The sequence below is a fragment of the Streptomyces sp. NPDC058231 genome (assembly GCF_042882275.1).
Lineage (GTDB): Bacteria > Actinomycetota > Actinomycetes > Streptomycetales > Streptomycetaceae > Streptomyces.
The window spans coordinates 17020-58687 of record NZ_JBHVWN010000050.1 but is presented as its reverse complement, the minus strand read 5'-3'; the positions used below and the strand labels follow the sequence as shown (position 1 = coordinate 58687).

General features: G+C 71.2%; 36 protein-coding genes. 12 read left to right on the top strand and 24 right to left on the bottom strand.

Going from position 1 to position 41668, the window contains the following annotated elements; translation table 11 throughout:
• Positions 1–157: 157 nt before the first annotated feature.
• Positions 158–1567, bottom strand: a complete 1410-nt coding sequence (glnA, locus tag ACFVXE_RS27670; RefSeq protein WP_389675114.1) for a type I glutamate--ammonia ligase — start codon at positions 1565–1567, stop codon at positions 158–160.
• A 244-nt stretch (positions 1568–1811) separates the two neighbouring features.
• On the opposite strand from glnA, the gene ACFVXE_RS27665 reads away from it, so the two are divergent.
• Positions 1812–2279 (top strand): RDD family protein, encoded by a 468-nt coding sequence (locus ACFVXE_RS27665; RefSeq protein ID WP_389675112.1) that lies wholly within the window; start codon positions 1812–1814, stop codon positions 2277–2279.
• A 139-nt stretch (positions 2280–2418) separates the two neighbouring features.
• On the opposite strand, the gene ACFVXE_RS27660 is transcribed toward ACFVXE_RS27665, so the two are convergent.
• From ACFVXE_RS27660 to lipB, 4 genes are all read right to left on the bottom strand, one after another.
• A complete protein-coding gene (locus ACFVXE_RS27660) occupies positions 2419–3126 on the bottom strand; it encodes a DUF4191 domain-containing protein (protein WP_389675111.1) in 708 nt (235 codons plus the stop codon).
• 19 nt (positions 3127–3145) lie between these two features.
• Entirely contained in the window at positions 3146–3346 is a 201-nt protein-coding gene (locus ACFVXE_RS27655) for a hypothetical protein (RefSeq protein WP_389675109.1), read from the bottom strand.
• 307 nt (positions 3347–3653) lie between these two features.
• Positions 3654–4619 carry a lipoyl synthase gene (gene lipA, locus ACFVXE_RS27650; protein WP_389675107.1) on the bottom strand — a complete coding sequence of 322 codons (966 nt, stop codon included), beginning with the start codon at positions 4617–4619 and terminating at the stop codon, positions 3654–3656.
• A gap of 125 nt (positions 4620–4744) precedes the next feature.
• Positions 4745–5542: a lipoyl(octanoyl) transferase LipB gene (gene lipB / locus ACFVXE_RS27645; protein WP_389675106.1), complete on the bottom strand. Its 798-nt coding sequence runs from the start codon at positions 5540–5542 to the stop codon at positions 4745–4747.
• Positions 5543–5811: 269 nt separating this feature from the next.
• Here lipB and ACFVXE_RS27640 point away from each other — a divergent pair, with 269 nt between their 5' ends.
• Positions 5812–7461, top strand: coding sequence for a regulator (locus ACFVXE_RS27640; RefSeq protein ID WP_389675104.1), 1650 nt, complete (start codon positions 5812–5814; stop codon positions 7459–7461).
• 58 nt (positions 7462–7519) lie between these two features.
• Here ACFVXE_RS27640 and ACFVXE_RS27635 read toward each other — a convergent pair whose 3' ends face one another.
• On the bottom strand, positions 7520–8833 hold the full coding sequence (locus ACFVXE_RS27635; RefSeq protein ID WP_389675102.1) for an NAD(P)/FAD-dependent oxidoreductase: 1314 nt from the start codon (positions 8831–8833) through the stop codon (positions 7520–7522).
• Between the two features lie 170 nt (positions 8834–9003).
• Positions 9004–9903, bottom strand: coding sequence for a TIGR01777 family oxidoreductase (locus ACFVXE_RS27630; RefSeq protein ID WP_389675101.1), 900 nt, complete (start codon positions 9901–9903; stop codon positions 9004–9006).
• 134 nt (positions 9904–10037) lie between these two features.
• Between ACFVXE_RS27630 and ACFVXE_RS27625 the strand changes: the two genes are divergently transcribed.
• Complete coding sequence (locus tag ACFVXE_RS27625) at positions 10038–10556, top strand: GNAT family N-acetyltransferase (protein WP_389675099.1); 519 nt, start codon at positions 10038–10040, stop codon at positions 10554–10556.
• A 34-nt stretch (positions 10557–10590) separates the two neighbouring features.
• On the opposite strand, the gene ACFVXE_RS27620 is transcribed toward ACFVXE_RS27625, so the two are convergent.
• The 7 genes from ACFVXE_RS27620 to ACFVXE_RS27590 form a co-directional block, all read right to left on the bottom strand.
• Positions 10591–11112, bottom strand: a complete 522-nt coding sequence (locus ACFVXE_RS27620; RefSeq protein WP_389675118.1) for a DUF4240 domain-containing protein — start codon at positions 11110–11112, stop codon at positions 10591–10593.
• Positions 11113–11173: 61 nt separating this feature from the next.
• Positions 11174–12145, bottom strand: coding sequence for a helix-turn-helix transcriptional regulator (locus ACFVXE_RS27615; RefSeq protein WP_389675098.1), 972 nt, complete (start codon positions 12143–12145; stop codon positions 11174–11176).
• Between the two features lie 125 nt (positions 12146–12270).
• Positions 12271–14940, bottom strand: a complete 2670-nt coding sequence (aceE, locus tag ACFVXE_RS27610) for a pyruvate dehydrogenase (acetyl-transferring), homodimeric type (protein ID WP_389675097.1) — start codon at positions 14938–14940, stop codon at positions 12271–12273.
• Between the two features lie 257 nt (positions 14941–15197).
• Positions 15198–15821, bottom strand: a complete 624-nt coding sequence (locus ACFVXE_RS27605) for a GntR family transcriptional regulator (RefSeq protein WP_389675095.1) — start codon at positions 15819–15821, stop codon at positions 15198–15200.
• Between the two features lie 154 nt (positions 15822–15975).
• Positions 15976–17724 (bottom strand): 2-oxoglutarate dehydrogenase, E2 component, dihydrolipoamide succinyltransferase, encoded by a 1749-nt coding sequence (gene sucB / locus ACFVXE_RS27600; RefSeq protein WP_389675093.1) that lies wholly within the window; start codon positions 17722–17724, stop codon positions 15976–15978.
• Between the two features lie 60 nt (positions 17725–17784).
• Positions 17785–19173 carry a dihydrolipoyl dehydrogenase gene (gene lpdA / locus ACFVXE_RS27595; protein ID WP_389675092.1) on the bottom strand — a complete coding sequence of 463 codons (1389 nt, stop codon included), beginning with the start codon at positions 19171–19173 and terminating at the stop codon, positions 17785–17787.
• Between the two features lie 325 nt (positions 19174–19498).
• On the bottom strand, positions 19499–21043 hold the full coding sequence (locus ACFVXE_RS27590) for a leucyl aminopeptidase (protein ID WP_389675091.1): 1545 nt from the start codon (positions 21041–21043) through the stop codon (positions 19499–19501).
• Positions 21044–21305: 262 nt separating this feature from the next.
• On the opposite strand from ACFVXE_RS27590, the gene ACFVXE_RS27585 reads away from it, so the two are divergent.
• On the top strand, positions 21306–22133 hold the full coding sequence (locus tag ACFVXE_RS27585) for an endo alpha-1,4 polygalactosaminidase (RefSeq protein WP_389675089.1): 828 nt from the start codon (positions 21306–21308) through the stop codon (positions 22131–22133).
• A gap of 27 nt (positions 22134–22160) precedes the next feature.
• Here ACFVXE_RS27585 and ACFVXE_RS27580 read toward each other — a convergent pair whose 3' ends face one another.
• Entirely contained in the window at positions 22161–22940 is a 780-nt protein-coding gene (locus ACFVXE_RS27580) for an adenosylcobinamide-GDP ribazoletransferase (RefSeq protein ID WP_389675087.1), read from the bottom strand.
• An 88-nt stretch (positions 22941–23028) separates the two neighbouring features.
• Between ACFVXE_RS27580 and ACFVXE_RS27575 the strand changes: the two genes are divergently transcribed.
• Positions 23029–23790, top strand: a complete 762-nt coding sequence (locus ACFVXE_RS27575) for a hypothetical protein (protein ID WP_389675085.1) — start codon at positions 23029–23031, stop codon at positions 23788–23790.
• Here the strand turns inward: ACFVXE_RS27575 and ACFVXE_RS27570 are convergent.
• The 5 genes from ACFVXE_RS27570 to ACFVXE_RS27550 all read right to left on the bottom strand — a co-directional run bounded on the left by ACFVXE_RS27570 (position 23733) and on the right by ACFVXE_RS27550 (position 29633).
• Complete coding sequence (locus ACFVXE_RS27570; protein ID WP_389675083.1) at positions 23733–24470, bottom strand: hypothetical protein; 738 nt, start codon at positions 24468–24470, stop codon at positions 23733–23735. The genes ACFVXE_RS27575 and ACFVXE_RS27570 overlap by 58 nt on opposite strands.
• The gene (locus tag ACFVXE_RS27565; RefSeq protein WP_389675081.1) at positions 24467–26263 is read right to left on the bottom strand and encodes a phosphatidylglycerol lysyltransferase domain-containing protein; all 1797 of its coding nucleotides are present in this window, start codon (positions 26261–26263) and stop codon (positions 24467–24469) included. Before ACFVXE_RS27565 ends, ACFVXE_RS27570 begins: the two co-directional genes overlap by 4 nt.
• A 91-nt stretch (positions 26264–26354) precedes the next feature.
• Complete coding sequence (gene cobT / locus ACFVXE_RS27560; RefSeq protein WP_389675079.1) at positions 26355–27458, bottom strand: nicotinate-nucleotide--dimethylbenzimidazole phosphoribosyltransferase; 1104 nt, start codon at positions 27456–27458, stop codon at positions 26355–26357.
• Between the two features lie 115 nt (positions 27459–27573).
• On the bottom strand, positions 27574–28401 hold the full coding sequence (locus tag ACFVXE_RS27555) for a class I SAM-dependent methyltransferase (RefSeq protein ID WP_389675078.1): 828 nt from the start codon (positions 28399–28401) through the stop codon (positions 27574–27576).
• Positions 28402–28430: 29 nt separating this feature from the next.
• Positions 28431–29633 carry a bifunctional adenosylcobinamide kinase/adenosylcobinamide-phosphate guanylyltransferase gene (locus ACFVXE_RS27550; RefSeq protein ID WP_389675076.1) on the bottom strand — a complete coding sequence of 401 codons (1203 nt, stop codon included), beginning with the start codon at positions 29631–29633 and terminating at the stop codon, positions 28431–28433.
• Positions 29634–29746: 113 nt separating this feature from the next.
• Between ACFVXE_RS27550 and ACFVXE_RS27545 the strand changes: the two genes are divergently transcribed.
• The gene (locus ACFVXE_RS27545; protein ID WP_319329199.1) at positions 29747–29956 is read left to right on the top strand and encodes a hypothetical protein; all 210 of its coding nucleotides are present in this window, start codon (positions 29747–29749) and stop codon (positions 29954–29956) included.
• Between the two features lie 168 nt (positions 29957–30124).
• Here ACFVXE_RS27545 and ACFVXE_RS27540 read toward each other — a convergent pair whose 3' ends face one another.
• The 3 genes from ACFVXE_RS27540 to ACFVXE_RS27530 all read right to left on the bottom strand — a co-directional run bounded on the left by ACFVXE_RS27540 (position 30125) and on the right by ACFVXE_RS27530 (position 32744).
• Entirely contained in the window at positions 30125–31207 is a 1083-nt protein-coding gene (locus ACFVXE_RS27540; protein ID WP_389675075.1) for a S1C family serine protease, read from the bottom strand.
• A gap of 77 nt (positions 31208–31284) precedes the next feature.
• Complete coding sequence (locus ACFVXE_RS27535) at positions 31285–31995, bottom strand: class I SAM-dependent methyltransferase (protein WP_389675116.1); 711 nt, start codon at positions 31993–31995, stop codon at positions 31285–31287.
• A gap of 149 nt (positions 31996–32144) precedes the next feature.
• Positions 32145–32744, bottom strand: coding sequence for a DUF3043 domain-containing protein (locus tag ACFVXE_RS27530; protein ID WP_389675073.1), 600 nt, complete (start codon positions 32742–32744; stop codon positions 32145–32147).
• Positions 32745–33041: 297 nt separating this feature from the next.
• Here ACFVXE_RS27530 and ACFVXE_RS27525 point away from each other — a divergent pair, with 297 nt between their 5' ends.
• From ACFVXE_RS27525 to ACFVXE_RS27505, 5 genes are all read left to right on the top strand, one after another.
• On the top strand, positions 33042–33824 hold the full coding sequence (locus ACFVXE_RS27525) for a PspA/IM30 family protein (RefSeq protein WP_389675071.1): 783 nt from the start codon (positions 33042–33044) through the stop codon (positions 33822–33824).
• Between the two features lie 10 nt (positions 33825–33834).
• Entirely contained in the window at positions 33835–34113 is a 279-nt protein-coding gene (locus ACFVXE_RS27520; protein ID WP_389675070.1) for a hypothetical protein, read from the top strand.
• Positions 34114–34273: 160 nt separating this feature from the next.
• The gene (locus ACFVXE_RS27515) at positions 34274–35539 is read left to right on the top strand and encodes a sensor histidine kinase (protein ID WP_389675068.1); all 1266 of its coding nucleotides are present in this window, start codon (positions 34274–34276) and stop codon (positions 35537–35539) included.
• Positions 35536–36234: a response regulator gene (locus ACFVXE_RS27510; protein ID WP_389675066.1), complete on the top strand. Its 699-nt coding sequence runs from the start codon at positions 35536–35538 to the stop codon at positions 36232–36234. The genes ACFVXE_RS27515 and ACFVXE_RS27510 overlap by 4 nt, the downstream gene beginning before the upstream one ends.
• 163 nt (positions 36235–36397) lie before the next feature.
• Positions 36398–39559, top strand: coding sequence for an efflux RND transporter permease subunit (locus ACFVXE_RS27505; protein WP_389675065.1), 3162 nt, complete (start codon positions 36398–36400; stop codon positions 39557–39559).
• A gap of 122 nt (positions 39560–39681) precedes the next feature.
• Here the strand turns inward: ACFVXE_RS27505 and nadA are convergent, their stop codons facing one another.
• Complete coding sequence (nadA, locus tag ACFVXE_RS27500) at positions 39682–40878, bottom strand: quinolinate synthase NadA (RefSeq protein WP_389675063.1); 1197 nt, start codon at positions 40876–40878, stop codon at positions 39682–39684.
• Between the two features lie 295 nt (positions 40879–41173).
• Between nadA and ACFVXE_RS27495 the strand changes: the two genes are divergently transcribed.
• Positions 41174–41530 carry an iron-sulfur cluster assembly accessory protein gene (locus tag ACFVXE_RS27495; RefSeq protein ID WP_365822849.1) on the top strand — a complete coding sequence of 119 codons (357 nt, stop codon included), beginning with the start codon at positions 41174–41176 and terminating at the stop codon, positions 41528–41530.
• Positions 41531–41668: the final 138 nt, after the last annotated feature.

The window sequence follows — 41668 nt, the reverse complement described above, 5'->3', positions numbered from 1 at the left end:
GCGGCCGCCGGCGGTCGGGGGTGCGGTAACTTGCCGCCACTCCGGGATTGTTCGGTAAAAGACCGCCGGCGGTGTCCCTCCCCTCGGTGGGAGGAACACGGCCGACGGTTCACGCAGGACACAGGCGGGGCGGGCAACCGCCCCGCCTGCGGCGTTCCTAGAGGTCGAAGTAGAGCTCGAACTCGTGCGGGTGCGGGCGCAGCTGGATCGGGGCGATCTCGTGCGTCCGCTTGTAGTCGATCCACGTCTCGATCAGGTCGGACGTGAAGACACCGCCGGCGAGCAGGTACTCGTGGTCCGCCTCCAGCGCGTCCAGGACGGCCGGGAGCGAGGTCGGGACCTGCTGGACGTTCGCGTGCTCCTCGGGGGCGAGCTCGTACAGGTCCTTGTCGATCGGCTCGGCCGGCTCGATCTTGTTCTTCACGCCGTCCAGGCCGGCCATCAGCAGCGCCGAGAAGGCCAGGTACGGGTTGGACGACGGGTCCGGCGCGCGGAACTCGACGCGCTTGGCCTTCGGGTTCGAGCCCGTGATCGGGATACGCATCGCGGCGGAGCGGTTGCGCTGCGAGTAGACCATGTTGACCGGGGCCTCGAAGCCGGGGACCAGGCGGTGGTAGGAGTTCACCGTCGGGTTGGTGAAGGCGAGGAGCGAGGGGGCGTGCTTGAGGATGCCGCCGATGTAGTAGCGGGCGATGTCCGAGAGTCCCGCGTAGCCCTGCTCGTCGTAGAACAGCGGGTCGCCGCCGGCCCACAGGGACTGGTGGACGTGCATGCCCGAGCCGTTGTCGCCGAAGATCGGCTTCGGCATGAAGGTCGCGGTCTTGTTGTTGCGCCAGGCGACGTTCTTCACGATGTACTTGAAGAGCATCAGGTCGTCGGCCGCGGCGAGCAGCGTGTTGAACTTGTAGTTGATCTCGGCCTGGCCGGCGGTGCCGACCTCGTGGTGCTGGCGCTCGACCTGGAGGCCGTTCTTGTCCAGCTCCAGCGAGATCTCGGCACGCAGGTCGGCGAAGTGGTCGACCGGCGGGGTCGGGAAGTAGCCGCCCTTGTAGCGGACCTTGTAGCCACGGTTGTTCTCTTCCGAACCGGTGTTCCAGGCGCCGGCTTCGGAGTCGATGTGGTAGAAGCTCTCGTTCGCCGACGTCTGGAAGCGGACGCTGTCGAAGACGTAGAACTCAGCCTCGGGACCGAAGTACGCGGTGTCGGCGATGCCGGTGGAGGCGAGGTACGCCTCGGCCTTCTTGGCCACGTTGCGCGGGTCACGGCTGTACTGCTCGCCGGTGATCGGGTCGTGGATGAAGAAGTTGATGTTGACGGTCTTGTCACGGCGGAAGGGGTCGACACGGGCGGTCGACAGGTCCGCGCGAAGCGCCATGTCGGACTCGTGGATGGCCTGGAAGCCGCGGATCGACGAGCCGTCGAACGCCAGTTCCTCGGTCGGGTCGAAGGCCGCTGCCGGGATGGTGAAGTGCTGCATCACACCGGGCAGGTCACAGAACCGGACATCGATGAACTTGACGTCTTCGTCGGCGATGTACTTCTTCACGTCGTCGGCGTTCTGGAACATCCAACTCCTCCTACTCCCGGCCCGGGAGGGACGGGGTTGCAGCTCGTCGTGCGGCCAGTGCGGTGGCACACGCTGGACCCGACCATAGGCAGACCGGATTTCTCAAGCATGACCCATTTGTTTCGCAGAAGTTAACCGGGGCGGGTGCCGGTGATGCGTCGGAGAGGTGCCGGGGCTGCCGTGGGGGCGCGCGGTCCCGGCCCCACCCCGCAGGGCACGGAGGCGGGCGCAGTACCTTGGACGGGTGGACAACAGGCAAGCAATGGGATCGTGGCTCTCCGGGCCGCGCGCGGCAGCCGAGGACATGGGCGTCGAATTCGGGTACCGGGGCAAGCGGCTCGGTCTGCCCGAGGGGGGTCCGGGGTCCGTCGCCCCGCTCGGCCGGCGTTTCGGCGCCCTCTTCATCGACTGGGCGCTCTGCATGCTGATCGCATACGGGCTGTTCGCTCGGGGTGACCAGCAGGCGGCCGGGAACTGGGCGCTCGGGATCTTTTTCGTACTGAGCGTGCTCACCGTCGGGACCGTCGGCTGCACGCCGGGCAAGCGCATCCTGGGCATCCGCGTCGTCGCGGAGAACGGCGGACGGCTCGGGCTCGGGAGGGTGGCCGTGCGCAGCGTGCTGTTGTGCCTGGCGATTCCGGCCCTGGTCTGGGACCGCGACGGCCGGGGGCTGCACGACCGGCTCGCCCGCGCCGTTCAGGTACGGAGCTGAGAGCGGGGGCCGACCGCCCGGAGGGGTGAGGAGGGCGGGGCCCCGACAGGACGTGACGAGAGGCAAGGCACGAGAAGAGGGCGGGGCCCGGACCACGATGGTCCGGGCCCCGCCCTCTTGCCACGTCCGGTGCGTGGCGTCAGCGCATCTTTCCGCCGCGCGGCATCCGCATGCCCTTGGGCATCGGGCCCTTCGGCAGCGGCATGTTGCTCATCAGGTCGCCCATCGCCCGGAGCCGGTCGTTGGCCGCCGTCACCTGCGGGCCGGTGAGGACCCGGGGCATCTTCAGCATCTTGGTGCGGATCTTCTTGAGCGGCACCTGACCCTCGCCGTTGCCGACGATGATGTCGTGCACGGGAACGTCCACGAGGATGCGGGCCATCTTCTTCTTCTCGGCCGCAAGCAGGAGCTTGACCCGGTTCGGGTTGCCCTCGCCCACCAGCACGATGCCCGCCTTGCCGACGGCCCGGTGGACGACGTCCTGGCTGCGGTTCATCGCCACCGCGGGCGTCGTGGTCCAGCCGCGGCCCACCCGGTCCAGCACGGCCGCCGCAGCGCCCGGCTGTCCCTCCATCTGCCCGAAGGCCGCCCGCTCGGCTCGCCGTCCGAAGACGATCGCCATCGCGAGGAGGGCCAGCACGAAGCCCAGGATGCCCAGGTAGACCGGGTGCTTGATCAAGAAGCCGATGGCGAGGAGGACACCGAAGGTGACGATTCCCACACCCGCGACGACAAGACCGATCTTGGAGTCGGTCCGCCGGGTCATCTTGTAGGTCAGGGCGATCTGCTTGAGCCGCCCCGCGTTCTCGGCGCTGTCCGCGCCGTCAGTGTTTGCCTTCCTCGCCATGTATTGAAGTTTACGTGGCCTAGGAACGGTGGTCGCCCACGGCCTCCAGTACGTACTCGGTCTCGACCCGGTCCTTGGCCCGGCGGCGGTCCTCCAGGACCGCCGTCCAGGCGTTTCGGCGGGCGGTGCGCTGGCCGCCGCTCAGCAGCAGCGACTCGACGGCACGGAGAGCATCGGTGACGGACGGGATGGCGGTGGCGCGTACCGGCACGGCCTGCATCGTGGAAGTCCCCTCGGAACGGATACCCGGAGTGAGTGGGTGGTGGAAGTTGCCTGCGCGGCTGGACTGTTCGCGGGCGCAGTGACGGCGGCAGCCATGGAAACCACTGCGCTGCGTGCATCCAGTGTCACTGCTCGGTGTTACCAGCGCATGACCGGTCGGTCAAACACCAATGAAACCCTGATATCGGCGCCGCGCACGTCGAAGCGGCCCATACGCGTCCCCGACCTGCGGGGAGCGTAGGAGCCGCTTCGAATCAGTCACTACCGCCCGGTAGCTTCTTGTGCTCGGTTTCACACAGCCGGTGTCACACGGCGGGCGTCGTGGCGGCCGCGCCGCGCCGCTCGATCGCCTGCTGGAAAAGACGGCCTGCGCGGTACGAGGAACGGACCAGCGGCCCGGACATCACACCGGAGTAGCCGATCTCGTCGGCCTCCTCCTTCAGCTCCACGAACTCGTGCGGCTTCACCCAGCGCTCCACCGGGTGGTGGCGCACGGACGGCCGCAGGTACTGCGTGATGGTGATGAGCTCGCACCCGGCGTCGTACAGGTCCTGGAGCGCCTCGCTCACCTCTTCACGGGTCTCGCCCATGCCGAGGATGAGGTTCGACTTGGTCACCAGACCGGCCTCGCGGGCCCGGGTGATGACCTCGAGGGAGCGCTCGTAGCGGAAACCGGGGCGGATCCGCTTGAAGATGCGCGGCACCGTCTCGACGTTGTGCGCGAGCACCTCGGGGCGCGAGGAGAAGACCTCGGCGAGCTGCTCGGGCTCGGCGTTGAAGTCGGGGATCAGCAGCTCGACCTTGGTGGCGCCGGTTTCGCGCTCCGCCGTCAGCGCGTGGATCTGGCGCACGGTCTCCGCGTACAGCCAGGCACCGCCGTCCTCCAGGTCGTCGCGGGCGACGCCGGTGATCGTGGCGTAGTTCAGGTCCATCGTGACGACCGACTCGCCGACGCGGCGGGGCTCGTCCCGGTCCAGCGCCTGCGGCTTGCCGGTGTCGATCTGGCAGAAGTCACAGCGCCGGGTGCACTGGTCGCCACCGATGAGGAACGTGGCCTCGCGGTCCTCCCAGCACTCGAAGATGTTGGGGCAGCCCGCCTCCTGGCACACCGTGTGCAGACCCTCGCTCTTCACGAGCTTCTGCAACTGGTTGTACTCGGGGCCCATCTTCGCCCGCGTTTTGATCCACTCGGGCTTGCGCTCGATGGGGGTCTGGCTGTTCCGGACCTCCAGGCGCAACATCTTGCGCCCGTCGGGTGCGACAGCGGACACGTCCGGCTCCCTACGACTTCGATTCTTCGGCGAACACCAGGGTACGCCCGCTATTTGTACGGCCGAGGTGTGGCCCTCACCCCTGGGCAACCAGGGGACGGACCCGGCCATTCCCGGGGGCGGGGTCAGACCGAGGCGCGGTCGATCTCGCGCGGAGCGAGTTCCGCGTTCTCCAGGACGTCCTTCAGGTGCTTCTCGACGACCGGGAGCACCTCCGCGATCGTGATGTCGCGGCCCAGCTCGTACGCGAGCGACGTGACGCCCGCGTCGCGGATGCCGCACGGCACGATCCGGTCGAACCAGGTGTTGTCAGGGTTCACGTTGAGCGCGAAGCCGTGCATGGTCACCCCCTTGGCCACCCGGATGCCGATCGCGGCCAGCTTGCGGTCCTCGCGGCGCTGGCCGGCGTTGGACGGGGCGTACTCGGGTCCGTTCAGCCGCGCGTCGAACTCCTCGTCGTGCAGCCGCGGGTCGAAGTCGAGCGACAGGCCGCCGAGCGACGGGCGCTGCTCGACCGGGTCGCCGAGCACCCAGACCCCGCTGCGGCCCTCGACCCGGCTGGTCTCCACGCCGAACTCGGCGGCGGTACGGATCAGCGCCTCCTCCAGCCTGCGGACGTGCGCGACGACATCCACCGGGCGGGGCAGCTTCTGGATCGGATAGCCGACGAGCTGCCCGGGGCCGTGCCACGTGATCTTTCCGCCGCGGTCCACATCGACGACCGGCGTGCCGTCCAGGGGGCGCTCGCTGTCGGTCGTACGCCGTCCGGCGGTGTAGACGGGCGGGTGTTCCAGCAGCAGACAGGTGTCCGGAACCGCGTCCTCGAACCGGGCCGCGTGCACCTCTCGCTGCTTCTGCCAGGCCTCCTGGTACTCGACGGCTTCCTTGCCGAATCCCAGCCGGACGAACCGAAGCTCACTCACGACAGATGCCTCCCTACTTGTGGCGTCGTCGGGAGCCGGGGGATGTCCCCGGAGCCACGCCGCCCTGCACTGATTCGCGCCCCGGCCACTGTACGACCGGCCCGGGAGCGGTGGCCCGGCAGGTCGTCCCCGTCAGCGCCACCCTCAATCCTCACACGATCGGATGAATGTGAAGCGAAGGAGGCTGCGGCCGCCGCCGGTCCCGCTAAATTCGCGCCGTTCCATAAGGGCTGCCCGCCCGGCCCCGAAGGCAGGAGACCGTACATCTGATGTCGGAACGACCTCCGCAGCGCACGCCCAACCGCCGGCTTGCCTCACTCATCACCGAAGCCGGGTTCTCGAACGCCGGTCTCGCCCGCCGGGTGGACCAGCTCGGCCTCGAACACGGTCTCGATCTGCGGTACGACAAGACGTCAGTGACCCGCTGGCTGCGCGGCCAGCAACCGCGCGGAACCACCCCCGCCCTGATCGCCGAGGTCTTCACCCGGCGGCTCGGACGCCGGCTCTCCGCCCAGGACCTGGGGCTCGACGCGTGCGCGCCGGTCTACGCGGGTCTGGAGTTCGCCGCCACGCCCGCGGAGGCGGTGGACATCGTCAGCGGACTGTGGCGGAAGGACTCGGGCAGCCATGCGGAGCTGCGCAAGATCGCCTTCACCCCGGCCGGACTCGTGGTGCCCAGCCGGGACTGGCTGATCGGGCGGGCCGACGAGTCGGTGGGGCGGGGCGCCGAGGCGGCGGGATCCGGCGGGGAGACCGGCGGGGCCCGTGGGGTCCAGGGGGCACCGGCGGTGCCGCCGGCCGGTGCGCCCCGTACGACGGTGGCGGTCAACGGGTCCCGTGTGTCGCACGCCGGGACCGGGACGCACGGACCGGGCGGCCGGTACGGCGCCCGCGGGCCCGGGCCCGCCAGGCCCGCCGCCTCCGCCGGACCGCCGGTGCACCTCGTGCCGCCGCCACCCGCGGCCACGGGCACCTCAGGCGTCCCCCGGCAGCGGCAGACCGACCGCGGACCGGGGCAGAAGGTCAGCAGCGGGGACGTCGCCGCGCTCCGCTCGGTCGGCGAGCTCTTCCGCACCCTCGACCACGCCTACGGCGGCGGGCACGCCCGCCAGGCCCTGGTGCGCTACCTGGAGCACGAGGCCGAGCCGATGCTCCGCGGGACGTACGGCGAGGCCACCGGGCGGCGGCTCTTCGCGGCCGCCGCCGATCTGACCCGGCTGGCGGGCTGGACCTCGTACGACATCGCGGCGCACGGCCTCGCGCAGCGCTATTTCGTCCAGGCGCTGCGGCTCGCGCAGGCCGCGGGCGACCGGGCGTACGGCAGTTATGTGCTGATCACCATGAGCCGGCAGGCGGTCTATCTCGGGCACGGCAGGGAGGCCGTCCAGCTGGCGCGCGTCGCCCAGCAGGGCATCGGCTCGTCGGCCCCGCCGGTCGCGCTCGCCCTGCTGCATGCCGTCGAGGCGCGCGGGCACGGTGTGCTGGGCGAGGCGCGGACCTGCGCGGCCTCGCTGGCGCGGGCGGAGCGCGCGCTGGAGACCGCCCGGCCCGGGGACGAGGCGCCGCACTGGGCGCGCGGCTTCGACGAGGCGCAGCTCGCCGACGAGTTCGGGCACTGCCACCGTGATCTGCAGCAGTACCGGGCCGCCGCCCAGTACGCGGAACGCTCGTTGCAGCTGCGCGCCCCGGGGTACGCCCGGAGCAGGCTGTTCTGCCGGGTGGTGCTGGCGTGCGCCCGGCTCGGGCTCGGCGAGCTCGACCAGGCGTGCCTGCTCGGCGCGGAGGCGGCCCAGCAGGCGGCCGAGATGCGGTCGGCGCGGGCCACGGAGTACGTACGGGACTTCGAGCGCCGCATCGAGCCGTACCGGGACGCGGCGGCGGTACGTGGATACCGGGACCGGGTCGCGGCTCTCGGCTGAGTCCCCGCCGCGCAGCGGGACCGCTCGCCGGACCGGGCCGGCAGGCGCGCGGGCGGACTCAGGCCGCTTCGGGCAGCTCCGACGCCAGGTGGCCGGGACGGATGCCCAGATCGCCGAGGATGGCGTGCGCCGCCCTGCGGCCCGAGAACAGGGCGCCCTGCACCGTGCTCGTGTCCCGGTGGTCGCCGCAGACGTACAGCCCGGCGAGCAGCCGGACCGGGCGGCGCGGATCGTGCGGCGGCGACATGGCGGGGACCGCCTCCGGGTCGTGGTGGGCGGAGAGGAGTTCCCAGTCGTCCGTGGGGCTGCCGTACAGCGTGGCGAGATGGGTGCGGACCGCGCGGTCGAGATCGGGCGGTGGGGTGCCGAGCACGGTCGACGTGATCAGCGTCCTGCCGTGCGGGGCGCGCGACGGGTCGACCTCGCTCATCACACAGGTGTGCGCGACCGGGCCCGAACGGTCGGCGTCCAGCAGCAGCGAGGCGCCGGCCGGCGGCGGAGCGGGCGCCGTGTGGTGCAGGACCGTCACCGGGTGGAAGGACGGCACCCGCAGACCGGGCAGCAGCTCCGCGGCGGCACTCGCACCGGTGGCCAGCAGCAGGGAACGGCAGCCCAGTTCGCCGTGTTCCTTGGTGCGGACCGAGGTGATGCCGGCATGGGTGACATGGACCCCGGTCCGTACGGTGCCGGGCGGCAGGGCCGCCGCCATCAGCTCGGGCAGGGTGGCCGAGCCGCCGGACGGCACGCACAGCCGGCCGCGCGCGTAGCCGCGCAGCGCGAGGTCGGCGCACCGGCTGGACGTCGTGAGCGCGGGGTCGCTGAGCAGCGCGGCGAGCAGCGGGCGCAGGAATCCGCTGACCGTCCTGGGCGGGAGGCCGCGGGCGGACAGGGCGTCGAGCGCGGACCGTTCGGGCCGGGTCAGGATGCGGGCGGCCGGGGTGGCGGCGAGCCTCGCCAGCGCGGCGCCGAGCCGGGCCTGGTCGATCGGGCCGCCCGCCGGCGGGCGGGGGGCGCTCGCGAGGGCGCGCGCCGCCTTGAGTGCGCCCCGTGCGCTCCGTGTCTGCCCTACTGCGCCGGTCCGGTACTGACGGCCCTCGCTGTGGACGAGTACACCCGGCGCGAAGTTCCGCAGGACGAGCCCTTCGAGACCGGGCGCGGTGCGCAGTTCCGGATACGAGGTGCTGAGAAGCGGGCCGATGCGGTCGAGCCGGAATCCGTCCACCTCCTCGGTGGACATCCGGCCGCCGACGCGTGGGCCGGCCTCCAGGACGCTGACACTTGCCCCTGCCCTGATCAGTTGATGGGCCGCTGACAGGCCGGCGATCCCGGCCCCGATGATGACGACGTCCGCGTGGTGTGCCGTGCTGAGCACGTGCCCCTCCCCGAGTCGGCGCGACTGCTGGGAGGCTCTTGCCCCCAACAGGCCCCCGGAATGCCCGAGTTCGCCATGAGGCTAGGAGGTCGCGGGCGCGGGCGCAGTCGCGCGCGGCCCGGGGCACCGTTGCACGGGGTCGCACATGCGTGTGATTCGCTCGTCCGTGCTCAGTGCAGCGCGGCGCGCACGGCCGCGTCGATCCCGGGGAACGCGAACGTGAATCCCGAGTCCAGCAGCCGCGCCGGCAGTACCCGCTGACTGCCCAGCACATCCTCCGCGAACTCCCCCAGAGCGATCCGGAGCGCCGGGGCCGGCACCGGGAACGGCGTCGGGCGGCGCAGTACCCGCCCCATCGCGGCCGTCACTTCGCCGTTGGTCACGGGGCCGGGGCCGGTCAGATTCACCGGTCCGGACAGCGACTCGGTGTCGAGGAGGTGCCGCATCGCGGCGATGTGGTCGTGCAGTGCGATGAAGCTCCAGTACTGGTGCCCGTCGCCGAGCCGGCCGCCGAGCCCCGCCCGGAACAACGGGAACAGCCGGCCCCAGGCGCCGCCCTGCCGCGCGACGACCAGGCCGGTGCGTGCGTACACCGTCCGTACCCCCGCCCGCTCCGCCGGAGCCGCGGCCGCCTCCCAGTCCACGCAGACGGAGGGCAGGAAGCCCGTGCCGTGCGGTGCGCTCTCGTCGACCGAGCGGTCCCCGGTGTCGCCGTAGTAGCCGATGGCCGTCCCGCACAGCAGCACCCTCGGCGGCACGTCGAGCGAGGCCACCGCCTCCGCGATCGCCGCCGTCCCCAGCACCCGGCTGTCCCGGATCTCCTGCTTGTACGCATCGGTCCAGCGGTGGTCGCCGACCCCGGCGCCGGCGAGATGGACGACGGCGTCGCAGCCGACCAGGCCCGCCCCGTCGACGTATCCCCGCTTCGGGTCCCACTCGACCTCGTCACCGGCGCGGGCCGGGCGCCGGACCAGGCGTACGACCTCGTGCCCTTCGGTCCGCAGCGAGCGCACCAGCGCGGCCCCGATGAGTCCGGTGGATCCGGTGACAGCGATACGGGAGTTGACCATGCCCCCATCCTGCCGCAGCGGTGGACGGGGCGCCTCGTCCGCGCCCCCGGATCACTCGAATCAACGCGGGCGGGGGCCGGGGCCCGGCGGAACGGCGATGACGCGGCAGGGCCGGTCGTGGCACAGTGACGCCCATGCCTGATCTCCGCACCCGCCCCGTCCGTCGTGCGGTTCCCGCCGACGACTCCGCTCTCGGGGAGCTCGACCGGGCCACCTGGTCGACCCTGCACTCCGTGCAGCCGCGGCCGCAGCCGCCGTACGAATCGTTCTTCGGCGACCGGAGCCGGCCCGAGCATCTGTACGTGTCCGAGGTGGAGGACGCGGCGGGCGAGGTGCGCATCGCCGGGTACATCAGGGTCGTTCCGCCCACCCCGCTGGCCTGCAACGCGCACGTGCGCCAGATACAGGGACTGGCCGTGGCCGACAGGGCGCGCGGTCGTGGTGTCGCCAGGGTGCTGTTGAGGGCGGCGTGCCTGGCGGCGCGCGGTGAGGGGGCGAGCCGGATGACGCTGCGGGTGCTCGGGCACAACGGGCCCGCACGCGCGCTGTACGAGTCGGAGGGCTTCGTCGTCGAGGGCGTGCTGCCCGGCGAGTTCTTCCTCGGAGGGCGTTACGTGGACGACGTGATGATGGGCCGTCCGCTCGCCCCGTGAGCGGACCGCGGTGCGGAGCGGTGCCCGGGCCGGGTCAGCCGGCTCCGAACCGATCCCAGAGCAGCGGGAACCGGTCCGCCAGCGCCGCGTCGTCCTCGAAGCGGACCGGGGTGCCCTCCGGTTCGGCGGCCTGCGGCGGGATCCCGAGGTCCGGTGTGACCACACCGGTGAGCTGTTCGTACGCCTCGTCGGCGGCGTAGCCGAGTTCCTCGGCGTCCCCGTCGAGCTCCTCGTCGAAGTCGTCGAGGAGTTCGGCGAGACCGTCCGGATCGTGCACGGCTCCCTCGAAGACCTCCCGGCCCTGGCCGATCAGCCAGCACCGGAAGTAGTCGAAGGCGTCGTCGCTCGCGCCGTCGAGCAGCACGGCGGCGGCGCCCCACAGATCCCACCGGTACGCGCGGTTGTAGCGGGCCTCGAAATGCCGGGCGAAATCCAGAACGGATTCGGGATCGAGCTGCACCAGCCGTTCGACGAGCAGATCGGCATGGTCCTCGGGATCGCCGTCGGCGGCCTCGCGGGTGCTGTCGATGATCTCCCAGAACTCCGTCTCGTCCATCACGGGTCAAGCATCTGCCTTGGCGGGAGGCGATGCACGCGCAGACACCGAAAAGAAGCCCTCAGCGATAGAGACGGCTCAGCCGTTCGGCGGCAGCGGCGAAGCGCGCACGCAGAGCGGGCGGTTCGACGACCTCCAACTCCGGCCCCAGGGACATCAGCTGGTCGTACGCGACGTCCAGGGACTCCACCGGCAGGACGACGGTGCGCCACCCGTCGCCGTCGGGCGGCCCGGCCGCCTCCAGCGCCTCGTGCACGGCCGAACGGTCCATGGTGTGCGGCAGTCCGCCCGCGCCCGCCTCCGACACCCGCACAGTCACCTCGGTCCGCAGGATCGATCGGGCGAACTGCGCGGCCCGCTCGGCCCAGAAGCCCGGCAGGTCGAAGGTGCCGTCGCGGACGAACCGCTCGTCCGACACGGTCACCGTGGTGAAGCGGTCGACCCGGTACACCCGGAAGTCGGTCCCGGCGCGGGCGCACACGTACCAGACCCCGGCCTTCAGGACGAGTCCGTACGGTGCCAGCTCCCGCTCGGCCTCGCCGCCCCCACCGCGCCGCCGGTAGCGGGCCCTGACCATCCGGTCGTCCCGTACGGCCTCCGCGACGGCGGGCAGCAGCTCGGGCGTGACGGGCTCCTGGTACCAGCCGGGGGCGTCCAGATGGAACCGCTGGGCGGCGGTGTCGGAGGCGTCCCGCAGCGAGGGCAGCAGGGCGGCCGTCACCTTGAGGCGGGCGGTGGAGGCGGCGTCCTGGAGCCCCATCTCGCGCAGCGCGGACGGCAGGCCGGAGAGGAAGAGCGCCTCGGCCTCGTCACGGGCCAGCCCGGTCAGCCGCGTGCGGTACCCGCCGACGAGCCGGTACCCACCGGTGCGGCCCCGGTCCGCGTACACGGGAATCCCGGCCTCGGAGAGCGCCTGGGCGTCACGGGCGACGGTCCGTTCGGAGACCTCCAGCTCCCGGGCGAGCTCGGCGGCGGTCATGGTGGCACGGGACTGGAGGAGCAGCACCATGGTGATGAGCCGGGCAGCGCGCATGGCTGCCAGTGTGCCTGCCGGCCACGGCGGAGACCACGCCCGCCGGACGGCCCGACGGCAGAAAGCCGGCCGGGCGTACCAGGGTCACCCTCTGGGTGACCCTGGTACGCCCGGCCGGCGTCGCATCACAGCCCGTACTTCTCCCGGGCTTCCTTGACCGCGGACGCGGGCACCTCGCCCCGCCGCGCCAGCTGCGCCAGCGCCGCGACGGCGACCGACTGCGCGTCGACACCGAAGTGGCGGCGGGCCGCGTCACGGGTGTCGGACAGGCCGAAGCCGTCCGTACCGAGCGACGACCAGTCCTGCTCCACCCACTGGCTGATCTGGTCCGGGACCTGACGCATCCAGTCGCTGACCGCGAGGACCGGGCCCGGTGCGCCGTCCAGCGCCTGGGTCACGTACGGCACCCGCTGCTCACCGCGGAGCAACGCCTCGTCGCACTCCAGCGCCTCGCGGCGCAGCTCGCCCCAGGACGTGGCGGACCAGACGTCGGCCGTGACACCCCAGTCCGCGGCCAGCAGCTCCTGAGCCTCCAGGGCCCAGTGGATCGCCGTGCCGGAGGCGAGCAGCTGCAGGCGCGGCGCGTCCGCCGTGGCGGGCGTGCCCTCCTTGAAGCGGTAGAGCCCCTTGACGATGCCCTCCTCGACGCCCTCCGGCATCGCGGGCTGCGGCTTCGGCTCGTTGTAGACCGTCAGGTAGTAGAAGACGTTCTCGGCCTCGGGGCCGTACATCCGGCGCAGACCGTCCTTGACGATCACCGCGATCTCGTACGCGAACGCCGGGTCGTAGTTGAGCGACGCCGGGTTCGTGGACGCGATCAGGTGCGAGTGGCCGTCCGCGTGCTGGAGACCCTCACCCGTCAGCGTCGTACGGCCCGCGGTGGCGCCGACGATGAAGCCCTTGCCGAGCTGGTCGGCGAGCTGCCACATCTGGTCGCCGGTCCGCTGCCAGCCGAACATCGAGTAGAAGATGTAGAACGGGATCATCGTCTCGCCGTGCGTCGCGTACGACGTGGCGGCGGCGATGAAGTCGGCCATGGCGCCGGCCTCGGTGATCCCCTCGTTGAGGATCTGGCCGTCCTTGGCCTCCTTGTAGTACATCAGCTGGTCGCGGTCGACCGGCTCGTACGTCTGGCCCAGCGGCGAGTAGATACCGGCCGACGGGAACAGCGACTCCATGCCGAAGGTACGGGCCTCGTCCGGGACGATAGGAACCCAGCGCCTGCCGGTCTCCTTGTCCCGCATCAGGTCCTTGGCGAGGCGCACGAAGGCCATGGTGGTGGCCATCTCCTGCTTGCCGGAGCCCTTCTTCAGCGCGGCGAACGCCCGCTCCTCGGGCTCGGGCAGCGCCACCGCGTGCACCCGGCGGGCCGGGGCGGGGCCGCCGAGGGCGGCGCGGCGCTCCTGGAGGTAGCGGACCTCGGGGGAGTCCGCACCCGGGTGGCCGTAGGGCACCTGGCCGTCCGTGAAGGCGCTGTCCGGGATCGGGAGCCCGAGCAGCTCGCGCATGCCCTTGAACTCGTCGATCGACAGCTTCTTCATCTGGTGGTTGGCGTTCTTGGACTCGAAGCCCTTGCCGAGCGTGTAGCCCTTCACCGTCTGCGCGAGGATCACGGTCGGGCCGCCCTTGTGCTCCAGGGCCGCCTTGTACGCCGCGTAGACCTTGCGGGCCTCGTGGCCGCCGCGCGAGGTGTAGAAACACTCGGCGATCTTCGCGTCGGTGAGCACCTTCGCCAGCTCGACGAGCGCGGGCTCGGCGCCGAAGAAGTGCTGGCGGATGTACGCGACGTCACGGGTGGCGTACGTCTGGAACTGCGCGTCCGGGACCTCGCGGAGGCGGCGGGCCAGCGCACCGGTGGTGTCCAGCCGGAACAGCTCGTCCCACGCGTTGCCCCAGAGCGTCTTGACGACGTTCCAGCCGGCCCCGCGGAAGGCGCCTTCCAGCTCCTGGACCACGCGGAAGTTGGCGCGGACCGGGCCGTCGAGACGCTGCAGGTTGCAGTTGATGACGAAGGTCAGGTTGTCGAGACCCTCACGGGCGGCGAGCGCCAGGGCGGCCGTCGACTCGGGCTCGTCCATCTCGCCGTCGCCCAGGAATGCCCAGACGTGCGAGTTCGACGTGTCCTTGATGTTGCGGTTGGCCAGATAGCGGTTGAAGCGCGCCTGGTAGATGGCCGAGAGCGGGCCGAGGCCCATCGACACGGTGGGGAACTCCCACAGCCAGGGCAGTCGCCGCGGGTGCGGGTAGGACGGCAGACCGTCGCCGCCCGCCTCCTGGCGGAAGTTGTCGAGCTGCTGCTCGCTGAGCCGGCCGTCGAGGAAGGCCCGGGCGTAGATGCCGGGGGAGGCGTGGCCCTGGATGTAGAGCTGGTCGCCGGAGCCGTCCCCCTCCTTGCCGCGGAAGAAGTGGTTGAAGCCGGTCTCGTACAGCCAGGCCGCCGAGGCGAAGGTCGCTATGTGTCCGCCCACGCCGTGCTTGGCGCCACGGGTGACCATCGCGGCCGCGTTCCAGCGGTTCCAGGCGGTGATCCTGGACTCCATCTCCAGGTCACCGTCGAACTCGGGCTCGGCGGCGGTCGGGATGGAGTTGACGTAGTCGGTCTCCAGCAGCTTGGGCAGCGCGAGACCGGCGCCCTCGGCATGTTCGAGCGAGCGCCTCATCAGGTACGCGGCGCGATGCGGCCCCGCGGCTTTGGTGACGGCGTCGAGAGAGGCCGCCCATTCGGCGGTCTCTTCGGGGTCGCGGTCCGGGAACTGGTCGAGTTCGCTCGGACGCTTTCCTACGGGGTCGGTCATGATCGCCGCCTTCCGGAGTGGGAGGGGGTGGAGAAGTCCCTGGCTGGCAGGACAGGGCGATGGGGCAGGTGGGCCCGCGAAGTGAACTGTAAGGCGCTGATCGATGATCGATCAAAGGCTGAAGGGCAAAACTTCTCGATATGGAGAAAGTTGGCATCCCGTGCCCTCTTTTGCGGCACGGAGTGACGTCTCAAATCGGTATTAAACGGTCACGTATCTGCGCAGTCGAGCGGCCGTCCGCGCATCTGGTACCGACGTCAGGCGCGCGGTGCGCACCCCAGCACATGCGCTCTCACCAGCACTCCGATGTCCGGGTCCTTCCGCAGGAACGCGTCGATGAGCGCCTCGTGCTCCTCCGCGTACGACTTCTGCACCGTCCCCAGCCAGCGGATCGAGAGCGCCGTGAACACCTCGATGCCCAGCCCCTCCCAGGTGTGCAGCAGTACGGCGTTCCCCGCGGCCCGCACCAGCTCGCGGTGGAACCCCACCGTGTGCCGCACCTGCGCCTCGCCGTCGGCCAGCCGGTCGGCCTCGTACAGCGCCGCCACGTGCGGAGCGAGCTTCGAGCAGTCCTCGCCGAGCCCCGGAGCCGCCAGCTCCGCCGCGATCTGCTCCAGACCGGCCCGTACCGGGTAGGACTCCTCCAGATCAGCCGCGGTCAGATTCCGCACCCGTACGCCCTTGTTGGGCGCCGACTCGATCAGCCGGAGGGTCTCCAGCTCCCTCAGCGCCTCCCGCACGGGTGTCTGGCTGACCTGCAGCTCGGTGGCGATCCGCCGCTCCACGATCCGCTCGCCCGGCTTCCAGCGCCCGCTGACGATCCCGTCCACGATGTGCTCGCGGATCTGTTCGCGCAGCGAGTGGACGACGGGCGGGGTCATGAGGGGCTCCTTCGGGGAAAGCCGTTGCTGCCGATCCGAGCTGTGCCGGTCCGGTGACCGGTGGTGTCTAGACAATACGGCGGCGCCCCCGCCCGGAAGTGTTCCGGACGGGGGCGCCGCTGGTGAGGCTGGTTACAGCGAACCGTTCTCCGCCTTACAGGCCGAGCTCGATCTCGAACTCGCCGGCCTCCAGGATCGCCTTGACCGCGGTCAGGTAACGGGCGGCGTCCGCGCCGTCCACCAGACGGTGGTCGTAGGAGAGCGAGAGGTACGTCATGTCGCGGACGCCGATGACGGTGCCCTCGGCGGTCTCGATGACCGCCGGACGCTTGACCGTGGCACCGATGCCCAGGATGGCGGCCTGGTTCGGCGGCACGATGACGGTGTCGAACAGCGCACCGCGCGAACCGGTGTTGCTGATCGTGAAGGTGGCGCCGGACATGTCGTCCGGGGTGAGGCCACCGCCACGGGCCTTGCCCGCGAGCTCGGCGGTCTTCTTCGAGATGCCGGCGATGTTCAGGTCGCCCGCACTCTTGATGACCGGGGTCATCAGACCCTTCTCGGCGTCCACGGCGATGCCGATGTTCTCCGAGTCGAAGTACGTGATGGTGCCCTCGTCCTCGTTGATCCGGGCGTTGATGACCGGGTGGGCCTTCAGCGCCTGGGCCGCCGCCTTCACGAAGAACGGCATCGGGGACAGCTTGACGCCCTCACGGGCGGCGAAGGCGGCCTTCGCCTGGTTGCGCAGCTTCATCAGCTTGGTGATGTCGACCTCGACGACCGAGGTCAGCTGGGCCTGCGAGTGCAGCGCCTTCATCATGTTCTCGCCGATGACCTTGCGCATGCGGGTCATCTTGACGGTCTGACCGCGCAGCGGGGACGCCTCCAGCTTCGGCGCCTTCGAGGCGGCCGGAGCGGCGGCGACGGGAGCCGGAGCTGCGGCGGCGGCCTTGGCGGCCTCCGCTGCGGCGACGACGTCCTGCTTGCGGATGCGGCCACCGACGCCGGTGCCCTTGACGGCGCCGAGGTCGACACCGTTCTCGGCGGCGAGCTTGCGGACCAGCGGCGTGACGTACGCGCCGTCGTCGGCCGCGGAAGCGGCCGGAGTCACCGGGGTGACCGGAGCCGGAGCGGCCACGGGTGCCGGAGCGGCCGGAGCCACCGGGGCGGGGGCGGCGGCCGGTGCGGCCGGAGCGGGGGCTGCGGCGGCCGGGGCCGGGGCAACGGGAGCCGGGGCGGCCACGGGGGCCGGTGCGGCCGGAGCCGGGGCAGCCGCCGGGGCGGCACCCGCGGCGCCGATGACGGCGAGCTTGGCGCCGACCTCGGCGGTCTCGTCCTCGGCGACGACGATCTCCAGCAGCACGCCGGAGACCGGGGCCGGGATCTCGGTGTCGACCTTGTCCGTGGAGACCTCGAGCAGCGGCTCGTCCTCCGTGACCTCCTCGCCGACCTCCTTCAGCCAGCGGGTGACGGTGCCCTCGGTGACGCTCTCGCCGAGCGCCGGGAGGGTGACGTCCGTACCGGCGGCGCCGCCGGCCGGGGCTGCGGCCGGAGCCTCGGCCACGGGGGCGGGAGCGGCGGCGGGGGCCTCGGCGACCGGGGCCGGCGCGACCGGGGCAGCCGCGGGCTCGGCGGCCGGAGCCGCGGCGGGGGCGGGTGCGCCCGTGCCGTCGTCGATGATGGCCAGCTCGGCGCCGACCTCGACGGTCTCGTCCTCGGCGACCTTGATGGACGCGAGGATGCCGGCGGCGGGCGCCGGGATCTCGGTGTCGACCTTGTCGGTCGACACCTCGAGCAGCGGCTCGTCGGCCTCGACGCGCTCGCCCTCGGCCTTCAGCCAACGGGTGACAGTGCCCTCGGTGACGCTCTCGCCGAGCGCCGGAAGGGTTACGGAAACCGACATGGTTTCAGTTGCTCCTTACGAATGTGCGGAAGTAGGTCGGTCGTCGCGCCCGGGACTGGATCAGTCGTGGGAGTGGAGAGGCTTGCCGGCCAGGGCCAGGTGGGCCTCGCCGAGCGCTTCGCTCTGCGTCGGGTGGGCGTGGATGAGCTGCGCGACCTCGGCCGGCAGCGCCTCCCAGTTGTAGATCAGCTGGGCTTCGCCGACCTGCTCGCCCATACGGTCACCGACCATGTGGACGCCGACCACGGCACCGTCCTTGACCTGGACGAGCTTGATCTCGCCCGCGGTCTTGAGGATCTTGCTCTTGCCGTTGCCCGCAAGGTTGTACTTCAGAGCGACGACCTTGTCCGCGCCGTAGAGCTCCTTGGCCTTGGCTTCGGTGATGCCCACGGAAGCGACCTCGGGGTGGCAGTACGTCACCCGGGGGACACCGTCGTAGTCGATCGGAACGGTCTTCAGACCCGCCAGCCGCTCCGCCACCAGGATGCCCTCGGCGAAGCCGACGTGCGCGAGCTGGAGCGTCGGGGCCAGGTCGCCCACGGCCGAGACGGTCGGGACGTTGGTCTGCATGTACTCGTCGACCAGGACGTAGCCGCGGTCCATCGCGACGCCGGCCTCCTCGTAGCCCAGACCCTGCGAGACCGGGCCGCGGCCGATCGCGACCAGCAGCACCTCCGCCTCGAAGGTCTTGCCGTCGGCGAGGGTCACGCGGACGCCGTCCTGCGTGTACTCGGCGCTCTGGAAGAACGTACCGAGGTTGAACTTGATGCCGCGCTTGCGGAAAGCGCGCTCAAGAAGCTTCGAGCTGTTCTCGTCCTCGACCGGGACGAGGTGCTTCAGGCCCTCGATGATCGTGACGTCGGTGCCGAAGGACGTCCACGCCGAGGCGAACTCGACGCCGATGACGCCGCCGCCCAGGACGATCGCGGACTTCGGGACGCGGTCCAGCTTCAGCGCGTGGTCCGAGGAGATGATCCGGTTGCCGTCGATCTCCAGGCCCGGCAGCGACTTCGGCACGGAGCCGGTCGCCAGGAGTACGTGGCGGCCCTGGATGCGCTGGCCGTTCACGTCCACCGAGGTGGGGGAGGAGAGCCGTCCCTCACCCTCGATGTAGTGCACCTTGCGCGAGGCGATGAGACCCTGCAGACCCTTGTAGAGGCCCGAGATCACGTCGTCCTTGTACTTGTGGACGGCCTCGATGTCGATGCCCTCGAAGGTCGTCCTGACGCCGAACTGGTCGGCCTCGCGCGCCTGGTCGGCGATCTCACCGGCGTGCAGCAGCGCCTTCGTGGGGATGCAGCCGTTGTGCAGGCAGGTGCCGCCGACCTTGCCCTTCTCGATCAGAGCGACGTCCAGGCCCAGCTGCGCTCCGCGCAGGGCCGCGGCGTAACCGCCGCTACCACCGCCGAGGATCACTAGGTCGAAAACGGTGCTGGCGTCGTTCGCCACGTCACGTCCTCCATGCATGTGCGCCGTACGCCGGGCCCCGTCGCTGGGGGATGACCGCCGGTCGGCTGGTGTTCGGCCGCTTGTGTTGTTCGGCCCTGTGGTGGGGGCCCTGTCCTGCCGAGAACCCATCTTCGCACTTGTTGACGGTGGGCGGGACGCGGGGCCCGGGTCCGGGACGGATGACCGGCCGTCCCGGACGGTCACCGCTGCGTGGAGTCCGGTGGATTTCGTCGAGAGCGAAACCCGCGCGGACCGTGCTGCGGTGCCGAGAGGTCAACGCGTGCGGCCCCGGACGTATGCCCGGGGCCGCACGCGGGGAACATCGTCAGCCGAGGTCGCCGGCGGCGGTGCGCTCCGCCAGCTTCACCAGCGTGCGGACGGCGGAACCGGTGCCGCCCTTCGGCGTGTAGCCGTAGGGCGCGCCCTCGTGGAAGGCGGGGCCGGCGATGTCCAGGTGCGCCCAGGCGATGCCCTCGCCCACGAACTCCTTCAGGAACAGACCGGCCACCAGGCCGCCGCCCATCCGCTCGCCCATGTTGGCGATGTCGGCGGTCGGGGAGTCCATGCCCTTGCGCAGGTCGGCGGGGAGCGGCATCGGCCAGGAGGCCTCGCCGACCTCCTCGGCGATCTCGTGGATGGAGGTACGGAAGGCGTCGTCGTTCGACATGATGCCGAAGGTGCGGTTGCCCAGCGCCAGGACCATCGCGCCGGTCAGGGTCGCCACGTCGACGATCGCGTCCGGGTTCTCCTCGGAGGCGCGGGTCAGCGCGTCGGCGAGGACGAGCCGGCCCTCGGCGTCCGTGTTGAGGACCTCGACGGTCTTGCCGCTGTACATGTGCAGCACGTCGCCCGGGCGGGTGGCGTTGCCGGACGGCATGTTCTCGGCGAGCGCCAGCCAGCCGGTGACGTTGACCTGGAGCCCCAGACGGGCGGCCGCGACGACGGTCGCGAACACGGCGGCGGCGCCGCTCATGTCGCACTTCATCGTCTCGTTGTGACCGGCCGGCTTCAGCGAGATGCCGCCCGAGTCGTAGGTGATGCCCTTGCCGACCAGGGCCAGGGTCTTCTCCGCCTTCGGGTGGGTGTAGGCGAGCTTCACCAGACGGGGGCCGTGGGTCGAGCCCTGGCCGACGCCCAGCAGACCGCCGTAGCCGCCCTTGACGAGCGCCTTCTCGTCGAGGACCTGCACCTTGATGCCGTGCTCCTTGCCGGCGGCCGTGGCCACTGCGGCGAAGGACTCGGGGTACAGGTCGTTCGGCGGGGTGTTGATCAGGTCACGGGCGCGGTTGATCTCCTCGACGACCGCGACGGCACGCTCTGCGGCGGCCTTGAACGCCTTGTCGCGCGGCTTGGTGCCGAGCAGGGCGACCTCGGCGAGCGGCAGCTTGGCGCCGTTGCCGTTCTTCTTGTCCTTCGGCGCGAGCCTGTTCTCGCCGCCCTGGTACGCGGTGAAGGCGTACGCGCCGAGCAGCGCGCCCTGCGCGACGGCCTCGGCGTCCTCGACGGACGTGAGCGGCAGCGCGAAGCCGGCCTTCTTCGAGCCGGTCAGCGCGCGCGCCGCGGAGCCGGCGGCCCGGCGCAGCGCCTCGCCGTCGAACGCCGCGTCCTTCTCCGGGACCGGACCGAGTCCGACCACGACGACGACCGGCGCCTTGAGGGCACCCGGCGCGGGGAGCTTGGTCACTTCGCCCTCGGCACCGGAGGCACCCAGGGTCTCCAGGATGGTGGCGAGCTTTCCGTCGAACGCCTTGTCCACGGCCTCGGCACCCGGTGCGACGACCAGGCCCTTGGCTCCCTTGGCGACGCCGACGACGAGTGCGTCGGCGCGCAGCGTCGCCGCACCGGCAGTGCTGAGAGTGAGAGCAGTCACGGTGGTGAAATCTCGCTTCCGTTGAGTTCGTTGTCGGTCGAGGGGTGGGCCGACCGTGCCCGGCGCATCGTAGACGCCCCCGCAATGTGCCGGGACGAGCCTACGCGGGCCGTCGCCGCCGGATCACGGCGGCGGGCCGTCGGCGGCCCGCTCCGGCGTCCCGACCGCCGTTCCCGGCGGGCCCGTCGCGAGGACCGGGGAGCCGGATCCGGCCGGACAGTAGGGTCGGCCGGACGTGCCGGAGCGAGCGGGGGAGAGAGCGATGCGCGCCGAGCGGGCCGCCCGAGCGACGGGACCGGGTCCGGCACTGCTGCCGGTCGCCGTACTGATCCTGACGGCCGTGCTGGCGGGCTGCACGGCGGCGCCCGGGCCCGGGCCCGGATCCGCGGGGCGCTGGAAGCCGGGACCCGGCATCGGCTGGCAGTGGCAGCTGTCCGGCCGCCTCGACCCCACCGTGGACGTACCGGTGTACGACATCGACGGCTTCGAACACGGGGCGTCGGCGGTCGCTGATCTGCACCGCAGAGGCCGCAAGGTCATCTGTTACGTGTCCACGGGCGCCTGGGAGGACTTCCGGCCGGACGCCGAGAAGTTCCCCGCCTCGGTGCGGGGCAGGGGCAACGGCTGGCCGGGGGAGCACTGGCTCGACATCCGCCGCACGGAGCTGCTGGAGCCGCTGATGGAGAGCCGGATCGAGATGTGCGCGAACAAGGGATTCGACGCGGTGGAACCCGACAACATGGACGGCTACCGCAACCGGACGGGCTTCCCGCTGACCGCCGCCGACCAGTTGCGCTACAACCGCCTCATCGCCCGTCTCGCCCACCGCCACGGACTCGCGGTCGGACTGAAGAACGACCTGGACCAGATTCCGCAGCTGGAGCCGGACTTCGACTTCGCGGTCAACGAGCAGTGCGCGCAGTTCGGCGAATGCGGCGACCTCGCCCCGTTCACCGAGGCGGGCAAGGCGGTGTTCCACGTGGAGTACGAGGTGCCGGCGGCCCGGTTCTGCCCGCAGTCGAAGCGGCTGCGGCTGAGTTCGCTGCTGAAGAAGTACGACCTGGGCAGCTGGCGCCGGAGCTGCGCCTGAGGGCCGGGCCGGCCGGGAACGGCCCGGTCACCCCAGGGCGAGCGCCACCAGCACCCCCGTGGCCGCCGTCTCCGCGACCGCCCCGAACACATCCCCGGTCACCCCGCCGAACCGTCGCACACAGTGCCGCAGCAGGAGTTGGGCACTTAGCAGCCCGGCCGCCACCGCGAGGCCGTGGTGCAGCGCCCCGTACCCTCCGAACACGGCCCCCGCGGCCACCGCCGCGGCCACCACCACGGCCGCCACCGCCACCGCGCCCCACACCGGTACGGTCCCCGCGACCGCCGCTCCCAGCCCCTCCGGCCGGGCCGGTTCCACGCCCTGACGGGACGCCAGCGTGAGCGCGACCCGGGCGGTCGCCCCGGCGACGACCACCGCCACCGCGCCGTGCGCCCAGCCCTCCGCGTACAGCTCGTCGAGGACCGCGACCTGGGCCAGCAGGACGAACAGCAGGGTGATGACACCGAACGGCCCGATGTCGGACTGCTTCATGATGCGCAGCGCGTCCGGCGCGGGCCTGCCGCTGCCGAGCCCGTCCGCCGTGTCCGCGAGCCCGTCCAGATGCAGCCCACGGGTGAGGACGGCGGGGGCGGCGGCCGAGGCGACCGCGGCGAGCAGCGGCCCCGCCCCGGCCGGCAGCAGCAGCGCGCCCGGCAGGGCCGCGAGCACTCCGACCGCCAGACCGGCGAGTGGCGCGTACAGCATTCCGGCGCGGGCGGCCTCGCGGTCCCAGCGGGTGACGCGGACGGGGAGCACGGTCAGGGTGCCGAAGGCGAAACGCATGCCGTGGCTGTTCAGGGAGGTCACGGCGCGCAGGCTAGTCCCTGGACCGGACCGACATCTGGGGTGGAGCGCTGCATAATGACCCAAAAGCGGACTGTCGGGAGTGAGTGGCATGGGTCACTGGTTCGACCAGAACTTCGTCGAGCCGGGCAAGCTGCCCCTGCTCCTCGCCCTGGCGGCCTTTGTGCTGACGTTCGCCGTCACCCGTGTCGTCACCCGGATGATCAGGGCCGGGAAAGGGCCGTTCCGCAACATCACGCCCGGTGGCGTCCACGTCCACCATGTGGTGCCCGGTGTCGTGCTGACCGTGATCGGCGGCTTCGGCGCGGTCTCCAGCGGGCGGCACGGCGTGACGGCCGGGATCTGCGCGGTGATCTTCGGAATGGGCGCGGGGCTGGTGCTCGACGAGTTCGCCCTGATCCTCCATCTCGACGACGTGTACTGGAGCGAACAGGGCCGGCAGAGCGTCGAGGTCGTCGTCCTCACCGCGGCGCTGGTCCTGCTCCTCCTCGGCGGCTTCGCGCCGTTCGGGGTCAACGAGCTGAGCAGCAGTCAGCAGCAGAGCCGGCTGGGCATCATCCTGACCCTTGCGGTCAATTTCTGCTTCGTACTGGTCGCCCTGTTCAAGGGCAAGGCGAGGCTGGCGGTGCTCGGCACCCTGGTGCCGTTCGTCGCGCTGTTCGGGGCGGTCAGGCTGGCCCGGCCGACCTCCCTGTGGGCGAAGCGGTTCTACCGCAACCGGCACCGCGCGCGTGCCAGGGCGGTGCTGCGCGCCTACCACCACGACCGGCGCTGGGCGGGTCCGGGCCGCAGGTTTCAGGACTTGATCGGCGGCGCGCCGGACCGGGCCCCGGTCCCCGCACCCAAGTCCTGACCGCGGCGGGCGGGCGGATTCCGGCGCCGGCCGCGCCGGGCCGTGGCGGCGCAGAGGACCAGCATCGCGCCGATCGCGGCGAGATGCTCCTTGGCCGCCAGGTTGTTCTTGAAGATCACCTCGACGGTCATCGCCACGATCACCACCGCCCCGGTGAACCGGGCGCGGTAGGCGTGGCACACGTAGACCGCGAGCCCCACCACCGCCGCCGACGGTCCGGTGTCGACGATCCGGGCGTCCGAAGGGGGCAGCCCGAACAGGCCGTCGGGGCCGACCGCGACGCCGAACCGCGCGTACAGCGTCCCGGCCAGTGTCGCGACGTACGCGATCAGCAGCGTGCGCGACCGGCCCAGACAGATCTCGGCGATGCCGAACACCACCAGCACCTGCGTCAGCGCGCCCCACACGGGCAGGTCCGGCGCAGGGACGAACAGCGACAACGGGGTGCGCAGCAGGGAGATCCACAGCGGGTCCTCGGCCCGCACCGAGCCGAGGACCTGTACCGGGCGCAAGCCCCATGACCGGTTCTGCGCCAGTTGGAGCAGCGCCGTCAGAAGGACCGCGGCCAGGGTCATCGTGGCCACCCGGGGACGCGAGCGGGCGAGCCCTCCCCGTACGGTGGTGAACAGCGCTCCCCATTCGCGGCGGGCGGCCCTGCGCACCGCGGCCACCGGTCTCATCTTCGGGTTCCGAGGTGCGAGCGGTGCAGCCACTTGGGCAGCCCGGGCGCCTCCAGGAACCCTTCGGCGCGGCCCGCGGCGATGCCGATGCGCAGCAGGTCGGAGCTCTTCTCGAAGAGCATGAATCGCGGCTCCCAGATCGGCCGGTACTTGGCGTTGGCGCGGTAGAGCGACTCGATCTGCCACCAGCGGGAGAAGAAGCTGAGCAGTGAGCGCCACAGCCTCAGCACCGGCCCCGCGCCGAGCCGCGACCCCCTCTCGAAGACCGAACGGAACATCGCGAAGTTGAGCGACACCTGAGTGATCCCGATCTCCTGTGCGCGCTGCAGGAGTTCGATGACCATGAACTCCATCAGGCCGTTCTCGGCGTCCCGGTCACGGCGCATCAGGTCCAGCGAGAGACCGTTCGGCCCCCAGGGGACGAAGCTCAGTACGGCACGCAACGCTCCGGGGCCGCCCGCCCCTTCGTCCTCGGCCGACGCGGCGTTGCGGCATTCGAGCATCACGCACTGCCCGTCCGCCGGATCGCCGAGCCGCCCGAGCGCCATCGAGAAGCCGCGCTCGGTCTCCCCGTCGCGCCAGTCGTCCGCGCACCGCAGCAGCTGGGCCATCTCCTCCTCGGGGATGTCCGCGTGGCGGCGGATGGTCACCTCGTAGCCGGCCCGCTTGACCCGGTTGTACGCCTGGCGGACGGTTCGCATCGCTCGCCCGTCGAGGGTGAACTCGGCGGTCTCCACGATCGCTTCGTCGCCGAGCTCCAGTGCGTCGAGGCCGTGCCGGGCGTAGACCGTGCCGCCCTCCTCGCTCACCCCCATCACCGCGGGGATCCAGCCGTGTGCGCGGGCCTCGGCCAGCCACGGTTCGATCGCTCCGGGCCAGGCCTCCGGGTCTCCGATCGGATCGCCGGAGGCGAGCGAGACCCCGCCGACCACCCGGTAGGTGACGGCCGCCTTCCCCGTCGGCGACCAGATGACGCTCTTCTCCCGGCGCAGTGCGAAGTAGCCGAGCGAGTCGCGGTCGCCGTTCCTGTCGAGCAGGACCCGGAGCCGGTCCTCGTCCTCCGGGGTGATCGCGTCCACGGCCCGGCGGGAGCGGAAGGCCGCGTACACGACGGCGATCAGCAGCAGGGTGGAGAGGATGTTGATGACGACGTCGACCCAGCCGGGCACGGTGATGCCGGGGAAGCGGGAGTTGTCGGCGGCCACCGAGATCAGCCGCAGCGCGCCGTAGCGCCATCGGTCGAGGAAGGTCGACCGGTACTCGTCGTGCGCCTGGTTGGTGACGGTGACGAGCCCCGTGGCGATCAGTGAGGTGATCAGCAGACCGAGGACGGCGACCACGGCCGCCAGCTTCGGGTTGGACCGGTCGCCCTTCGCGTAGAACTCCCGCCGGCCCAGCGCCAGCGCGAGGACGAACGCCGCGGTCAGCGCCAGCGAGATCCAGTTCTGCGGGTACTGCCGGACTTCCGGGAAGCCGATCACGAAGGCGAAGAGCAGCAGGAGCAGGCCGCTCACCACCATGTTCACGATCCAGGCGGCCCGCTTGCGGCGGCGCATGGTGACCGCGAGGAAGAGCGCGACCACTCCCGAGGAGAAGCCCGCGGTGAGCAGATAGGGCGTGAAGTAGTTCTCGGTGTTGTGCCGGCGCAGGTCCTGGCCGAGCGAGACCCAGACGGCGCTCAGGAAATTGATGAACGACACCACGCGCAGATACCAGATGGCGAATGCCGCACTGCGTCGTGAGCGGACGGTACTCCGCCGGACAACCTCTCCGGTCAATCGGACCTCTCCCATGAAAAGCGATCATATGGTGCATCGCGCTCCGTGAGGGGGTGTGCTGCGGCCGATGTCAGGCGGCCGGCGGCCGCAGCACGGCGGAGGTCCGTCAGCTGTCGTCCGCGGCTCCGTCCGGGCCGCTCCGCCCGTCGTCGCCTTCCTTCTCGGCGTCGGCCGGTGCGCGTTCGGGCAGCTCCGCCGCCAGCGCGGCTGCGGCCTGCACGAGCGGAAGCGCCAGCAGCGCACCGCTTCCCTCGCCCACGGTGACGCCCTGGTCCAGCAGCGGGTTGAGCGCCATCCGGTCCAGCGCCTTCGTCTGCGCCGGCTCGCCGCTCACCTGGCCCGCCAACCACCAGTCGGGCGCCCGGAAGGCGGCCCGCTGGGCCACCAGCGCACAGGCGGACGAGACCACGCCGTCCAGCACCACCGGCAGCCGCCGCACCGCGCACTGCAGCAGGAACCCGGTCATCGCGGCCAGGTCCGCGCCGCCGACCGTGGCCAGCAGTTGGAGCTGGTCGCCGAGGACCGGCCGCGCCCGCCGCAACGAGTCCCGGATCGCCGCGCACTTGCGCATCCAGGCGAGGTCGTCGATACCGGCCCCGCCGCGGCCGGTGACCACCGAGGCGTCCGTGCCGCACAACGCCGCGATCAGTGCGGACGCCGCCGTGGTGCCGCCGACGCTCAGATCGCCGAGCACCACCAGGTCGGTGCCCGAGTCGGCCTCCTCGTCGGCGATCGCGATCCCGAGGCGTACGGCCTGCTCGGCCTCATCGGCGGTCAGCGCGTCCTCGATGTCGATCCGGCCGCTGCCGCGCCGCACCCGGTGGCGCACGACCGGTTCGGGCAGCAGTTCCGGCTCGCAGTCCAGGCCGGCGTCGATGATCCGTACCGGTACGGAGAACTGGCGGGCGAGCACGGCGAGCGGCGTCGCCCCGTCGAGCGTGGCCCTCACGAGCTCGTACGCAGTCCCGGCCGCTCGGCCGGAGACACCCAGCCCGGCCACCCCGTGGTCACCGGCGAAGAGCAGGACGCGCGGCTGCACGATCGGCTTGACCGGCACGGCCTGCTGCGCGGCCGAAAGCCACTCGCCCAGCTCGTCGAGGCGCCCGAGGGCGCCCGGGGGCACGATCTGCCGTTCCCGGCGTTCCTCGGCATCGCGCCGTACGCCGCCGTCGGGGCGTTCGATCAGGTCGGAGAAGTCGTCCAGATTCACGGGGGTCTGCCTCGCGGGTCGTTACGTGGTGTGGGCCGGCGAGCCCGGCGGCGGGCTCATTGCGGAACAGTACCTGTCGTCATTCTGACGTCCCATCAGTACGGCGGCCGGTCCCTCACCGCCCGAACCGCAGCATCGTCATCGCCGGCGTCAGCGTGCGCAGCCCCGGCATCAGATGCTGGAACCGGATCAGTTCCCCCATGGCGCCCCGCCCGCGCGGCAGCCCCAGCGCGTGCACCTCGGTGATGTTCGGATGTGCGCCGAGCAGCTTCCTCCGCTCTCCCGGGTTCATCGCCCAGCGCATCGCCGGGATGGTCATCGAGCCGACCTTCGACGTACCGGCCACCGTCCCCCTCGCCTGCCAGCGGGCCACCGAGTCCAGGACGAGCACCCCGCCGGGCAGCCGCTCGGCGCAGCCCGCCAGGATCTTCCGCACCTCCGCGGGTTCCAGGTACATCAGCAGCCCCTGTGTCGTGACGATCGCACCGCGGCCCGCCGGGTCCTCGATCCCGTCCAGCCAGGACAGGTCGGTCGCCGACCGGGCGAGCGTCCGGAGCCGGTCGGACGTGGGCAGCAGCGTCCGGCGCAAGGCGGCCACCTGCGGCAGCTCCACGCTCAGCCAGTTCAGCCGCCCGTTGTCGACCCGCCAGAAGCCGGTCTCCAGACCGTCGCCGAGTGCCACGACGGTGGCCTCCGGCCGGCCGCGCAGGTAACCCTGCACCGCCAGGTCGAAGCAGCGTGAGCGCAGCGCCTGCGCCTGCGAGAGGAACGCGTTCGGCCGCCCGAACCGCTCCTCGAAGGGGTAGTCGAGATCCTCCAGCAGCTGCAGCGCCACAGGATCGTCGATGACGGGATACGGCTGCCCCGCCTCGTACGCCCGGTGGTAGAGCGTCCACAGCAGGGTCTCCGGAACCCCGTCCAGCATCGGCCGCACGCCCGTCATGCCCGCTCCCTTCCTGCTGCCTCCGGGGGTCAGCCGCGCAGGGTCAGTGCCTGCCCGGCCACCACCAGCAGCACATGCTCGCACTCGTCGGCGAACGCGGAGTTCAGCCGCCCCAGCTCGTCCCGGAACCGCCGTCCGGCCGCCGTGGCGGGCACCACGCCCGATCCGACCTCATTGGTCACGGCGACGACGGTACGCCGTGTTCCGCGCACCGAGGCGACCAGCTCGGCGGTCCGCTCCCGCAGCGCGCTCTCGCCGCCGTCCGTCCACGCCGTGTCGTCCCAGGCGCCGACCCGGTCCATCGCGTCCGTCAGCCACAGCGACAGACAGTCGATCAGCAGCGGCGGCCCGTCCGACTGCAGCAGCTCCGCCAGCTCGCAGGTCTCCTCGGTGCGCCAGGCGGCCGGTCTGCGCTCCCGGTGCAGCCCGATCCGGGCCGCCCACTCCGTGTCACCCTCCGGGCCGCCGCCGGTCGCCACGTACACCACCTCAGGGAACGTCTCCAGCCGCCGTTCCGCCTCCACCGACTTCCCCGAACGCGCGCCGCCCGTCACCAGCGTGCGCCGCGGCACATCCGGTACGGCGTGGTACTCGCCGACCACCAGCGTGGTCCCGTCGGGTACCGTCCGCGCCCCGGATGCCGCGAGCCGCCGGTCCAGCTCGGGGCCGGACGGACCGTCGTGGTCCAGATGCACGGCGATGACCTCGGTGGTGGGCCCGATCGCCTCGACGGCCCGCAGCCGGGCCACCGCGTCCGGCCGCCCGGTCACATCGCCGACCACCATGTCGTACGGCTGCGCCACCCGGTCCGCGAGACCGGCCGGGGCGGCGCCCGGCGGCATGTACAGCAGGCGCTCGCCCTCCGGGGCCGTCACCTCGTATCCCGTGCCGGGTGCGTCCATGGACACCGCCCGGACCCGGTGCCCGCTGATCAGCGTCAGCTCCCGCCCGTCCGGCACCCGTCCGGCCGGGGGCAGGCCGGCGGGCAGCTCCACGGCGGGTCCGTCGTGCGGGTGGGTGAGCAGCACCTGCCGTACGCCGGTCAGGGAATGCCCCGCGCGCGCGGCGGCGAAGACGGCCCCCGGCGTGAGGTCGAGCAGCAGCGCGTCGTCGACGAGCAGCGCGGTGGCGGCCCGCGACCGGTCCCCGCGGGCGGTGGCGCAGGCGGCGCACGGACAGTCGGGGCGCGGCAGCCCGTCGGGGGCTCCGGTGCCGAGCAGTGTCAGTTCCACGCTCCGATCCTCCCGCGTCCCCGCACCGAGTGCGCGGCCAGCCCCCGGGATCCCGGTTACCGGCCCGGGGGAGGCCGTAAGCTGCGGGCAGCAACGTGACCCAGGAGGCGGACATGGCGTGGACGTGGCGGTTCGAGAAGTCCGACGGTACGGAGACGGAGCCGGCGCTGCAGCCGGAGGAGTTCACTACGCAGGGCGATGCGGAGTCCTGGATCGGTGAGTTCTGGAAGGAACTCCTGGACGGCGGAGCGGACCAGGTGTCGCTCTTCGAGGACGCGACGAAGATCTACGGCCCCATGAGCCTCCAGGCCGACCAGGGCTGACCCGCTTCACCGGTGTGGGCCCCGGGTGCCGTTACCGGTACCCGGGGCCCCACGCGCTCCGGGGTGTGCGAGGGGTGGGGTCTCTCGTCCGGATCCTGCGGGGCGCGCGCGTGGAATCGGCACCGTGCCCCGGTCCCGGCCCGCGCCGCCCCGATCCGGACGAACGGCCTAGATCTCGCCCAGCGTGACCTCCGCCGTCCGCTCCGCGCCGTTGCGCAGGTACGTCACCGTGACCTTCTGTCCCGGTCGTTCGGCGGCCAGCACCACGGACAGCGACGTGATCGTCGTGACCTGCTCGTCGCCGATCTTCGTGATGATGTCGCCGGCCCGCAGCCCCGCCTTCTGGGCTGCGCCGCCCTGCGTGACACTGACCAGTGCGACCCCGGCGGGCTGGTAGTTGTCGTCGACGACGGTGCGTCCGGTGATGTCGAGTGCCGCCCGGCCCGAGTCGGTGACCTTGCCGCTCCTGATGATCTGGTCGGCCACCGTCCTCACCATCGAGGCGGGGATCGCGAACCCGATGCCCGGGGCCGCGCTGTCCAGCTGCGGGTCCGCGGCCGCCAGCGTCGGGATCCCGATCACCTCGCTGTCCAGGTTGACCAGCGCACCGCCGCTGTTGCCCGGGTTGATGGCCGCCGAGGTCTGCACCATGTTCGCGATGGTCGCCCCGGTGCCGCCGTTCGCCCGGTTCTCGGTGACGGTCCGGCCGACCGCCGACACGATGCCCTGGGTGACGCTGCTGGACAGGCCGAGCGGCGAACCCATCGCCAGCACGATCTGGCCGACCTCGACGTCCTCCGAGTCGCCGAACTTCGCGGCCCGCAGTCCGTCGGGTACCTCGTCGAGCTTGATGACGGCCAGGTCCTGCGCCGGGTAGGCGGCCACCAGCGAGGCGCTCAGCACCTTCTCACCGGTGGCGACGGTGACCTTGAAGGTCTTCTCCTCGCCGACCACGTGGGCGTTGGTGACGATATGGCCCTTGTCGTCGTAGACGACGCCGGATCCCAGACCGCCCGAGGCGTCGATCTGCACGACCGACGGCAGCACGTTCTTGATGACGGCCTGGTAGTCGGCCTCCAGGTCACCACTGCCCCGGGAGGCCGGGCGCTGCTGCGCCGAGGCCGACGCCGTGGCACCGCCCCCGGCCGAGTCCGAGCCGGAGCAGCCGGACATCAGGGCGACCGCACAGGCGGCCGCGGTCAGAGGCAGCAGGCACCGGCGGACACGGCTGCGGGAGAGAGATGCATCCATGTCCGGATTATTACTTTTAACCCTATCGGGGGCCTGTTGGGCGCAGCCGATCGGGCGCCGCGGCCCCTGACCCGCCGTCAGCCGCGCACGCCGCACAGATGGAGCAGCGCAGCCACCCGGCGGTACGGGTCCGTCCGTCCGGCCCGGTCCTCCGCGGCCAGCAGCCGGTCGAGCTCCGCCGCGTCCGGAAGTTCCGCCTCGTTGCCCACCTGGTCGGTGAAGACGCGCACCCCGTACCAGGCGTGCAGCGGCGCCGCGATGCCGGCGAGCGTGGCGGTCAGGGCGTCCAGCCGGTCGGCGCGCACCGTCACGCCGAGCCGGTTGGTGTACGTGTCCGTGTCGAACGCGGCCAGAGCCGTGTCCCAGTCCCCGGCGGTGCCGGGCCGCATGGCCAGCGCGTCCGAATTCCGTACGAGCAGCGAGAGGAGGCCGCCGGGCGCCAGCATCCGGGCCAGTCCGGCCAGCAGCGCGTCCGGTTCCCTGACGTACATCAGCACGCCGTGGCAGAGCACCACGTCGAAACTGCCCGGCAGGAAGTGCACTCCGGTCTCCAGGCCGTCGCCTTCGATCAGGCGGACCCGTTCCCGGATGCCCTCCGGTTCGCCGCCGAGCGCCTCGCGGGCGACCTGCAGCATCTCGCCGTCGGACTCCAGGCCGGTCACCGTGTGGCCGGCCCGGGCCAGTCGCAGTGCCTGGGTGCCCTGCCCCATGCCGACGTCGAGGATCCGCAGCCGGCGGCCGACCGGGAAGCGCGCGGCTATCTGCTCGTCGAGCTGCCGGGCGACCAGCTCCTGGCGGACGGTGTTGCGCAGCCCGCCGAGTCCTTCGAGCCACGCCGACGAGGCCCCGGAGAACCCGGACGGCCTGGCGGGCCGGACGGTGTCACCGCCCGGCAGGCCGGCGGTCGGGCCGCCGGCCGGGCCGGAGAGCTCCGTGCTCAGGGCCGCGCTCCACGCTTGACCTGCGGCTTCGGCAGACGGAGCCGGCGCATCTGGAGCGTGCGCATCAGGCCGTAGGCGATCGCGCCGCGCTTGGGCGTATCGGGGAAGCGCTCGTTCAGCTGCTTCCTGAGCCGGAACGTGAGACCGATCGAGTCGAGGATGATCAGCACGATCACACCGGCCCAGAGCAGCAGCGAGATGTTCTGGATGTTCTGCACCTGGATCACACTGAGAATCAGGATGATCACCGCGAGCGGCAGGAAGAACTCCGCGATGCAGAAGCGGGAGTCCACGAAATCGCGGACGAAGCGCCGCACCGGGCCCTTGTCACGGGCCGGCAGATAGCGCTCGTCGCCGCTCGCGAGCGCCTCGCGCTGCTTGGCCATGTCCACCCGGCGCGCTTCGCGCTGGCGTTTCATGGCCTCCTTGCGGTCGAGCGGCGCGCCACTGGAGGCACGACGGCGCTGCGACTGGGCATCGCTGCGCTTGGGGGTGGGGCGACCTTTGGGGGCCTGCGGGTCGCGGGGCTGCGTGGAGAGGTCTGCCGTCACCTTGGTGGCGGTGGCCTTCTCATCCTTCGAACGGCTACGGAACACAAAGCCCAAGGGTACGGGGTCGGCCGCGGCGACCCCAGCCCGGCCGGGAACGATCCGGCAACGGCCTGCGTCCTCACAGGTGTCCCGAGAGGGGGCAGAACGGACGTTGCCGTCGGTTTCCCCGACAGCCGCCTACTCCCTGGGCCGGAGCGGTGACCGGGAGCAGTCGTCCTTGGGGAGGACCACATCCGCACTCGAACAGTGCGGTAATAGAGACAGGGCCCGTACTGTGGGTTCTGTTGGAGTGCTGGAGCCCAGTCCGTCAGAAGGGGGCGCGCGAAGCCCATGAGCGGTGTCATGAAGCGTATGGGGATGATCTTCCGCGCGAAGGCAAACAAGGCCCTTGACCGGGCCGAGGATCCGCGCGAGACCCTCGATTACTCGTACCAGAAGCAGCTGGAGCTGCTTCAGAAGGTGCGTCGCGGTGTCGCCGACGTGGCGACCTCGCGCAAGCGCCTGGAGCTGCAGCTGAACCAGTTGCAGGGCCAGACGTCCAAGCTGGAGGACCAGGGCCGCAAGGCGCTCGCGCTCGGTCGCGAGGACCTGGCCCGCGAGGCGCTGTCCCGGCGCGCCGCCCTCCAGCAGCAGGTCACCGACCTGGAGACGCAGCACACGACGCTGCAGGGCGAGGAGGAGAAGCTCACTCTCGCGGCCCAGCGGCTGCAGGCCAAGGTCGACGCCTTCCGTACGAAGAAGGAGACCATCAAGGCCACGTACACCGCCGCCCAGGCGCAGACCCGGATCGGTGAGGCGTTCTCCGGGATCTCCGAGGAGATGGGCGACGTCGGCCTGGCGATCCAGCGGGCCGAGGACAAGACCCAGCAGCTCCAGGCGCGCGCGGGCGCGATCGACGAGCTGCTCGCCTCCGGCGCCCTGGACGACCCGACCGGGACGGCGAAGGACGACATCGCCGCCGAGCTGGACCGGATCTCCGGTGGTACGGATGTGGAGCTGGAGCTGCAGCGCATGAAGGCCGAGCTGGCCGGCGGCTCCGCGCCCCAGCAGGCCATCGAGGGCGGTCCGCAGGACGCCGCCCAGCAGCAGTCCTCGCAGTCCCCGCACAGGTTCGACAAGCAGTAAGGCGGACGTCATGATCGTTCGGATCATGGGGGAGGGCCAGGTCGCCCTGGCCGACAGTCATCTCGCCGAGCTCAACAAGCTCGACGACGTGTTGCTCGCCGAGGTGGAGAGCGGTGACGGAGCCGGTTTCCGTGCCACTCTCCACGCGCTCCTGGACCGGGTGCGCGTGCTCGGTACACCGCTGCCGGACGACTCCCTGGAGCCGTCCGAACTGATCCTGCCGTCGGCCGACGCCACCCTCGAAGAGGTACGCGAGATGCTCCGCGACGACGGTCTGATCCCCGGCTGACGCCGGTACCTCCAGCACCCGCACGTGCCCGTTGTGCCCCGTGCCCGGTCCGCCGGACACGGGGCACAGCTCTGTCCGTGTCCGGATTGCGACGTTGTGCGGGCGGTCCCGGCCCCTGGCCGGCCGTATCCGTGCGCGACACGCCGTACCGTAGCTTGACGTGACCACCCTCGGAACCGGGTTCCTGCGCGTCCGTCGCTGGCTGCGCGACCATCCCCTCGCGTTCGACGGCGCGCTCGCCGTGGCCGTGCTCGCGTCGATGACCGTCGCCTCGTTCACCGACCCGAACGCGCCGGACGGGCCCAGCTTCGGCACCCGTACCCCCGCCGCGAGCAGTGTGGTCCTGATGGTGCTGGGCGCCGCCGCGCTCGTCCTGCGACGGCGCAGGCCGATGGCGGTACTGGCCGCCACCGGCCTGCTGTCCGCCGTCGAGTTCGTGCTGGTGGACCCGCCCGCCCCGGTGGTCATGAGCACGGTCGTCGCGCTGTTCACGGTCGCCGCCCGCACCGACCGGCCCACCACCTGGCGGGTCGGCCTGCTGACCATGACCGGACTGACGGCGGCCGCGATGGTCTTCGGCGCCTCCCCCTGGTACAGCCAGGAGAACCTCGGGGTCTTCGCCTGGACCGGCATGGCAGGCGCCGCCGGGGACGCCGTCCGGTCCAGGCGGGCGTTCATCGACGCGATCAGGGAACGCGCCGAGCGCGCCGAGCGCACCCGTGAGGAGGAGGCCCGGCGAAGGGTCGCCGAGGAGCGGCTGAGGATCGCCCGTGATCTGCACGACGTGGTCGCCCATCACATCGCCCTGGTCAATGTGCAGGCCGGGGTCGCCGCCCACGTCATGGACAAGCGCCCGGACCAGGCCAAGGAGGCGCTCGCCCATGTCCGGGAGGCCAGCCGCTCCGCGCTCAACGAACTCCGGGCCACCGTCGGGCTACTGCGCCAGTCCGGCGACCCGGAGGCCCCCACCGAACCCGCCCCCGGTCTCGCGGTACTCGGCGAACTGGTGGAGACGGTCCGGCGTGCCGGACTCCCGGTCGAGGTGGCCTGCGTCGACCGCAGGCCCCCGCTGTCCGCAGCCGTCGACCTGGCGGCGTACCGGGTGATCCAGGAGGCGCTGACCAATGTGCGCAAGCACGCGGGTCCCGGGGCGAAGGCTGAGGTCAGCGTCGTACGGGTCGGGGCGACGGCCGAGGTGACGGTCCTCGACAACGGCACGGGAAGCCCCGAGGGCGCCGGCGCCGCCGACGGCGGGGGCCATGGCCTCCTCGGCATGCGCGAACGCGTCACGGCCCTCGGCGGCACCCTCACCGCCGGGCCCCGCTACGGCGGCGGATTCAGGGTCCATGCGATCCTGCCGGTCGACGCCCGCACGGGAGAACCGGGTACGCCGGAAGCGGCGGGCCGGACGGGGGAGAGCGCATGACCTCACCACCCATCAGGGTGCTGCTCGCCGACGACCAGGCGCTGCTGCGCAGCGCGTTCCGGGTGCTGGTCGACTCGGAGCCCGACATGCAGGTGGTCGGAGAGGCGGCCGACGGTGCGGAGGCGGTGGCGCTGGCCCGCTCGGCCCGCGCCGATGTGGTGCTGATGGACATCCGGATGCCCGGCACCGACGGGCTCGCCGCGACCCGGATGATCAGCGCCGACCCGGAGCTGGCGGACGTACGGATCGTCATGCTCACCACCTTCGAGGTCGACGAGTACGTGGTGCAGTCGCTGCGCGCCGGTGCCTCCGGCTTCCTCGGCAAGGGCGCTGAACCGGACGAACTGCTCAACGCGATCCGTATCGCCGCGGGCGGCGAGGCGCTGCTGTCGCCGGCGGCGACCAAGGGGCTGATCGCCACCTTCCTCGCGCAGGGCGGCAGTTCGGACGGCAGCGGGCCGGGCGCCGCGGAGTACGCCGAGCGGCTCGGGGCGCTCACCGGCCGCGAACGCGAGGTACTGGTCCTGGTCGCGGGCGGGCACTCCAACGACGAGATCGCCGACCGCCTCGTCGTCAGCCCGCTCACCGTGAAGACCCATGTGAACCGTGCCATGGCGAAACTCGGCGCCCGGGACCGGGCCCAATTGGTGGTAATTGCATACGAATCGGGCCTGGTGCGCCCCAGGGTGGAGTGACGGTGGCAGGGCCGCATACTCCAGCTGCGGTATGCGCCGCCCGATAATGCAACCCTGGGGCCGACGTTTCCGCTCCGCGGATACGGGATCGTATAGGTGGGCCGGGTCTGTCCCGTAGTCACCCGCCCACCTGCCGCGTAAGCCACAGAAGAGAGACCCACCCATGTCCTGGCTGTCCAGATTCAGCCTCGCGCAACGGGCCCTGATCGGGCTGATCTCGATTGTCGCGCTCGTCTTCGGGGCGATCGCGATCCCGCAGCTCAAGCAGCAGTTGCTGCCCACCATCGAACTCCCGATGGTCTCGGTGCTCGCCCCCTACCAGGGCGCGTCCCCCGATGTGGTCGAGAAGCAGGTCGTCGAACCGCTCGAGAACACCATCAAGGCCGTCGACGGCGTGACCGGCGTCACCTCGACCGCCAGCGAGGGCAACGCCGTCATCATGGCGTCCTTCGACTTCGGCGACGAAGGCACGAAGCAACTGGTCGCCGACATCCAGCAGGCGGTCAACCGCGCCCGCGTCCAGCTGCCCGACGAGGTCGACCCGCAGGTCATCGCCGGCTCGACGGACGACATCCCGACCGTCGTCCTCGCCGTCACCTCGGACAAGGACCAGCAGGCGCTCGCCGACCAGTTGGACCGCACCGTCGTCCCCGTGCTCCAGGACATCGACGGCGTCGGCCAGGTCTCGGTCAACGGGGTCCAGGACCTCCAGGTCTCCGTCACCCCCGACAACAAGAAGCTCGCGGCCGCGGGGCTGAACACCGGATCCCTCGCCCAGGCGCTCCAGGCGGGCGGAGCCACCGTCCCGGCCGGCTCCTTCTCGGAACAGGGCAAGAGCCGCACCGTCCAGGTCGGCGGAGCCTTCACCTCCCTGAAGGAGATCGAGGACCTCCGGGTCACCGGTCAGAACCCGGCCACCGGCAAGCCCGGCAAGCCGGTCCGCGTCGGTGACATCGCCACGGTGACCCAGGAGCCGTCCACCGCGGTCTCCATCACCCGCACGAACGGCAGGCCGAGCCTCGCCGTGATGGCCACGATGGACAAGGACGGCAGCGCCGTCGCCATCTCGAACGCCGTCAAGGACAAGCTCCCGGCCCTCCGCAAGGACCTCGGCGACGGTGCCCGGCTGACGGTCGTCTCCGACCAGGGTCCGGCCGTCTCCAAGGCGATCTCCGGCCTGACCACCGAGGGCGCGCTCGGCCTGCTCTTCGCGGTCATCGTGATCCTGGTCTTCCTCGCGTCGCTGCGCTCGACGCTGGTCACCGCGGTCTCCATCCCGCTCTCCGTGGTCCTCGCGCTGATCGTGCTCTGGACCCGGGACCTGTCGCTCAACATGCTCACGCTCGGCGCGCTGACCATCGCGATCGGCCGGGTCGTCGACGACTCGATCGTGGTTCTGGAGAACATCAAGCGCCACCTCGGCTACGGCGAGGAGCGCCAGTCCGCGATCATCACCGCGGTCAGGGAAGTGGCCGGTGCGGTCACCTCCTCCACCCTCACCACGGTCGCCGTGTTCCTGCCGATCGGTCTGGTCGGCGGCATGGTCGGCGAGCTGTTCGGCTCGTTCTCCCTGACCGTCACCGCGGCCCTGCTCGCCTCCCTGCTGGTCTCGCTGACCGTGGTCCCCGTCCTGTCGTACTGGTTCCTGCGCGCCCCCGAGGGCAGCACGGAGAACCCGGACGAGGCCCGCCGCAAGGCCGAGGAGAAGGAAGCGCGCAGCCGGCTCCAGCGGCTGTACGTCCCGGTGCTGCGCTTCGCCACCCGGCGCCGCATCACCAGCATCGTCATCGCCGTCGCCGTGCTCTTCGGCACGTTCGGCATGGCTCCGCTGCTGAAGACCAACTTCTTCGACCAGGGCGAACAGGAGGTCCTCTCCATCAAGCAGGAGCTGGCCCCCGGCACCAGCCTGTCGGCCGCCGACGCGGCGGCGAAGAAGGTCGAGACGCTCCTCGACGGGGACAAGGGCGTCAAGGACTACCAGGTCACCGTCGGTTCCTCCGGCTTCCTGGCGGCCTTCGGCGGCGGTACGGGCTCCAACCAGGCCTCGTACCAGATCACGCTGAAGGACTCGGCCGACTCCGACGCCACCCAGAAGCGCATCGACGAGGGTCTCGGCAAGCTCGACGGCATCGGTGACACCACCATCTCCGCGGGCGGCGGCTTCGGCAGCCAGGACCTGAGCGTCGTGGTCAAGTCCGCCGACGCGGACACCCTCAAGAAGGCCTCCGAAGAGGTACGGGCCGAGGTCGCGAAGATCAAGGACGTCACCGACGTCCAGAGCGACCTGGCGCAGAGCGTCCCGCGCATCTCGGTGAAGGCCAACTCCAAGGCCGCGGCCGCCGGGTTCAACCAGACCACGCTCGGCGCGGCCGTCGCCGGAGCGGTGCGCGGCACCCCCTCCGGCAAGGCGATGATGGACGACACCGAGCGCGACGTCGTCATCAAGTCCGCCCACCCGGCCACCACGATGGACGAGCTGAAGAAGCTTCCGCTCGGCCCGGTGAAGCTCGGCCAGATCGCCGACGTGAAGCTGGTCCCCGGACCGGTCTCGATGACGAGGATCGACGGCCAGCGCGCCGCCACGATCACCGCCAGGCCGACCGGTGACAACACCGGCGCGGTGAGCGCCTCGCTCCAGTCGAAGATCAACGCCCTGGACCTGCCGGCCGGCGCCACCGCCACCATCGGCGGTGTCTCCCAGGACCAGGACGACGCGTTCATGAAGCTCGGCCTGGCCATGCTCGCGGCCATCGCGATCGTCTTCATGCTGCTGGTCGCGACGTTCCGGTCGCTCGTCCAGCCGCTGATCCTGCTGGTCTCCATCCCGTTCGCGGCGACCGGCGCCATCGGTCTCCTCGTCGTCACGGGCACTCCGATGGGTGTCCCGGCGATGATCGGCATGCTGATGCTGATCGGCATCGTGGTGACCAACGCGATCGTGCTGATCGACCTGATCAACCAGTACCGCTCGCAGGGCATGGGCATCGTCGAAGCGGTCATCGAGGGTGGCCGCCACCGTCTCCGCCCGATCCTGATGACCGCACTCGCGACGATCTTCGCCCTGCTCCCGATGGCGCTCGGCGTCACCGGCGAGGGTGGCTTCATCTCGCAGCCGCTCGCCGTCGTGGTGATCGGCGGGCTGGTCACGTCGACGCTGCTGACTCTGCTGCTGGTGCCGACGCTCTACGCGATGGTGGAGCTCCGCAAGGAGCGCCGCGCGAAGAAGAAGGCGGCGAAGCGCGCCAGGAAGGCCGGCCTGCCGGCGCCGGACTCGGTCCGTTCGGAGGACGCCGTCTCCGAGGAGCCGGAGCCCGCGAAGGCCTGACGCCTCGTACGCACGAAGGCCCCGGCACCGATCATCGGTGCCGGGGCCTTCCCGTGTCCGCAGCGGATCCTCGGTGGCCTGCCCCGGACTCCGGGGCGCCGCACCGCACCCGCGGCGCATGGCTACGGCAGCGCCAGCATCCGCTCCAGCGCGAGCTTCGCGTACTTCTCCGTCTCCGGGTCGACCTCGATCCGGTTGACCAGGTTCCCCTCGGCCAGCGACTCCAGCGTCCACACCAGGTGCGGCAGGTCGATCCGGTTCATCGTCGAGCAGAAGCAGACCGTCTTGTCGAGGAAGACGATCTCCTTGTCCTCCGCGGCGAACCGGTTGGCCAGGCGGCGCACCAGGTTCAGCTCGGTGCCGACCGCCCACTTCGAGCCGGCCGGGGCCGCCTCCAGGGCCTTGATGATGTACTCCGTCGAGCCGACGTAGTCCGCGGCCGCCACGACCTCGTGCTTGCACTCGGGGTGCACCAGGACGTTGACGCCCGGGATCCGCGCACGGACGTCGTTGACGGAGTCCACCGAGAAACGCCCGTGCACGGAGCAGTGCCCGCGCCACAGGATCATCTTCGCGTTCCGCAGCTCCTCGGCGGTGAGGCCGCCGTTCGGCTTGTGCGGGTTGTAGAGGACACAGTCCTCCAGCGTCATCCCCATGTCGCGGACCGCGGTGTTGCGGCCCAGGTGCTGGTCGGGGAGGAAGAGCACCTTCTCGCCCTGCTCGAAGGCCCACTCCAGGGCGCGCTCGGCGTTGGACGAGGTGCAGATCGTGCCGCCGTGCCTGCCGGTGAACGCCTTGATGTCGGCGGAGGAGTTCATGTACGAGACGGGCACGACCTGTTCGGCGATCCCGGCCTCGGTCAGCACGTCCCAGCACTCCGCGACCTGCTCGGCGGTGGCCATGTCGGCCATCGAGCAGCCCGCGGCCAGGTCCGGCAGTACGACCTTCTGGTCGTCGGTGGTCAGGATGTCGGCGGACTCGGCCATGAAGTGCACGCCGCAGAAGACGATGTACTCGGCCTCGGGCCGGGCGGCCGCGTCACGGGCGAGCTTGAAGGAGTCGCCGGTGACGTCCGCGAACTGGATGACCTCGTCGCGCTGGTAGTGGTGGCCGAGGACGAAGACCTTCTCCCCGAGCTTCTCCTTGGCCGCGCGGGCGCGCTCCACCAGGTCCGGGTCGGACGGGGAGGGCAGATCGCCGGGGCACTCGACACCGCGCTCACTCTTCGGGTCGGCCTCCCGGCCGAGCAGAAGCAGGGCGAGGGGCGTCGGCTGGACGTCGAGGTCCTGGACGGGGTGGGCCGTGGTCACGTCACGCACCCTTTCTTCTCTGCGATGAGCCTTTTCGTCTAATTGACGTTATCTATCATATCCGGTTCACGTCACTTTGACGATGCCGATAGTGTCGATGTGACGAATTCCCCCCGGCGGTATTGCCGGAGGCGTCGGCCGGACCGTCGCGCGTCCCTGTGGGCCTCTCCTTCCCGCCCGATACTCCTTCCCGGCCCGGTGTGCGAGCATGAAAGGAACAGGCAAGCGCTCGGCCCGGAATGAATCCGCGGTCCCGACGGTTGCAACGTCGGCAAGCAGTCCGTACAACCCGGGAGAGAAGCAGATGTCCGTATCGGACGAGACCACCACCGTGAGCGACGGCATCCTCCTGTCCGACGCCGCCGCAGCCAAGGTCAAGGGCCTGCTGGAGCAGGAGGGCCGCGACGACCTGGCGCTGCGCGTCGCCGTCCAGCCCGGCGGCTGCTCGGGCCTGCGCTACCAGCTCTTCTTCGACGAGCGTTCGCTCGACGGCGATGTCATCAAGGACTTCGACGGTGTCAAGGTCGTCACCGACCGGATGAGCGCTCCGTACCTGGGCGGCGCCTCCATCGACTTCGTCGACACCATCGAGAAGCAGGGCTTCACGATCGACAACCCGAACGCCACGGGCTCCTGCGCCTGCGGCGACTCCTTCAGCTGAGTCGCGAGGCATCGGGCAGCGGTACCCGACAGAAGGGGGCGGGGCCCCCCGAAAGGGGGGGGCCGCCGAGATGGAAAAGACCAGGGAAAAAACGTGTAACACAACCAAAAAATAAAAAAAACAAACAACACCAAAAGT

Bases quoted from the DNA above. Each gene is read 5' to 3' on its own strand.
- sucB (WP_389675093.1), bottom strand. From the start codon at position 17,724: ATGTCGGTTTCCGTAACCCTTCCGGCGCTCGGCGAGAGCGTCACCGAG.
- ACFVXE_RS27495 (WP_365822849.1), top strand. From the start codon at position 41,174: ATGTCCGTATCGGACGAGACCACCACCGTGAGCGACGGCATCCTCCTG.
- ACFVXE_RS27660 (WP_389675111.1), bottom strand. From the start codon at position 3,126: ATGGCGAGGAAGGCAAACACTGACGGCGCGGACAGCGCCGAGAACGCG.
- ACFVXE_RS27555 (WP_389675078.1), bottom strand. From the start codon at position 28,401: ATGACGGGCGTGCGGCCGATGCTGGACGGGGTTCCGGAGACCCTGCTG.
- ACFVXE_RS27540 (WP_389675075.1), bottom strand. From the start codon at position 31,207: ATGGATGCATCTCTCTCCCGCAGCCGTGTCCGCCGGTGCCTGCTGCCT.
- ACFVXE_RS27615 (WP_389675098.1), bottom strand. From the start codon at position 12,145: ATGCGCGCTGCCCGGCTCATCACCATGGTGCTGCTCCTCCAGTCCCGT.
- ACFVXE_RS27570 (WP_389675083.1), bottom strand. From the start codon at position 24,470: ATGAGACCGGTGGCCGCGGTGCGCAGGGCCGCCCGCCGCGAATGGGGA.
- ACFVXE_RS27575 (WP_389675085.1), top strand. From the start codon at position 23,029: ATGGGTCACTGGTTCGACCAGAACTTCGTCGAGCCGGGCAAGCTGCCC.
- ACFVXE_RS27510 (WP_389675066.1), top strand. From the start codon at position 35,536: ATGACCTCACCACCCATCAGGGTGCTGCTCGCCGACGACCAGGCGCTG.
- ACFVXE_RS27520 (WP_389675070.1), top strand. From the start codon at position 33,835: ATGATCGTTCGGATCATGGGGGAGGGCCAGGTCGCCCTGGCCGACAGT.
- ACFVXE_RS27545 (WP_319329199.1), top strand. From the start codon at position 29,747: ATGGCGTGGACGTGGCGGTTCGAGAAGTCCGACGGTACGGAGACGGAG.
- ACFVXE_RS27620 (WP_389675118.1), bottom strand. From the start codon at position 11,112: ATGGACGAGACGGAGTTCTGGGAGATCATCGACAGCACCCGCGAGGCC.
- ACFVXE_RS27505 (WP_389675065.1), top strand. From the start codon at position 36,398: ATGTCCTGGCTGTCCAGATTCAGCCTCGCGCAACGGGCCCTGATCGGG.
- ACFVXE_RS27640 (WP_389675104.1), top strand. From the start codon at position 5,812: ATGTCGGAACGACCTCCGCAGCGCACGCCCAACCGCCGGCTTGCCTCA.
- ACFVXE_RS27630 (WP_389675101.1), bottom strand. From the start codon at position 9,903: ATGGTCAACTCCCGTATCGCTGTCACCGGATCCACCGGACTCATCGGG.
- ACFVXE_RS27525 (WP_389675071.1), top strand. From the start codon at position 33,042: ATGAAGCGTATGGGGATGATCTTCCGCGCGAAGGCAAACAAGGCCCTT.
- ACFVXE_RS27585 (WP_389675089.1), top strand. From the start codon at position 21,306: ATGCGCGCCGAGCGGGCCGCCCGAGCGACGGGACCGGGTCCGGCACTG.
- ACFVXE_RS27655 (WP_389675109.1), bottom strand. From the start codon at position 3,346: ATGCAGGCCGTGCCGGTACGCGCCACCGCCATCCCGTCCGTCACCGAT.
- ACFVXE_RS27565 (WP_389675081.1), bottom strand. From the start codon at position 26,263: ATGGGAGAGGTCCGATTGACCGGAGAGGTTGTCCGGCGGAGTACCGTC.
- glnA (WP_389675114.1), bottom strand. From the start codon at position 1,567: ATGTTCCAGAACGCCGACGACGTGAAGAAGTACATCGCCGACGAAGAC.
- ACFVXE_RS27625 (WP_389675099.1), top strand. From the start codon at position 10,038: ATGCCTGATCTCCGCACCCGCCCCGTCCGTCGTGCGGTTCCCGCCGAC.
- ACFVXE_RS27605 (WP_389675095.1), bottom strand. From the start codon at position 15,821: ATGACCCCGCCCGTCGTCCACTCGCTGCGCGAACAGATCCGCGAGCAC.
- aceE (WP_389675097.1), bottom strand. From the start codon at position 14,940: ATGACCGACCCCGTAGGAAAGCGTCCGAGCGAACTCGACCAGTTCCCG.